At 33.6% G+C, this 43,683-nt stretch carries 42 protein-coding genes and 1 other RNA gene; 11 read left to right on the top strand and 32 right to left on the bottom strand.

Translation table 11 applies throughout. The features are described 5' to 3' along the window. Window positions 1–419 precede the first annotated feature (419 nt). The 3 genes from AABM59_RS04345 to AABM59_RS04335 form a co-directional block, all read right to left on the bottom strand. Complete coding sequence (locus tag AABM59_RS04345) at window positions 420–1,760, bottom strand: DEAD/DEAH box helicase (RefSeq protein WP_338407753.1); 1,341 nt, start codon at window positions 1,758–1,760, stop codon at window positions 420–422. Between the two features lie 54 nt (window positions 1,761–1,814). Then, a complete protein-coding gene (locus AABM59_RS04340; protein WP_338407752.1) occupies window positions 1,815–3,353 on the bottom strand; it encodes a DEAD/DEAH box helicase in 1,539 nt (512 codons plus the stop codon). 108 nt (window positions 3,354–3,461) lie between these two features. Next, on the bottom strand, window positions 3,462–3,989 hold the full coding sequence (locus AABM59_RS04335) for a DUF6155 family protein (protein ID WP_338407751.1): 528 nt from the start codon (window positions 3,987–3,989) through the stop codon (window positions 3,462–3,464). Between the two features lie 104 nt (window positions 3,990–4,093). Between AABM59_RS04335 and AABM59_RS04330 the strand changes: the two genes are divergently transcribed. After that, window positions 4,094–4,378, top strand: coding sequence for a DUF3817 domain-containing protein (locus tag AABM59_RS04330; RefSeq protein WP_338407750.1), 285 nt, complete (start codon window positions 4,094–4,096; stop codon window positions 4,376–4,378). Next, window positions 4,371–5,636, top strand: a complete 1,266-nt coding sequence (locus AABM59_RS04325) for a mechanosensitive ion channel domain-containing protein (RefSeq protein ID WP_338407749.1) — start codon at window positions 4,371–4,373, stop codon at window positions 5,634–5,636. The genes AABM59_RS04330 and AABM59_RS04325 overlap by 8 nt, the downstream gene beginning before the upstream one ends. Here the strand turns inward: AABM59_RS04325 and AABM59_RS04320 are convergent. After that, window positions 5,633–6,025, bottom strand: coding sequence for a hotdog domain-containing protein (locus tag AABM59_RS04320; RefSeq protein ID WP_338407748.1), 393 nt, complete (start codon window positions 6,023–6,025; stop codon window positions 5,633–5,635). The genes AABM59_RS04325 and AABM59_RS04320 overlap by 4 nt on opposite strands. A 66-nt stretch (window positions 6,026–6,091) precedes the next feature. Here AABM59_RS04320 and AABM59_RS04315 point away from each other — a divergent pair, with 66 nt between their 5' ends. Continuing rightward, window positions 6,092–6,478 carry a glyoxalase gene (locus tag AABM59_RS04315; RefSeq protein ID WP_338407747.1) on the top strand — a complete coding sequence of 129 codons (387 nt, stop codon included), beginning with the start codon at window positions 6,092–6,094 and terminating at the stop codon, window positions 6,476–6,478. A gap of 131 nt (window positions 6,479–6,609) precedes the next feature. Here the strand turns inward: AABM59_RS04315 and AABM59_RS04310 are convergent, their stop codons facing one another. The 11 genes from AABM59_RS04310 to hisG all read right to left on the bottom strand — a co-directional run bounded on the left by AABM59_RS04310 (window position 6,610) and on the right by hisG (window position 17,519). Continuing rightward, window positions 6,610–8,238 (bottom strand): M1 family metallopeptidase, encoded by a 1,629-nt coding sequence (locus AABM59_RS04310; protein ID WP_338407746.1) that lies wholly within the window; start codon window positions 8,236–8,238, stop codon window positions 6,610–6,612. 50 nt (window positions 8,239–8,288) lie between these two features. Beyond that, window positions 8,289–9,722 carry a leucyl aminopeptidase family protein gene (locus AABM59_RS04305; protein WP_338407745.1) on the bottom strand — a complete coding sequence of 478 codons (1,434 nt, stop codon included), beginning with the start codon at window positions 9,720–9,722 and terminating at the stop codon, window positions 8,289–8,291. 174 nt (window positions 9,723–9,896) lie between these two features. Beyond that, window positions 9,897–10,496 carry a bifunctional phosphoribosyl-AMP cyclohydrolase/phosphoribosyl-ATP diphosphatase HisIE gene (hisIE, locus tag AABM59_RS04300; RefSeq protein ID WP_338407744.1) on the bottom strand — a complete coding sequence of 200 codons (600 nt, stop codon included), beginning with the start codon at window positions 10,494–10,496 and terminating at the stop codon, window positions 9,897–9,899. A gap of 75 nt (window positions 10,497–10,571) precedes the next feature. Further along, a complete protein-coding gene (hisF, locus tag AABM59_RS04295) occupies window positions 10,572–11,327 on the bottom strand; it encodes an imidazole glycerol phosphate synthase subunit HisF (RefSeq protein WP_338407743.1) in 756 nt (251 codons plus the stop codon). 23 nt (window positions 11,328–11,350) lie between these two features. Further along, entirely contained in the window at window positions 11,351–11,656 is a 306-nt protein-coding gene (locus AABM59_RS04290; RefSeq protein WP_338407742.1) for an NIPSNAP family protein, read from the bottom strand. 20 nt (window positions 11,657–11,676) lie between these two features. Beyond that, the gene (gene hisA, locus AABM59_RS04285; RefSeq protein WP_338407741.1) at window positions 11,677–12,402 is read right to left on the bottom strand and encodes a 1-(5-phosphoribosyl)-5-[(5-phosphoribosylamino)methylideneamino]imidazole-4-carboxamide isomerase; all 726 of its coding nucleotides are present in this window, start codon (window positions 12,400–12,402) and stop codon (window positions 11,677–11,679) included. 7 nt (window positions 12,403–12,409) lie between these two features. Continuing rightward, window positions 12,410–12,991, bottom strand: a complete 582-nt coding sequence (gene hisH / locus AABM59_RS04280) for an imidazole glycerol phosphate synthase subunit HisH (protein ID WP_338407740.1) — start codon at window positions 12,989–12,991, stop codon at window positions 12,410–12,412. Window positions 12,992–13,083: 92 nt separating this feature from the next. Next, entirely contained in the window at window positions 13,084–14,220 is a 1,137-nt protein-coding gene (hisB, locus tag AABM59_RS04275; RefSeq protein ID WP_338407739.1) for a bifunctional histidinol-phosphatase/imidazoleglycerol-phosphate dehydratase HisB, read from the bottom strand. A gap of 23 nt (window positions 14,221–14,243) precedes the next feature. After that, window positions 14,244–15,293 (bottom strand): histidinol-phosphate transaminase, encoded by a 1,050-nt coding sequence (gene hisC / locus AABM59_RS04270; protein ID WP_338407738.1) that lies wholly within the window; start codon window positions 15,291–15,293, stop codon window positions 14,244–14,246. Further along, window positions 15,283–16,575, bottom strand: coding sequence for a histidinol dehydrogenase (gene hisD / locus AABM59_RS04265; protein ID WP_338407737.1), 1,293 nt, complete (start codon window positions 16,573–16,575; stop codon window positions 15,283–15,285). The genes hisC and hisD overlap by 11 nt, the downstream gene beginning before the upstream one ends. 86 nt (window positions 16,576–16,661) lie before the next feature. After that, on the bottom strand, window positions 16,662–17,519 hold the full coding sequence (gene hisG, locus AABM59_RS04260) for an ATP phosphoribosyltransferase (RefSeq protein WP_338407736.1): 858 nt from the start codon (window positions 17,517–17,519) through the stop codon (window positions 16,662–16,664). Window positions 17,520–18,109: 590 nt separating this feature from the next. On the opposite strand from hisG, the gene AABM59_RS04255 reads away from it, so the two are divergent. Beyond that, a complete protein-coding gene (locus tag AABM59_RS04255) occupies window positions 18,110–19,852 on the top strand; it encodes an APC family permease (protein WP_338407735.1) in 1,743 nt (580 codons plus the stop codon). A 45-nt stretch (window positions 19,853–19,897) separates the two neighbouring features. Then, entirely contained in the window at window positions 19,898–20,707 is an 810-nt protein-coding gene (locus tag AABM59_RS04250) for a mechanosensitive ion channel domain-containing protein (protein WP_338407734.1), read from the top strand. An 81-nt stretch (window positions 20,708–20,788) separates the two neighbouring features. On the opposite strand, the gene AABM59_RS04245 is transcribed toward AABM59_RS04250, so the two are convergent. The 8 genes from AABM59_RS04245 to AABM59_RS04210 all read right to left on the bottom strand — a co-directional run bounded on the left by AABM59_RS04245 (window position 20,789) and on the right by AABM59_RS04210 (window position 28,155). Further along, a complete protein-coding gene (locus AABM59_RS04245) occupies window positions 20,789–21,283 on the bottom strand; it encodes a hypothetical protein (RefSeq protein WP_338407733.1) in 495 nt (164 codons plus the stop codon). 58 nt (window positions 21,284–21,341) lie between these two features. Beyond that, entirely contained in the window at window positions 21,342–22,460 is a 1,119-nt protein-coding gene (locus tag AABM59_RS04240) for a VIT1/CCC1 transporter family protein (RefSeq protein ID WP_338407732.1), read from the bottom strand. Between the two features lie 388 nt (window positions 22,461–22,848). Beyond that, on the bottom strand, window positions 22,849–23,493 hold the full coding sequence (gene pdxH, locus AABM59_RS04235; RefSeq protein ID WP_338407731.1) for a pyridoxamine 5'-phosphate oxidase: 645 nt from the start codon (window positions 23,491–23,493) through the stop codon (window positions 22,849–22,851). 75 nt (window positions 23,494–23,568) lie between these two features. Beyond that, on the bottom strand, window positions 23,569–24,474 hold the full coding sequence (locus AABM59_RS04230; protein WP_338407730.1) for a ribonuclease Z: 906 nt from the start codon (window positions 24,472–24,474) through the stop codon (window positions 23,569–23,571). 82 nt (window positions 24,475–24,556) lie between these two features. Next, window positions 24,557–24,889 (bottom strand): ribonuclease Z, encoded by a 333-nt coding sequence (locus AABM59_RS04225; protein WP_338407729.1) that lies wholly within the window; start codon window positions 24,887–24,889, stop codon window positions 24,557–24,559. Between the two features lie 72 nt (window positions 24,890–24,961). Continuing rightward, window positions 24,962–25,888 carry an aspartate carbamoyltransferase catalytic subunit gene (locus tag AABM59_RS04220; RefSeq protein WP_338407728.1) on the bottom strand — a complete coding sequence of 309 codons (927 nt, stop codon included), beginning with the start codon at window positions 25,886–25,888 and terminating at the stop codon, window positions 24,962–24,964. A gap of 7 nt (window positions 25,889–25,895) precedes the next feature. Continuing rightward, window positions 25,896–26,435, bottom strand: a complete 540-nt coding sequence (pyrR, locus tag AABM59_RS04215) for a bifunctional pyr operon transcriptional regulator/uracil phosphoribosyltransferase PyrR (protein ID WP_338407727.1) — start codon at window positions 26,433–26,435, stop codon at window positions 25,896–25,898. Between the two features lie 103 nt (window positions 26,436–26,538). Further along, window positions 26,539–28,155: an ATP-binding cassette domain-containing protein gene (locus tag AABM59_RS04210; protein WP_338407726.1), complete on the bottom strand. Its 1,617-nt coding sequence runs from the start codon at window positions 28,153–28,155 to the stop codon at window positions 26,539–26,541. Window positions 28,156–28,436: 281 nt separating this feature from the next. Between AABM59_RS04210 and AABM59_RS04205 the strand changes: the two genes are divergently transcribed. Continuing rightward, entirely contained in the window at window positions 28,437–29,876 is a 1,440-nt protein-coding gene (locus AABM59_RS04205) for an MFS transporter (RefSeq protein ID WP_338407725.1), read from the top strand. Between the two features lie 116 nt (window positions 29,877–29,992). Here AABM59_RS04205 and fsa read toward each other — a convergent pair whose 3' ends face one another. The 3 genes from fsa to ffs all read right to left on the bottom strand — a co-directional run bounded on the left by fsa (window position 29,993) and on the right by ffs (window position 31,671). Next, the gene (gene fsa, locus AABM59_RS04200) at window positions 29,993–30,649 is read right to left on the bottom strand and encodes a fructose-6-phosphate aldolase (RefSeq protein ID WP_338407724.1); all 657 of its coding nucleotides are present in this window, start codon (window positions 30,647–30,649) and stop codon (window positions 29,993–29,995) included. 42 nt (window positions 30,650–30,691) lie between these two features. Further along, window positions 30,692–31,495, bottom strand: coding sequence for an SDR family oxidoreductase (locus AABM59_RS04195; protein ID WP_338407723.1), 804 nt, complete (start codon window positions 31,493–31,495; stop codon window positions 30,692–30,694). Between the two features lie 78 nt (window positions 31,496–31,573). Beyond that, window positions 31,574–31,671, bottom strand: an RNA gene (ffs, locus tag AABM59_RS04190) — signal recognition particle sRNA small type. Window positions 31,672–31,759: 88 nt separating this feature from the next. On the opposite strand from ffs, the gene AABM59_RS04185 reads away from it, so the two are divergent. Continuing rightward, window positions 31,760–32,809 (top strand): glutaminyl-peptide cyclotransferase, encoded by a 1,050-nt coding sequence (locus AABM59_RS04185; protein ID WP_338407722.1) that lies wholly within the window; start codon window positions 31,760–31,762, stop codon window positions 32,807–32,809. Window positions 32,810–32,820: 11 nt separating this feature from the next. Continuing rightward, window positions 32,821–34,062, top strand: a complete 1,242-nt coding sequence (hutI, locus tag AABM59_RS04180; RefSeq protein ID WP_338407721.1) for an imidazolonepropionase — start codon at window positions 32,821–32,823, stop codon at window positions 34,060–34,062. 48 nt (window positions 34,063–34,110) lie between these two features. On the opposite strand, the gene AABM59_RS04175 is transcribed toward hutI, so the two are convergent. Beyond that, window positions 34,111–35,001, bottom strand: coding sequence for a hypothetical protein (locus AABM59_RS04175; RefSeq protein ID WP_338407720.1), 891 nt, complete (start codon window positions 34,999–35,001; stop codon window positions 34,111–34,113). Window positions 35,002–35,091: 90 nt separating this feature from the next. Here AABM59_RS04175 and AABM59_RS04170 point away from each other — a divergent pair, with 90 nt between their 5' ends. Next, window positions 35,092–36,141 carry a formimidoylglutamase gene (locus AABM59_RS04170; protein ID WP_338407719.1) on the top strand — a complete coding sequence of 350 codons (1,050 nt, stop codon included), beginning with the start codon at window positions 35,092–35,094 and terminating at the stop codon, window positions 36,139–36,141. An 88-nt stretch (window positions 36,142–36,229) separates the two neighbouring features. Next, on the top strand, window positions 36,230–37,483 hold the full coding sequence (locus AABM59_RS04165) for a DEAD/DEAH box helicase (RefSeq protein ID WP_338407718.1): 1,254 nt from the start codon (window positions 36,230–36,232) through the stop codon (window positions 37,481–37,483). Between the two features lie 195 nt (window positions 37,484–37,678). Here the strand turns inward: AABM59_RS04165 and AABM59_RS04160 are convergent, their stop codons facing one another. From AABM59_RS04160 to aroC, 3 genes are all read right to left on the bottom strand, one after another. Beyond that, window positions 37,679–38,950, bottom strand: a complete 1,272-nt coding sequence (locus AABM59_RS04160; RefSeq protein ID WP_338407717.1) for a cation:dicarboxylase symporter family transporter — start codon at window positions 38,948–38,950, stop codon at window positions 37,679–37,681. A gap of 297 nt (window positions 38,951–39,247) precedes the next feature. Next, window positions 39,248–40,525 (bottom strand): dicarboxylate/amino acid:cation symporter, encoded by a 1,278-nt coding sequence (locus tag AABM59_RS04155; protein ID WP_338407716.1) that lies wholly within the window; start codon window positions 40,523–40,525, stop codon window positions 39,248–39,250. Window positions 40,526–40,528: 3 nt separating this feature from the next. Beyond that, a complete protein-coding gene (aroC, locus tag AABM59_RS04150) occupies window positions 40,529–41,590 on the bottom strand; it encodes a chorismate synthase (protein ID WP_338407754.1) in 1,062 nt (353 codons plus the stop codon). Window positions 41,591–41,864: 274 nt separating this feature from the next. On the opposite strand from aroC, the gene AABM59_RS04145 reads away from it, so the two are divergent. Further along, the gene (locus AABM59_RS04145; protein ID WP_338407715.1) at window positions 41,865–42,368 is read left to right on the top strand and encodes a hypothetical protein; all 504 of its coding nucleotides are present in this window, start codon (window positions 41,865–41,867) and stop codon (window positions 42,366–42,368) included. Window positions 42,369–42,415: 47 nt separating this feature from the next. On the opposite strand, the gene AABM59_RS04140 is transcribed toward AABM59_RS04145, so the two are convergent. Both AABM59_RS04140 and bshA read right to left on the bottom strand, forming a co-directional pair. Then, a complete protein-coding gene (locus AABM59_RS04140; protein WP_338407714.1) occupies window positions 42,416–42,844 on the bottom strand; it encodes a protease complex subunit PrcB family protein in 429 nt (142 codons plus the stop codon). Further along, the coding region (gene bshA / locus AABM59_RS04135) for an N-acetyl-alpha-D-glucosaminyl L-malate synthase BshA (RefSeq protein WP_338407713.1) at window positions 42,841–43,683 on the bottom strand (843 nt) is incomplete at its 5' end. The genes bshA and AABM59_RS04140, both read right to left, overlap by 4 nt.

The following is a 43,683-nucleotide window of genomic DNA, read 5'->3' as shown; positions in this document are numbered from 1 at the left end:
GGGAAAGTGGTGGAGTGCGCTGGAACGTAAAGGCCGAGCCCGACGAGGAAGCCCAGCGCGGCGGTGACGCAAAACGCCCACTGCACGTGCATCCGTGGGAACGCGGCCAATCCAGAAAGCGAGGACAGAGCACGAAGGACTACGGCGGCGCGTGGCCTACTGTTCCGCCTCGTTCTCGGCTGTCTCGACTCCGCTGGTCGGGCCGATTGCACAACGTCTATTCGAGTGTTTTTTGTGCAGTAAAACGGAACAAAAAATGTATCGAGAATCGTTTTTAACGAAATTTTTCTTGTTCTCGATACGATTTTCTTACAAAAACTAATCACACCGACGAAAAATTCCCATTAAAAACTAATTACACCCAACGGGTTAAACTAACTAAATAGTTGATTTATTGAGCAATATGTTGGTCTATTATGCTACTTAGATTTTTTCTTCTGGTTCTCTGATTTTGAAAAATTATCTGTTTTTGAATGAATCAAATAATTAGCTAATAGTTTATCTATCAATTCATCCTTGGTTAAATGATGAAATATAGTTTTAATTTTTTCTTTTAAATTGACTGCAACTTCGTGATTAGGTTTCGTTTTGAAGATTTGCTTTGCCCACAATATGGTGTTATTCCCTTCTATATTTTCTAAAGTTGGTTTTTGAAATTTGGAAAATTTAATTCCCAATTCCTTTTCGAAATTAGCAATTTCTGTAACCTCTTCGGCTTGTAAAACGGTCAAAGAAAGTCCTTTGTCTCCGGTCCTTGAAGTTCTCCCGCTGCGGTGAACATAGTTTTCATAGGTATCTGGCAAATGATAATTTACCACATAGGAGATTTCCTTTACGTCAATTCCTCTTGCCGCTAAATCAGTTGCTACCAAAATATTGATGTGTCCTTCTCGAAATTGTTCCATAATTCGGTCCCGGATTCCTTGTGACAAACTGCCGTGCAAGGCTCCAGATGAAAATCGGTTTATGGCTAAATTCTTCGCGAGTTTATTGACTGCCGCTTTGGTTTTACAAAAAATAATGCCCCGTTCTCCTTCTTTAGACGTTAGAAAATGCATTAAAACATCCAGTTTTTCAATTGGACTTACAACAATATATTGGTGGTCTATTCCTTGATTTCCATCCGTTTCCATATTGGCGCTCACTTGTACCACATTTTTATTCAAGTAATTCTGAATTAGTTGTTTGATGGTTCCTGGAAAAGTCGCCGAAAATAAAAATGTTTTACGATTTTTTGGCAATTCAGCTATGATTTCATCCAAACTATCTTTTAAAATGGTAATCATTTCATCCGCTTCATCAAGAACGAGAAATTGGGTGTCTTTTAAATTTATTGCTTTGCGTTGGATCAGATCAATCAATCTTCCTGGCGTTGCAACAACAATATGTGTTGGCGCAGTTAATCGTTCTATTTGTGGTTTTATGGGAATTCCTCCGCAAGTTGCTGCAATAGAGATTTCTGGAAGGTGTTTTGCGAAAGCTTTTAAATTACTGAATATTTGATGTCCTAATTCCCGTGTTGGTACCAGAATTACTCCTTGAATTGCAGTATTTTTTGTATCGATTAATTGTAATAATGGCAATCCAAAAGCAGCTGTTTTTCCAGTTCCTGTTTTAGCAAGACCCACAAAATCAGTAGTATTTGATAAAAGTAACGGAATTGTTTTTTGCTGAATTTCTGTTGGAACAACAAATTTTAATTCAGTTATAGCTTTTAACAAAGCTGCTGAAACTCCTAATTCGGCGAATTGTTTTGACATTTTTAAGATTTATTTTTATTGCAAAAACTAAATAACGGATAATTGCGACTATTTTTAATCCGCTTCGTTCATAATTCTTTCCCGATACTTCTTCCCTATCAACAAAGTCAACTTTAGTTTATAGTCCTCAACAAGCCATTCACGGTAGTTTTTGCTGCATTGGCTCAAACATTTCGCATAGCGTTTTAATCGACATTCAATATCTGGTTCTAATTCTCTAGATAGTGATTTGGCTTCTTGTAATTCCTCGCAATTGTCTACACACATTGAAGCATGCTGTTCTAAGGATTTTTCCAAGACTACTTTTGACCGCAAATTTTGAGCTATGACTAGTTTGTGTTCTTCATCAACATCAAAAGTCACGATTTCAGTTTTGGCAAATTTAGTGCGCAATTCTGGCGGCATCTTGTATTTAAAATAAAGCTCTATTTCAGTGTCATCACGCAAATTTTCTAAATAAAACTCGGGTGATTTAAAGATGTGTTGCCAATTTACGGGTTCGTCCCAAAGTCCAAAACGCGCCGCATTATTTCCTAAATCGATAACATTAAACGTGTTTTTATTGGGTAATTTTCTAGAACCACGACCTATCATTTGAAAGTATAAAGTCAAAGATTTTGTAGCTCTGTTTAAAATAATTGTCTGTACTGTAGGTTCATCAAAACCTGTGGTAAGAATTCCAACCGAAGTTAAAATGGCATCCGGAGTTTTCTTGAACCATTGTAAAATAGCTTTACGTTCCTCGGGACTGCTCGTATTGTCAAGGTGACGAATCACAAATCCGGCTTCCCTAAAAGTTTCATAAACGTACAACGAAGTGTTGATTCCGTTATTGAAAATTAAGGTTTTTTTACCCAATGATTTCTCTGTGTAAGCATGCAATAATTTTTCCTGCATAGCCATATTCGTATACAAATCATCGGATGATTTTACGGTATAATCGCCATTAATTCCGACTTTCAGTGATGTTAAACCAACATCATAACTATACGTAGTTGCTTTTGCCAAAAAACCTTTTTCTATCAAGGAATTTATGGTATCACCAACAATCAATTCGTCGTAGTTTTCATGCATGGGTAGCTTCACGTTTGAACTCAAAGGTGTTGCGGTAACTCCCAGAATAAAAGCGTTTTTGAATGAACTTAATAATTTTCGAAAAGAATTATAATGAGCTTCATCAATAATTACTAAACCAACATTATCAAGATGTAATTTTTCGTCATTGATACGGTTTTTCAAAGTTTCGACCATTGCCACAAAACAAGAATAATCATTTTGATCTGGAAGTTCTTTTACTTTACTGTTGATGATTTTATTTTTTACATCGAAGCCTTTTAGCATTTTTGAAGTTTGCTTACAAAGCTCGATTCGATGGGTCAAAACAACCACTTTTTTGTCGTGTTTTTTTAAATATTGCCTTACTATTTCCGAAAAAACCACAGTTTTACCACCGCCAGTAGGCAATTGATATAACAAATGATGATTTTTTGGAGCATTATCCAATCTTTCAAAAATGGTTTCGATATCACCTTTTTGATAGGAATAGAGTTCTTTCTTATCTTCTACTTCTGTTTCTGAAATGTTTTGAGGCATTATTTTGGGATCGGTTTTTGCAAAAATACGCCTAAAAAACAGTTATTACATCAAAATTTACTTTAAATAAATGGGAATGTTTAAATAAATTGAATTAGCTGGGGGTTTTTAATATTCGAATCGTTCGATTATGGACGAAAATTCTTCTTTGTTAAACCAGTTTTGCCGAATACTTTCCTCATTTATCGCGATTATCCTAGTTTTGAATTCTTCTAAAATGCCATTAGCTATCATATAAATAACCGCTTGTTCGAATGAATTGAACATGCTTTTAAAAAACAATTCAGGTTTTACCACTCGTTCGGACGAAAAAGTTTGCGCAATTTCTATTGAATAAAGCATTACATCGCCAATGATATAAGGATCAACACCTAAAATTTTAAAATGTTTAATGTACTTTTGGGCAACGGAACGTCGCATTTTTGGCCTTTTTGACTTTCCTGAAGTTCTTTGCGGAAAGTATTCAGTCGCTATTTTAAGTTTACTTTCTTGTAAAAGTGATTCTTCTTTTGGATTAAAAACAAAATCATAATAGGTTTTTACAGCGCTGAATTTCTCGTACAATTCAATAAATTGCTCTTCGAGTTGCGTTTTGTTGAGTTCGTTTAGGTATTTTTTTAAATCGCGTTTGCTCATTATCAAAGTTTAGTATTGCAAAAGTAAATTAGTTTGGTGATGAATACTTCAAAAATCAATGATAATCCTTAATTTTGCAATAATAATTTTTAACACTATTTTTAATGAACAAAATTTTTAAGAACACTGCAATACTAGAAGGGATATCTTATTTGGTTTTATTTTCGAATATGCTTCTCATTAAACCTACGAATCCAGTACTTTACAAGACTATTTTATATCCAATTGGAATGACTCACGGAATATTATTTATTTGTTATGTTATTTTAGCTTTTCTACTAAAAAAATCTCAAGGCTGGGATTTAAAATCGTTTCTCATTATTTTAATTGCCTCACTCCTGCCTTTTGCAACTTTTTTTATCGAAAAAAAATATTTAAAAAATGTATAGTTTCCTTGAAAAATTATTCAATTGGCCATACCATTTATTGCGAAAATTGGGGTTTGAAGATACCATTGCGGCCTATTCAAGCCTAATAGCAAATATTTTTGTTTTAAGTATTTCATCGTATGTCATTTTTCGTTTTTTTAGATTTGCATTGGCTACAATTATGGCAATTGTTGCTCGAAAAACCAAAACTAAATTTGATGATTTATTGATATCTAATAAAACCGTAATGTATATTTCGCATTTAATTCCCCTTTTATTTATATACAAATCAGTTCCAATTATTTTAAAACATTACAATTATTGGGAAGATGTATTCGGAAAATTAGTTGGAATTTACATCATTTTACTCATACTTTGGATAATTAGAACCGTCTTCAATGCACTAAAAGAACACCTTAAAGGTATTTCTAAATTCAGTGACAAACCTATCGACAGCTACATTCAGGTTTTTATGATAATCCTTTGGATTATGGGAGTTGCAGCAATTTTTTCTGAAGTTTTTGAAATTAGAATCGAGAAATTACTGACTACTTTAGGGGCTATTTCTGCTATTATTTTATTAATTTTTAGGGACACTATATTAGGCTTTGTTGCTAGTATTCAGGTTTCGGTAAATGATATGCTACGAATTGGCGACTGGATCACTATGGATAAATTTGGTGCCGATGGTGATGTAATAGAAATTAATCTTGCAACAGTAAAGGTTCGGAATTTTGACAACACTACAACCACAATTCCTACCTATAGCTTGATTTCTGATTCTTTCAAAAACTGGCGCGGAATGCAAAAATCAGATGGAAGAAGAATAAAACGCCATATATTGATAAAGTCTAATAGTGTTCAGTTTATAAAAAATGGAGAACTTGACCATTTTATGAAAATCCAAATAATTAAAGAGTATATAGAAAAAAAGAAAATTGAAATCGAAAAATACAATTCTCAAAATAACATCGATACCGATTTATCTCTAAATGGACGAAATTTGACAAATTTGGGGTTGTTTCGAAAATATATTACAAAATATCTTGAAAATCATACAGGTTTAAATAAAGATATGATTTTACTTTGCCGACAATTACAACCCACTTCACAAGGGATTCCATTAGAAATTTATGTTTTTTCCAAAGATAAAAAATGGGAAAATTACGAATACATCATGTCCGATATTTTTGATCACGTCATTGCATCAGTTTCCTTTTTTAATTTAGAACTTTTCGAATTACCTTCTGAAGGAAAAGATGTTTTTCTGGAAGATTAAATAGAATCTAAACGATTTTTCACATATTCAATTTTGGTTTTTCCGTGTGCTTTTGGCTTACCATCAATCCCGAGGCTAACCATAGTAGTACTATCAATGGTGATAATGGTTTCTCGAGTCATCATATTTCTTGCTTCGCATTTTAGTGTAAGCGAAGTAGTTCCAAACTGTACTACTAAAATTCCTATTTCAATGATGTCGCCTTGTTTTGCGGAACTTCGAAAATTAATTTCCGACATGTGCTTGGTAACAACTCTAGAGTTTTCTAATTGAATAATGGAATACAAAGCTAATTCTTCATCTATCCAAGCTAATAATTTTCCTCCAAACAAGGTTCCGTTTGGATTTAAGTCTTCGGGTTTTACCCATTTTCGAGTATGAAATCGCATATTTATTTTTTATAATTGTAAATTTAGAGTATTCTTCCCGTTTTTTTTTATTTTTAAAGAAAAAATATGGATAAAAGAGATTTGTTTTTAAAAGAATATCGAGGGCAAACTATTGGTGGTATTTCTGACCAATCTTCGTTAGATGAATTATTCCAAAATCAAGTACTTCGTCCAATTTTGAAATTACAAAATGATTTATTTATAGCTTCTTTTATCAATTATTCTACAAAAAACAAAATAGATTTCCCTCTTTTATCTATAGAAAAAAAAATGGTGTTCATAGAAAATTCAATTCAAAAAGACATCAAATTCAGAAACACTTTAAAGGGAATGATTATTGGTTTGTTTACCGCAGAAGAATTTTTATTGTATATAAAAAAACCTTCTAGTCTTAATAAAAGAATGATAAGTATGCTCATTGAAAGATTAAAAAGTCAAGTACAATTATTTTGAAATAAACTCACTTTAATTTATAATGATCAATGATAAATTAAAAAAATCACCTGTTTTATTCTTTAAAAAAAGCAAGACAATACACCCACCCTATTATGTATTTCTGTGATTGTAATTTAAAAATATAAAATCTAATTTCCCATCACATTCACATAAAAATCCTTATCTACTTCCAGTTTTAAATCTTTCGCAGTTTGTGGCAAATTAGTCCATTCTGATTGAGGTTTTAGCCATTGTTTTTTTCCGTTCAATGTCACTTTTACTGGTATATTGAAACCGGAAACACAATTTTTCCAGCGATAAGAAAGGTTGTTGTCCTTGAAATTATATTCGAATATTGGTATTCTGATGTCTCTCAAATATTGGTCAAAAAAGGAAGCTAAATCAAGTCCAACAGCTTGACTTAAATAATCCTCGATTTGTTTAGTAGTTACCGTTTGGTGATGAAAATTGCTGTTCAAACCTCTTAATATTGTTCTCCATTTTTCGTCATTATTCACGATTTGACGTAGCGTGTGCAACATATTGCCCCCTTTATAATACATATCGCTGGAGCCTTCATTGTTCACATTATACGTTCCAATTATTGGTTTGTCATTTTGGATTTTTTTTCTAATACCTCTTACATATTCATTTCCAGCCTGCTTTCCATAATAATATTCCACAAAAAGACTTTCGGAATAGTTGGTGAAACTTTCGTGAATCCACATATCAGCGATGTCTTTGTAGGTGATATTATTGGCGAACCATTCGTGTCCCGATTCGTGAACTATAATAAAATCGAATTTCAAACCCCAACCCGTTCCGCTCAAATCGGTTCCTTTATAACCGTTTTTAAAACCGTTTCCATAAGTAATGCAACTTTGATGTTCCATCCCTAAATACGGTGCTTCAACGAGTTTGTAGCTGTCTTCATAAAACGGATATGGTCCAAACCAATGTTCGAAAGCTTTCAACATTCGGGATACTTCCTTGAATTGAACTTTGGCCGCAGCCAAATTATATCTCAAAACATAATAATCACAATTCAAATCACCTTTTTCACCTTGATATACCTCCGAGAAAGTAACATAATCACCTATATTTATATTTACTCCATAATTATTGATGGGATTCGACACATACCAAGTAAAAGTTCTGGTGCCGTCCTTCAAATCTACTACGTTTTGTAAACGACCATTGGAAACATCCGTCAAATTTTTGGGAACATTCACGCTGATCAACATATCATCAACTTCGTCATACATATGATCTTTGTTGGGCCACCAAACGCTTGCGCCTAATCCTTGACAGGACGAAGCGATAAACGGCTTGCCATTATGATTTTTATTCCATGTAATTCCTCCGTCCCAAGGCGGATTCAAAGCAATTTTGGGTTTTCCGCCATAAAACACGATAATTTCTTTTATATCGTTCTTTTGTTGAAGTGCAACCAAATCGATAAAAAAAGCATTTCCGTCTCTTTTAAATTTTAATTCTTTACCGTCTTGAATTACTTTATAAATTTCCATTGGCTTCTGCAAGTCAATTTGCATCCGGTAGCATGCTTCTAATACTTTGTATCGAATGGTATTCGAACCGGAAATTGTACTATCTGCTGGATTTACCTTGATGTCCAAATAATAATATTTCAGGTCCCACCAAGCTCTTTCCTTGGTAATACTTCCCCGCAAAGTGTCCTGATGCGTGAAAATTTCCTGTGCATTTAAACTATTGTAAATAAAAAATGCTAGAAAAAAAATACTTAAATGTTTATTCATAAATATTGTTTTTTAAAAGTTTAAAACACAAATGAAATTTATTGGTTTTTTTATAAATTTTCAATGAATTTAGTCACTAAATGAACGCCATAAGCTGTTGCGTGTTTGCTTTTTGCAAATTCGTCATCGCCAAAAGCAACTCCAGCAATATCAAGATGCGCCCAAGCTTTATGCTCTTCAGTGAAATATTCTAAAAATTTTGCTGCAGAAATGGCTCCAGCAACTGGTTTTCCGCTATAATTTTTCACATCGGCAATGTCACTTTCTATGTCTTGTTTGTAGCAATCCCAAAGCGGCAATTGCCAAAGTCGTTCCCCAATGGCATCGCCAGATTCTTGTAGCTTCTTTGAAATGATCTCATTGTTGGTAAACAATGCACAACATTCGTAACCAAAAGTTCCCACAGCGCTACCTGTTAAAGTTGCTAAATCTAAAATATATTCGGGTTTAAAATTCTTTATTAAATAGGATAGACCGTCCGCCAAAACCAGTCGCCCTTCGGCATCAGTATCTATAATTTCTATCGAATGTCCGCTATAACTCTGGATGACATCACTTGGCAAGAACGATTTAGCATCTACCGCATTTTCTGCGCAAGGCACAATCGCAGTAACTTTTACAGGTAATTTTAAATCCGCAATCAATTGCATGGCTCCAAAAACTGCTGCACCACCCGCCATATCACATTTCATTTGGACCATTGCAGAAGTTTTGATATTCAAGCCGCCTGTATCGAAAGTGATTCCTTTTCCAACTAAGCCAAGGTGTTTTGTTTTGGCATTTGTATTTTCGGGAACATAATTCATAATCACGAATTGCAGTTCGTTTTCGCTTCCTTGTCCAACGGATAAAAAAGCACCCAATCCCTCTTTTTTTGAAGCTTCGAAACCCAGAACCTCTACCTCAAACCCGAATTTTTTTCCGGTTTCCTTGGCCCAATTAGACAAGTATTTTGGTGTAACTTTATTGGGAGGTAAATCTACTAAACGGAGAATTTCGAGTTGGGCGTTGGTAATTTTTACCGCTTTTTCGGCAGTTGCGTCGTAATTATTTTTGGAGACCAATTGCAATAAAAAATTAGAATTAAGAAACGGATGTGCTTCCTTTTCTTTTTTGTAGTGTCCTAAATCGTAGGTTCCCAACAACATTCCAGAAATAGATGATTCCACTAAATCTTCGTTGAATTCTTCTGGTAAAACCAGCGCCACATTGGTGCTAAATGATTCTTTTTGTTTGGATGAAATTCTCCGGAAGGTGGTTTTTAATGATTTATAGTCGATTATTTTTCCGAGTCCAATAAAAACATATGTAGTGTCATTTCTTTCGGCCAAATAATGGGTGTTTTTTTTACCGTAGAAAACTTTGGAGGAAATTTCTAATTCTCCAAAATGTATGGGGAACAAACTTTTTATGTATGTTTCAAAAACTGGAATTAAAATTGTGCCTGTAAACCCATCAAGATTTTGTATTGTATTTGTTTTCATAATATAAATTGTCTTTGTCTATTGAAAAAAAAAATATTTAAGTGTTCTGGGGATTGCTGTATTTTGTAATAAACCGTAAATATAGTGGATTACGGTTTGATTCAAAAGAAAAAAAACCAATAGTAAAGGATCTAACTATTGGTTTTTTTATATGAAATTATTTGGAAAGAATTCTTATTTCTGGCGGCCTTTTAGTATTTCAACTACGTTATTCAATTGAAATCCTTTGGCTTGCAAAAGAATTAAATAGTGAAAAAGCAAATCAGCGCTTTCGTTCAAGAACAAATCATCATTGTCGTCCTTGGCTTCTATGACAACCTCAATGGCTTCCTCTCCCACTTTTTGGGCAATTTTGTTTATTCCTAATTTAAATAAAGAGGCTACATAACTTTTCTCGGAATCAGCATTTTCTTTCCGAAGTGTGATGGTGTTTTCTAATTTAGAAATAAATCCATACTCTTGATTATTAAGATCTTGCCAGCAAGTATCTGAACCTGTATGACAAGTAGGGCCTACTGGTTTTACTTGTATTAAAAATGTATCGTTGTCACAATCGTTTTTGATGTCAACCAAATGTAAAAAGTTACCGCTTTCCTCGCCTTTAGTCCAAAGTCTTTGTTTAGCACGACTGAAGAAAGTGACTTTATTTGTCTCCAAAGTTTTTTGGTAGGATTCCGCATTCATATAACCCAGCATCAAAACGTTTTTGGTTTCGCTGTCTTGAATAATAGCTGGAATTAATCCGTATTCGCTTTTTGAAAAATCTATGTTCATAATATAAAGTTAGAAGTTAGAAGTTGGAAGTTAAAAGTTGCAGAGTTGAAGTTTAAAACTTCGGATCGCGAACCTCTAAATTCGTACCTCAATTTTATTGTTTTTAAGTTCTCTTTTTAATGTTTTTATCTCAATTTCCTTGAAATGAAATACGCTTGCCGCCAATGCTGCATCTGCCTTTCCAGCAACGAAAGTATCCACAAAATGTTGGATATTTCCCGCGCCACCCGAAGCAATTATTGGAATATTTACTAATTCAGATAATTTTGCCAAAGCTTCATTTGCAAAACCATTTTTGGTTCCATCGTGATTCATAGAAGTAAACAAGATTTCTCCCGCACCACGCTGTTCTACTTCTTTTGCCCAATCGAATAATCTGATTTCTGTTGGCACCTTTCCTCCTACTAAATGCACGATCCATTCTTCATCAATTTGTTTGGCATCAATCGCAACCACAACACATTGACTCCCGAATTTCTGTGCCAAATCATTAATCAACTGCGGATTTTTTACAGCCGATGAATTGATAGAAACCTTATCAGCTCCGTTTTGCAATAAAATTTCTACGTCACTTACAGATGAAATTCCTCCACCAACAGTAAACGGAATATTAATTGTTGCCGCTACTTTCCGAACCAAGTCAATTAAAGTACTTCTTCGTTCTTCAGTAGCCGAAATATCCAAGAAAACCAGCTCGTCAGCACCTTGATCAGAATAGATTTTGGCCAGTTCCACCGGATCTCCTGCGTCTCGCAAGTCCACAAAATTAACGCCTTTTACGGTTCTTCCGTTTTTTATATCAAGACAGGGAATAATTCTTTTAGTAAGCATTTTGGTAGTTGTTAAAATCTTTTTTATTCAAATACTGGTCGTAAAAAAGTTCGTTCATAACTCAATATACATTTGCTATCTTCAGCAATTTTGAACGTTTCTGTACATTCTTGATCGACTAGAATTAGTGTTCTGTAATTTTCGTATTCAGATAAACTAGCAAACGAAAACATCGCAAATGCTACGTTATTTGCGCCTTCAGACGGCAAAAAATAACCATGATGTTGTCCGCCAAAACGGTTTACTAATTTAATCCATCTCTTACCATACTCTTCAAAAACATCCAATTGAAAAGGATCAATAATATATTTTACGTAACAAGTTATCATAATTTAAGCTTTAAATTTGATTATTTACTAATTATAAACTGTTCCAATTGTTTCAACGAAATTCGTCCTTCATAAATGGCTTTACCAATTATCGTTCCTTCACAACCCAATTCTGCAAGTTTAGGTAATTCGTCAAAGGTAGAAATTCCTCCGGAAGCAATTAATTTTATGCCACCGGCTTCCGCTAAAATCTTGGCATATAAATCAAAACTAGGACCTTCGAGCATTCCGTCTTTGGCAATATCAGTACAAATTACGTACTCAATTCCTTTCTTTTGATAATCCTGAATAAATGGAACTAAATCTTCATTTGAATCCTCCAACCAACCAGAAACTGCTACTTTTTCGTTATTAGCGTCAGCTCCTAAAATAATTTTATCTGCACCATATTCAGCAATCCATTTTTCGAATATTTCACGGTTTTTTACCGCGATACTTCCTCCCGTGATTTGGTTTGCGCCACTTTCGAAAGCTATTTTTAAATCGGAATCTGACTTTAATCCACCACCAAAATCAATTTTCAATTTGGTTTGTGAGGCTATTTGTTCCAATATTTTATAATTGACAATTTGGCTGGATTTTGCTCCGTCCAAATCTACTAAATGCAAATATTCGATTCCGTGGGCTTCGAATAATTTCGCCACTTCCAGTGGATTTTCGTTGTATATAATTTTGGTATTGTAATCCCCTTTCGACAAGCGAACACATTTACCTTCTATGATGTCTATTGCAGGTATTATTCTCATTTTTAGTTTATAAGTTTATAAAATTAGTTAGAATCTGTTCTCCAATATCGCCACTTTTTTCAGGGTGAAATTGCGTTCCGTAGAAATTGTCATTTTCCAAAGCCGAGGAATATTCCAGTTCATAATTGGTTGTCGCAATAGTTTCGGTGCAAAGAGGAGCATAAAAACTATGTACCAAATACATATATTCATTCTCTGTAATTCCTTTGAACAAATCTGATTTTAGATTGTAAATAGTGTTCCAGCCCATTTGTGGAACTTTTACTTTTGAAGTAAATTTTACTACATCAACATCAAAAATTCCTAATCCTTTTGTATCGCCTTCTTCTGAATAGTTGCACATCAATTGCATTCCTAAACAAATTCCAAAAACGGGTTGTTTCAATGTTGGAATTAATGTATCCAAACCACTTTCCTGGAGCATTTTCATTGCATAACTCGCCTCTCCCACTCCCGGAAAAATCACTTTATCCGCTGCTTTTATTTCGTTAGGATTATTACTCAAAACCGCTTTGAATCCCAATCTTTCGATGGCAAACATAATGCTTTGAATGTTTCCTGCTCCGTAATTTATGATTACTATTTTCATTATTTTAAGTTAGAAGTTACCTGCCTGCCGGCACGCAGGGAAGTTAGAAGTTAGAAGTTCCAAGCTTCCCTCTTTAAACTTCCCGCTTTATTTTACAACATCCCTTTCGTGCTTGGTAAAATCATTTTTTCCGTGTCGCGTTTTACGGCTACTTTTATCGCTTTGGCGAAAGCCTTGAAAATAGCTTCTATTTTGTGATGTTCATTCGTTCCTTCGGCTTTGATGTTGATGTTGGCTTTCGCTCCATCGGAAAAGGATTTGAAGAAATGGTAGAACATTTCTGTTGGCATTTTTCCCACCATTTCGCGTTTGAATTCTGTTTCCCAAACCAACCAATTTCTACCACCAAAATCAATGGCTACTTGTGACAAACAATCATCCATTGGCAAATAAAAACCGTATCTTTCTATGCCTAATTTGTTTCCTAATGCTTTGGCAAAAACCTCTCCCAAAGCAATTGCCGTGTCTTCAATCGTGTGGTGTTCATCGACTTCGAGATCACCTTTTACTATAATTTCCAAGTCCATTTGACCGTGACGCGCAATTTGATCTAACATGTGATCAAAAAAAGCAATTCCAGTATCGATTTTACTTTTTCCAGTCCCATCAAGATTTATATTGATGTAAATATCCGTTTCGTTCGTTTTTCTGGTTATGGATGCAGAACGTTCTTCTAGTTTCAAAAACTCATAAATGGTTTTCCATTCTGTTGTTTGCAGGGCAATAACCGCATCTAATTCGTGTTTTTTTGATGTTATTTCATCACTTCCCAATTCATCCTCCGTACTAATAAAAATGGCTTTTGAACCCAAGTTTTTAGCCAATTCCACATCAGTAATTCTATCTCCAATGACAAAAGAATTTTGTAAATCATATGCTGGATTGTTGATGTATTTTGTTAATAAACCTAATGCTGGTTTGCGAGTTGGTGCGTTTTCGTGCGGAAATGTTTTGTCAATTAGCACTTCGCTGAAAACAACTCCTTCGTTTTTGAAAGCTTTCATAACCAAATTATGAACCGGCAAAAAGTTAGCTTCCGGATGCGAATCGGTTCCTAAGCCATCTTGATTGGTCACCATAACCAATTCGAAATCTAATTCAACAGCAATTTTTCCTAGATATTGAAAAACTTTTGGATAGAATTCCAATTTTTCAAAACTGTCCAATTGATAATCATTTGGTTCTAAAACCATAGTTCCGTCTCGGTCTATAAAAAGTATTTTTTTCATTAAAAAAGTTTAAAGTTTAAGGTTTAAAGTTGATTTAATACCTCAATTAATTTTATATTTTCTATTTCAGTTCCTATTGTCAAACGCAAAGTATTTTCACATAAAGGTTGGGTCGTTCTGTTTCGAATAACGATCCCTTTGGCTATTAATTCGTTGTATCTTTTATTGGCATCATCCACTTTTATCAGAATAAAATTAGCTTCTGTTGGGTAGATTTTTTCGACAAATTTAATAGTAACTAAAACTTTAAGTAATTCGGTTCTTTGGTCAATAATTGAAGTAATTTCCATTTTAATTTTTTTTGGATCACTTAATCTTTCCAAGGCTCTTAATTGCGTCAATTTATTGACGTTGTAAGGCGGTTTTATCTTGTTTAAAATCGAAATAATTTCAGCCGAAGCATAACAAATTCCCAGTCGAATTCCTGCCAAACCATACGCTTTTGAAAGGGTTTGCGTAATAACCAAATTAGAATATTCATCCAATTCATTCATCCAGCTTTGTTTTTTCGAAAAGTCGATATAGGCTTCATCGATAACGACTAATCCTTTGAAATTTTTCAATAAACATGCCACACTATCATCAGAAAATGAATTGGCAGTTGGATTATTTGGTGAACATAAAAAGATGATTTTCGTATTTTTATCAACGGTATTTAAAATCTTTTCGACTTGTGGTTGAAAGTCAATTGAAAGCAAGACTTCCCTATTTTCAACGGCATTGATATTTGCCAAAACGCTATACATTCCGTAGGTTGGTGGCAAAGTAATTACATTGTCGACTTTTGGTTCGCAAAAAGCGCGGAACAATAAGTCCAACACTTCATCGCTTCCGTTTCCGAGTAAAATTTGGTTGTGTTTTACGTTTCTTTGCTTCGCCAAAACCAATTTTACATTACTTTGTTGCGGATCGGGATACCGATTCACGCCATTATTAAATGGATTTTCATTGGCATCCAAGAAAATCATATCGGCTGTGTTGAAATCCTCAAATTCATCGCGAGCTGATGAATAAGGCTTCATTTGCTTTACGTTTTCTCGAACTAAATTATTTATATTGAAACTATTTTCCATTTTTAATCGCTTTTAATCGTAATAAAACTGCGTTTTTATGTGCTTGCAACCCTTCGGCTTCCGCCATGATTTCGATGGCTTTGCCTATATTTTGAATTCCTTTTTCAGAAATTTTCTGGAAAGTCATCGCTTTGGTAAAACTATCTAGATTCACACCGCTATAATTCTTGGCATAACCATTGGTTGGCAGCGTATGATTCGTTCCCGAAGCATAATCTCCTGCACTCTCCGGCGTGTAATTTCCAATGAAAACTGAACCTGCATTTCCAATGTTATTTACATAAAAATCTTCGTCTTTTGTACAAATAATAAGGTGCTCCGGGCCGTATTCGTTAATTAATTCTAAAGCGATAGCGTCATTTTCGACATAAATCAGTTTCGAATTGGCAATGGCTTTTTCGGCAATGGCTTTTCTTGGTAACACTTCTATTTGGGAATGAATTTCACTTTCAACAGCATCAATCAATATTTTCGAAGTGGAAACTAAAATTACCTGACTGTCGGTTCCGTGTTCGGCTTGTGACAATAAATCGGAAGCAATAAAAGCAGGAACGGCAGCATCATCGCCCACAATTAATAATTCTGAAGGTCCGGCTGGCATATCGATTGCCACGCCAAATTGGGTTGCCAATTGTTTTGCCACGGTCACAAACTGATTTCCTGGACCAAAAATTTTATACACCTTTGGAATTGATTCCGTTCCAAAAGTCATAGCGGCAATGGCTTGGATTCCTCCTACTTTCAAGATTTTGGTTACACCGCATGAATGAGCAGTATATAAAATTGCTGGATTGATATTTCCATTTTTATCAGGTGGTGAACACAATACAATTTCATTGCAACCGGCAATATTTGCAGGAACGGCGAGCATCAAAACTGTAGAAAACAAAGGTGCCGTTCCTCCAGGAATGTATAAACCAATCTTTTGAATAGGTCTTTTTTCTTGCCAACAATTTACTCCTTCCATAGTTTCTACAACAACTTTGGCTGTTTTCTGGGCGGTATGAAATTTTTCTATATTTGATTTTGCCAGTTGAATTGCATCCTTTAGTTCGGAAGAAACAGATTCAATTGCTTGATCTATTTCTGTTTTTGAAACTTCAATGTTTTCAAATTTAACACCGTCAAACAGAGAAGTGTATTTTGCAACCGCAACATCACCTTTCTTTTGAACTTCCTTGAAAATTTCTTTTACTGTAAATTCAATATCGCCAATAGTTTTAGTTGGTCTTTTTAAAATTTCGGACCAAGTTTCCGGTTTTGGATTGAATATTTTGTTCATTATTTTTTATTATTTAAAGCCCCTCGTCCCTTGACTGCGCTCGGTATGACATTTTAAATCGTGTTTCTAACTTCTAATATCGTAAATTAAAGTACCATTTTTTCGATTGAGCAAACCAATATTCCTTCGGCTCCAGCTTCTTTTAATTGGTCGATAACATCCCAAAAAGTGTCTTTGTCGATTACCGAGTGAACACTGCTCCAACCTTCTTGTGCTAATGGCAAAACGGTAAGACTTCGCAAAACCGGTAATATTTTTCCAATAGCATCAATTTTATCATTGGGAACGTTCATCAAAATATATTTTGATTTTCTAGCTCTTAAAACGGCTTGAATTCTAAATTGAAGTGTGTCTATAAGTGTTTGAACTTCTGGAGTTACTTTTGGAGAAACCGCTAAAACAGCTTCACTCTTGAATATAACTTCCACTTCTTTCAAATTATTTTTGAATAATGTACTTCCGCTGGAAACAATATCCACAATACCATCGGCAAGGCCAATATTTGGTGCGATTTCGACTGAGCCCGATATTTGGTGAATATCTACTTTCAAGCCAAATGATCCAAAATAATCATTTACCGTATTCGGATACGAAGTAGCAATACGCATTCCATCAAGATCTTTTAATGATTTATAATTGAATGTTTTTGGCACAGCCACTGAAACTTTACATTTAGAAAACCCCAGCTTCTGGACAATTTTTATATCTTTTCCTTTTTCGACCAAAAGGTTATCTCCAACGATGGCGATATCTACGACCCCGTCAATTAAATATTGGGGAATATCCGAGTTGCGCAAGAACAAAACTTCCAATGGGAAATTTGTAGCTTCGGCTTTGAGTTGATCGTTTCCATTATCGATAGAAATTCCACAATCTTTTAGAATTTGAATGCTTTCTTCGTTTAAACGTCCTGATTTTTGAATTGCAATTTTTAAAGTACTCATTTGAAATTTTTTGAAATTTATTGTTGTTTACAATTTAGTTTGAATACAACATAATAGGCAATAAAAAACCCGTTTGATGTACTCAAACGGGTTTTAAAATATGATGATTTACACACATATCATTAACACATCGCTTGAGAGCAATAATGAAAATGATGATGTAATTGAATTAATAGCATAATAATTTATTTGTAATCCTTTATTTGATTGCAAATATAATTAAAAATAGATGTACTAAGCAATCTTTAATTTAACTTAATGAAGTCAAATTGTTAAAAATATTTACAGATGCATTTTTTTTTAAACCATTATCATTATATCTATAACAATGAAAATCACAGTATTATAGATTTGTCTTGCATGTATTCTCTTGGGTTAATGATTAGGTTGTTTAAATTTGTAGAATTATTATGATTTTTTTGATATTATTTCTTCAGAACTTCTCTTATTTCAATGAAAAATATCAAAATTATTTTGTATTATTGATTCCTGTTTACGAATCTATTTTATTTCGTTACTTGGTCATTTTTGGAAAAATAATTTTCCTTAAAATAATTACAATTTAATAATCAAAGCGTTAGAATTAAACAATGGAAAAAAAAGTCCACAAAAAACTAAACCAGCTACAAGCCACTGCAATTTGCGGAAATGATATCAGCTCTTCGTGTCTTTATGTATCAGCATTAACTATTATGTATGCAGGACAATTTGCATGGATATCATTATTAATTGTCGCATTAGTGTTGTTTTTATTTAGGAAAATTTATGGCGAGGTTGTTGGAGCAATTCCATTAAATGGTGGGGCTTACAATGTTTTATTGAACACTTCTACCAAAAGATTAGCATCATTGGCTGCCACACTAACAGTACTTTCGTATATGGCAACAGCTGTGATTTCGTCAATAGAAGGGATGCATTATTTACACAGTATTTTTAGTTCAGTCGATGTTACAATTGCCACAATTATTGTTTTGATTGCTTTTACAGGATTGGCAATTTTAGGTATTGGCGAATCTGCATTTGTGGCCGTAATTATTTTTATTATTCATTTATTTACGTTGAGCGTCTTAGTTTTTGCTTCCATATGGTTTTTGGCATTTAATGGACTCGACACTTTTCATATAAATTGGGAAATGCCTGTTAAATCTGGAAGTATTGTAACCGCTTTATTCTTAGGGTTTTCGGCAGCGATGCTTGGGATTTCAGGTTTCGAAAGTTCGGCAAACTTTGTTGAAGAACAAGAACAAGGTGTTTTTAGAAAAACATTGCGTAATATGTGGGCTATTGTTAGTTTTTTTAATCCAGTTCTAGCGTTATTATTAGTTTGTATCATTCCTTTGGCAGAAGTTGGCGAACATAAAGAATCTCTTTTGGCTTATTTAGGACAAACAACCGGAGGAACTTGGCTTGGAATTATGATTTCAGTTGATGCTGTATTAGTATTATGTGGAGCTGTTTTAACATCTTTTGTTGGAGTTTCAGGGTTATTAAACCGCATGACATTGGATAGAATTCTGCCCAATTATTTTTTAAAACAAAACAAAAATGGTTCTAATTATCGAATAATAGTAAGCTTCCTAATTTTATGCATTTCGGTTTTATTTGTTACTAAAGGAAATATCGAAGCATTAGCAGGAGTTTATACTTTTTCGTTTTTGACGGTAATGGGTTTATTTGGAATTGGAAATCTACTATTAAAATTTAAAAGAAAAAAATTACCTCGTCCTGAAAAAGCAAGAGGAATATCGGTTGTTGTGGCTGTAATTTTTATAATCGCTGCGTTTATAGGTAATGTTAAACTCAACACAGACTCCTTTTATACCTTTATAGATTATCTAATTCCTTCTTTTGTATTTATAGCCATTATGCTCAATCGAACAATGCTCATACAATTGCTAATTGATGCTTTAGAATATTTCTATAAACCAATGCGTAAAATGGTAATATTTAGTAATCGTTACCTAATAAAATTAAACTTGAAAATTAATTCACAAGAATTTGTATTTTTTACCAAGGGTGATGATGTTGCAATTTTGAATAAAGTTATGCAATATGTTCAAGGGAATGAAACTACTAAAAAATTAAAAATTGTGAACATCAAAAAAAATGGGGAATCTAATAAAGCTCTTATTAAAGATTTGAAAGTTCTTGACAGAGCTTATCCTGATATTAATATTGAATTCATTGAAATTGAGGGTGTTTTTGGACCAGAAATCATAGACAAATTATCTAATAAATGGAATATTCCCAAAAACTTTATGTTTATTAGTTCCCCTGGAGATCGTTTTTCCTACAGAGTGTCGGAATTAGGTGGTGTGAGATTAATTATGTAAATTCATATAAAAAATTAATTTATCGAATTTTTTTACTAAAAAAATATGAAAAAAATATTAAATAATACACTTTCTGAAATAGGCTATTTTGACGTAAAAATAGAAATAGTGCTTACGTTTTTAGTGTTTTTAATTGCCGTTTTTCTTGTACTTTACCTCATTAGAAAAGCCATTTACAAGACTACAAAAATTGATCTTGCTAAAAAATATTCTATTTATAGTTTAATAAAATACTTCATATTAGTATTTTCGTTTGTTATAGGACTCCAAATACTTGGCTTCAATTTATCGGTTTTAATGGCTGGTTCTGCAGCTTTACTTGTTGGTATTGGATTAGGGCTTCAGAATTTATTTAGTGATTTTGTGTCTGGAATCATAATTTTAATAGATTCAACTGTTAAAGTTGATGACATAATTGAAATAAACGGAATGGTCTGCAAAGTCCAGGAAATAAATATTAGAACCACAACCGTTTTAACTAGAGAAGACAAATATATTATTCTCCCCAATACTGACTTGACAAGAAATCAGTTGATAAACTGGACTCACAGTGCCATTTCATCAAGATTTGAAGTGAATGTAGGAGTAGATTATTCTTCTGATGTAACACTTGTGATGAAAATTTTGAAAGCAGCTGTTGACAAACAAAAAGGAATCCTAAAAAAACCGGAACCTTTTGTACGTTTTACTGATTTTGGAGAATCTTCTTTAGATTTTTCAATAATTTTTTGGTCTGAAGAAGTTTTTAGGGTAGAAAATATCAAAAGTGAAATGAGAATTAAAATATTTGAATTATTCAATTCGAACAACATTACCATACCATTTCCGCAAAGGGTGGTTCACCATAATAAATAGAAAAATATATTGTATTTTAAATAAATAGCCAATAATTCCAATAAAAATAGTGTAATTATTAGCTAAAAAAATAAATCTGTACTAATCATTATCTTCTTCATCTGTATTTTTTTCAGCACCAACAGTTTGCCCAGCATCGTTCCTGATTTCGGTATGACGTACTTCACCACCTGTAGTTCCCGTTTGTTGTGCTAAAAAAACTCCAATAATAGCAAGAAGAAGAGCTGCGTAAGAAACTAATTTTGCTTTAGCGTGATTTTTAATATTTAAATAAATTCCTCCGATAGAAATTACTGCCAAAACATATAAAAGGATTGCCAGTTTCTCTGCCATTTCTTCATGTTCGTGGATAACTTTTTTTCCAACTGTTGCCATATCTTCTACAGCTTCCTCTGCTCCTTCTCCGGTTCCCATACTAAATGCCGCAAAAATTGCTGACACAATAAATAATGCATAAGCGGTATTTATTACCGAATTGTTTTTTAAAATCATTCCTGAAAACAAAATTCCTAACCCAAGAATTGTTCCGATAATTGGAAAATGGTTTACTGCCAAGTGTAAATGTGCGTCGTTCATAATTATTATGTTTAAAGTTTAATTTGTTAATTCAAATGAAATCAATTAGTTGCGAATGTTATACCACTAATGAAACCCCTATTATAGTTCCTATTCCATATGTAACTGCTGCAGCCGTTAGACCAAAAGCAACTTGTCTGAGCCCTGAAAACACAATTGATTTCCCTGTTAATAATGTAATGGCGGCTCCAATGCCAAAAAGCCCTATGACACTGCTCCCAATGCTTAATAAAATGGCATTCCTACCATCTAAAATCATAAAAGGATATAAAGGAATAATCGCCCCAATGGCAAAAAGGACAAAAGAGGCAATGGCTGCTTCCCAGGCGGAACCTCCTAACTCTTCCTTATCAATTCCCAATTCTTCAGTGATAATGGCGTCAAGAGCTGTTTGAGGATTTTCGAAAGCTTTGTCAGCTAATTTTCGGGCTTCTTCAACATTCATTCCTTTAGCTTGATAAAGCAAAACCAATTCCTTTTTTTCTTCTTCGGGAGAAGCTTCAAGTTCTTCGGTTTCCAAATCTATTTGGCGTTGGTTTAATTCTCTAGAGCTTTGTACTGAAAGCCATTCGCCCAAAGCCATAGATATTGCTCCAGCCATAAGCCCAGCAATTCCCGTTAATAAAATAGTGTTGTTAGAAACTGCCGCACCGGCAACCCCCATTACTAAACTCATATTAGATACTAATCCATCATTTGAGCCTAAAACTGCAGCACGGAGCGCATTTCCCCCCACGGATTTATGCCGACTTTCGAATTTAGATAATAATCCTCCCGAAACATTTAGTGCTTTATTGTTATTTACTGCCTCAATGATATTGAGGTGATTGTGTTCGAAACCACTAGGTTTCTCCCCTATTTCAATCTTATTTTTTATGGCATTTAAAGCAAATTGTTTTTCAATATTAGATAAACTGCTAATGATAGAGCTATAACCAAATAATTTTCCCAATTTTAATTGAAATTTAGCTCTCGAGGAAGCTTTAGGCATTACATAATTAGGTTCAAATTCATGAACTTTATCAAGCATATGCTTGGCGTGACCATTTTCTATTTGGGCTAAACTTTCTAAAACTCGGCTTAAATTTTCGTCTGATTGGATGGCTGCAATGCTATTGTACAAAAAAGCGGTATCCACTTCAGTTTGTAGTTGCCCTTTTAGTTTGTTTAAATCCATAGTTTGCCTTTTTATTTTCTATTGGTAAAGTTTCAGTAAACCGATAGTTTTATTTTAATCTCAAAGATAATAAAAACCTTTAATTTATGGTTAAAATGACTTCACTTAGAATCAAATATTGCGACCTGTTTTTTGTATTAAAAATAACTTTAACTATTTTGATGTTATTTGCTCAATATTTAATATCATCATACCCGCAACGCTTCTCCATTTAATGACGAAACATAAAAATAAGGAGTTATCTCTTTACGAATTATTTACTGGTAAAAAAAATGGCCTTCTAGAAGAAGGCCATTTATAAATTTTTAAACTTCAATGATATTTTAAGAAATGGTAATTATAATTAAGCCAGAACCTGTATGGTTTCTATAAAATGGTAAAAATATTATTAAGGAGCTAATCTATCAATCTTCCAAGAGAAGTCTTCTTGTAAATGATAGCGTATTCTGTCATGTAATCTATTAGGTCTTCCTTGCCAAAATTCAACTTCTACAGGACGAACAAAAAAACCTCCCCAATGTTTTGGTCTAGGAATTGCTGCGCCTTCAAAATCTTTTTCTAACTGGATTAAGTTTTCTTCCAAAATAGTTCTGGAAGGAATAATTTCACTTTGATTTGAAACTATAGCTCCTAACTTACTTCCCGTTGGGCGGGATTCAAAATAACCATCTGAAATATTCTCTGAAGTTTTCTCAGCTATTCCTTTGATAATTACTTGGCGCTCGAGTGAATGCCAAAAAAAGGAAAGACAAATATTGGGATTATTAGCAATGGCTTTGCCTTTTTCAGAGTTGTAATTGGTATAAAAAATAAAACCCTCAAAAGTATATTGTTTCATAAGCAATACACGTGATTTTGGGAAACCGTCTAAGCCAATTGTCGAAACCGTCATTGCATTAACTTCATCTACTCCTCCAAAATCCTCCACTTCGTGAAACCATCTGTTGAATAAATTGATTGGATCTTCTGGAATATTACTTTCCAAAAGTTCGCTTTTTTCATAAGATTTTCTGTAATTTCCTATATCTTTCACTTGGATAAATTTATTTGGATGTAAAATTACTATGTTTTAAAATAAAAACTACTTCTTAAAAACATCTATTTTAGTTTAAAACTCAAAACTTCTTCCATCGTCTGCTAAAAGAATGTTAGAAAAAATAGTTTCTGCTTGCTCTTTAAAAAGTTCAATACTATCGTATCGAGTAGAATAATGTCCTAAAATTAATTGTTTTACATTGGCTTTCAAAGCAATTGTCGCCGCTTCTTTTGCTGTGGAATGCAATGTTTTTTTTGCTAATTCTTCTTCTGAATCCAGAAAAGTGGATTCGTGATACAAAATATCAACCTTGTTTATTATTGGAACAATACTCTCGTCATAAGCCGTATCCGAACAAAATGCATAACTCATTGGAGGAATTGGGTCAAATGTCAATTTATGGTTTTCAATAATCCTACCGTCCTCTAATGTAATGTCTTTTCCATTCTTTATTTTTTGGTAATAACATTTGTCAATTTCGTAGTTTTGAACTGCATTCAAATCTAACTTTCTCACTCCTTTTTTTTCTTGAAATAAAAATCCATTGGTGTAAATTCTATGTTTTAAAGGGATTGTTTTGACAATTACCTTTTCATCTTCAAAAATAATTTCACTTTCTTTAGATTCTAATTCATGAAAAAACAAACCATAATTAGGCCAGGAATTTGATAATCTCAATTGAAGATTAATGATTTCCTTGATTCCTTTTGGACCATAAATATGTAAATCGGTTGCGCGATTCAATAGCATAAATGTAGAAACCAAACCTACCAAACCATATAAATGATCACCGTGTAAATGTGAAATAAAAATATGATTTATTCTCGAAAACCTGATTTTATTTTTGCGTAACTGTACTTGAGTTCCTTCTCCGCAGTCGATTAAAAACAGTTGGTTCTTGATTTCTAAAACCTGTGAAGTTGGATTGGTAAAAGTTCTTGGAGTTGCTGCATAACAGCCTAGGATGGTTAGATTCAAATTTAAAGTATAAGCGGTTTATCGATTGTTTGGTTATTTGTTATGACCTTATGCTTTTCGATTAAACGAATTCAGAAGCTATTTAAAAACCTAAATCTCGTTCTATTTCCTCCATTTCAATTATGTCGTTAGCTTCAATTAATGATCGAACGACGGCTAGTTTGTCAGAAACTGCATTATGATCAAGATCTGAAGTGACCATAACAAATGAATTTTTAGCTTTTTTATGAATTTTCGAAAGTGGCAAAAAACTATTAATATCTTTTACAGAAAGGTTTTTATACATTCTAATATCTATTATAATATTATGTTTTTCGAAAGATTTATACTCATGAGTAACTTTCATCAGAAATGAAACTAAATCACCTTGTGTGTCTTTTATACACGTTGTATGTCCTTTTTGAACTACTTTCATTGTATTGAAAATTAAAGCACTGCTAATTTACAAGAAAATTTTAGTTTTTAGCAAATTCGAGCATTAGAATGCTTACTGAATTTTTGAAGCCAATAAATAAATTACTGCCATTCGAATCGCAACCCCATTTTCTACTTGATTCAAAATCACAGATTGTTTCGAATCTGCAACATCTGATGTGATTTCGACACCACGATTTATTGGTCCCGGGTGCATAATTATTATTTCTTTGCTAAGTGAATCTAGCAATGTTTTGTCTAGTCCATATTGCTGTGAATATTCGCGTGTTGAAGGAAAAAAATTCACGTCCATTCTTTCATTTTGAACGCGTAGCATATTCGCTACATCACACCATTCTAAAGCTTTACGTAGGTTAGATTCAATTTTAACTCCAAGTGATTCAATGTGTCTTGGTATGAGCGTTTTTGGTCCACAAACTTTAACTTCTGCTCCTTGCATTTGCAAAGCATAAATATTAGAAAGAGCTACTCGTGAATGCAGAATATCTCCTACGATTACCACTTTTTTGCCTGCTACATCACCTAGTTTTTCTCGAATAGAATAACTGTCTAATAAAGCTTGTGTTGGGTGTTCGTGCGATCCATCACCTGCATTTATTATGCTTGCTTTAACGTTTTGCGACAAGAAATGAGTTGCGCCTGGATTGGAGTGTCGCATCACCACCATATCTACCTTCATGGAAAGGATATTGTTTACGGTGTCAATCAGTGTTTCTCCTTTTTTAACCGATGATTGTGCAGCCGAAAAGCTAATCACATCAGCCGACAAACGTTTCTGGGCTAATTCAAATGAAAGTTTTGTTCTGGTACTATTTTCGAAAAATATGTTAGCAATTGTAATATCTCTAAGTGAGGGTACTTTTTTAATGGGGCGGTTGATGACTTCTTTAAAATGATCTGCGGTTTCAAAAATAAGGTCAATATCTTTCTTGTTGATATATTTTATTCCTAATAAATGATTTACACTTAACTCGCTCATTTTACTCTTATTTATTTATTAAATAAACGGCATCTTCACCGTCTTGTTCCGTCCAACATACTTTTACTTTCTCATCGCCAATAGCATCGACCTGGCGACCTCGATAATCAGGTTGAATAGGCAAATGACGGCTAAAACGACGGTCAATCAGTACCAATAATTCAATTTCTGATGGTCTTCCAAAGGACTGGATGGCTGTTAATGCGGATCGAATGCTTCTTCCTGTATATAAAACATCGTCTATGAAAACAACTTTTTTGTTTTCAACTATAAAATCTATTTGGGTCTTGTTTGCTTCCAATGGTTTGCTATTTCTACGGAAATCATCTCTAAAGAAAGTGATGTCTAAATATCCCAAGGCAATTTTCGAAATATGATATTCTTTTTCCAACAACTCTTTTAATCGCTCTGCTAAGAAAGTGCCGCGAGGTTGGATTCCAATCAAAATTGTATTCGAAAAATCAAGATGTTTTTCGATTAACTGACAGGCCAAACGGTGCAGAATGATATTGACTTCCTTTGAAGTGAGCAATACTTTTTGACTCATAATGAAGTGTTGTTTGGGGTGTAAAGATACTATTTTTTGTCATTCTATAATTTACTTTTTATAAAAAAAAACCGTCCTGATGAATCGGGACGGTTTAAATTTTTCACGAATACATCTTCGTTCTCAATTCCTGAACTTTTTCATCATCAAGATAATCGTCGAATGTCATATAGCGATCAATAGCTCCATTTGGTGTCAATTCGATAACTCGATTAGCTACAGTTTGCGAAAACTCGTGATCGTGAGTGGTGAAGATTACGGAGCCTTTGAAGTTTTTAAGGGAATTATTAAATGCCGTAATCGACTCTAAATCCAAGTGATTCGTCGGTTCATCAAGCATTAAAACATTGGCACGCTGCATCATCATTCGAGACAACATACATCTTACTTTTTCTCCACCAGACAAAACCCGACAAGTTTTTAAAGCTTCTTCTCCAGAGAAAATCATTTTTCCCAAGAAACTACGAATATTTACTTCGTCACGTTCTTCTTCCGTTTTTACCCATTGACGCAACCAATCTACCAATGAATCATCACTTTCAAAGAAAGAGTGGTTTTCTAAAGGTAAATACGCCTGAATTGTGGTAACTCCCCAATCTAAAGTGCCTGAATCCGATTTTTTATTTCCATTCAGAATTTCATAGAAAGCGGTTGTGGCTCTAGAATCCTTAGAAAATAAAACAATTTTATCGCCTTTGGCCATGTTCAAATCGACTCCTTTAAATAAAATGTCACCTTCAACAGAAGCGCTCAAGTTTTGCACATTTAATATTTGGTCTCCAGCTTCTCGCTCTTGATCAAAAATAATCGCTGGATAACGACGGCTTGATGGTTTTATCTCGGAAATATTTAATTTAGAAATCATCTTTTTACGAGAAGTAGCTTGTTTTGATTTGGCCACATTCGCACTAAATCGACGGATAAATTCTTCTAGTTCTTGTTTCTTTTCTTCGGCTTTCTTGTTTTGTTGAGCCCGTTGTTTGGCAGCTAATTGACTGGATTCATACCAGAAAGTATAGTTTCCTGAATAGTGGTTTATCTTGCTGAAATCAATATCCGAAATATGGGTACAAACTGCATCTAGAAAGTGTCTATCGTGAGAAACCACGATTACGGTATTTTCATAATTGGCCAAGAAATTTTCTAACCAAGCAATGGTTTCAAAATCCAGGTCATTCGTTGGCTCGTCCATAATCAATAAATCTGGATTTCCAAAAAGGGCTTGTGCTAAAAGGACTCTCACTTTTATTTTCCCTTCCAAATCGCCCATTAAAGTATAATGATGTTCTTCGGTTATTCCAAGATTAGATAGCATGGAAGCCGCATCTGACTCTGCATTCCACCCGTTTAATTCTTCAAATTGCACTTGCAATTCTCCTATTCTATCCGCATTTTCATCAGAATAATCCAAATAAAGCGCATCCATTTCGGTTTTAATTTTGTACAATACTTTATTGCCCATCATTACGGTTTCAAGAACAGTATGTTCGTCGAACATATTGTGATTTTGATTCAAAACCGACATCCGTTTTCCAGGTTCCAAGTGAATATGTCCCGAAGTAGGATCCATATCACCGGCAATTATTTTTAAAAAGGTAGATTTTCCAGCGCCATTTGCCCCGATAACTCCGTATATGTTGCCATGCGTAAAGACGGTATTTACTTCGTCGAATAAAATTCGTTTGCCAAACTGAACTGATAAATTATTAATTGATAACATAAATAGTATTATAAAAAATTTTTGCAAAAGTACAAAAAAATAAACGCCATGTCAAGGACATTGGTTCCCTGTTTGAAAATCAAGAATAAATAATGAATGTTTGTTTATAACACAATCCATTTTGCTGAAAAATAATTTATAAAGAAGCACCTTTTTTAATAAATGTTATTGATTAAATATTTAACAATATTTGTTCTAATTTATTTTTTTTTAATTCACTTTAGGAATACATTTACCGCTTTACATTTCTATTTTAATTAACCATTAACCAATTTACAATTATGAATTCAGAAAATTTAAAAACCAAATGGGGACAATTTATCCCCTTAGTAACCGTCTTCTTTTTTTGGGGATTTGTTGCTGCCAGTAACGACATTTTAATTCCCGTATTTAAAAAAGCATTTGATTTAACTCAAGGTCAAAGCCAGTTTGTGTCAATTGCATTCTATATTTCTTATACTGTGGGGTCCTTGATATATATGGGAATCTCAATGTTGATGGGAAAAGATTTAGTTAATAAAATTGGATATAAAAACGGACTTGCATTAGGATTAGTAATTTCTGCTCTTGGAACTTTATTGTTTTACCCAGCTGCAAATACTGGATCTTATCCTTTAATGTTGGCGGGATTATTCATCGTTGGTTTAGGATTTTCATTGCAGCAAACGGTTGCCAATCCATTAGCAATTGCGTTGGGGCCAATTAAAACAGGTTCTCAAAGATTGACATTGGCCGGGGGAATCAATAATCTTGGAACAACTATTGGACCACTAATTGTAAGTTTTGCTATTTTTGGTGCAGCAGCTACTGGAGGAAATACGGAAATGAGCATCGAAAGTGTTAAAATTCCATATTTAATATTGGGATTAGCTTTTTTACTTGTAGCCGTTTTATTGAAATTTTCCTCACTACCAGAACATCCTGAAACGATAGATGAATCAGTAGAAGAAACTAATTCTTTAAAAAGTTCGGCATTACAATATCCTCAATTAGTAATGGGAATGATAGCCATTTTTCTATATGTAGGTGTCGAAGTATCTACTGCAAGTAATTTGCCCGCTTATATGGAAAGTAAATTAGGTTTTGGTATTGGAGATATTGCACCTTACATCTCTTTGTATTGGGCGAGTTTAATGATTGGTCGTTGGACTGGAGCGGTTGAAGCTTTTACAGATAATATGACTACACAGAAAGTGTTGCGTTTCTTAGCTCCATACTTAGCGTTTGGTGTTTTCTTGCTTGTTAATGCTATTGCAAAACACGATTTAACCCCTTTCTACGTATACGGATTAATAATTTTAGTATTAATAGCTGCCGATATGGCAAGTAAAGGAAATCCTGCCAGAATGTTGCTTATATTTTCTGCGTTGGGAATCGTATCACTTTTTACAGGAATGGCAACAACAGGAATGATTAGTGTTTATGCTTTCACAAGCGTTGGTTTGTTTTGTAGTACGCTTTGGCCTTGTATCTTTACTTTGGCTATTAGCGGATTAGGAAAACACACCAGTCAAGGAAGTAGTTTCTTGATTATGATGATTATGGGTGGTGGAATTGTAAGTTGGTTGCAAGGAACTGTTTCCGAAAATATAGGAATACAAAACAGCTATATTGTTGGGGTTTTATGTTTTGCTTATTTGGCATTTTATGCATGGAAAGTAAGTGAAATTTTAAGAAATCAAGGCATCGATTTTGACAAAAAAATTAGTGGAGGTCACTAAAAAATATTCAGACTCTTGATCTGAATTATATTTATTAAAAAAGTCGCATTTCAATTAGAAATCCGACTTTTTTATATTTTACTGCTCACTGATGAAACTGATCATTGAACACTTTTCTATTTATTTCCTTTTTCGAAATCGGCTACAAATTGTGCTAATCCAATATCGGTCAATGGGTGTTTCAATAAACCGTAAATGGCAGAAAGTGGTCCTGTCATCACATCGGCACCAATCTTGGCACAATTTACAATGTGCATGGTGTGTCGAACCGAAGCAGCAAGAATTTGTGTTTCGTAACCGTAGTTATCATAAATCAATCTGATTTCTTCAATCAAAGCCAAACCATCAGTCGAAACATCGTCTAAACGACCAATAAAAGGCGAAACATAAGTGGCACCAGCTTTGGCAGCCAATAAAGCTTGTCCAGCCGAAAAAACTAAAGTAACATTGGTTTTAATTCCTTTATCCGAAAAATATTTAGCAGCCATAACACCTTCTTTTGTCATTGGCAATTTTACCACAATTTGCTCGTGTAAATCTGCTAGTTCTTCCCCTTCTCTGATCATTCCGTCAAAATCAAGTGCATTTACTTCGGCACTCACGTCACCATTCACAAGATTGCAAATATCAACATAATGTTTCAAAATGCTGTTTTTTCCGGTGATTCCTTCTTTAGCCATCAATGATGGATTTGTAGTAACGCCGTCCAAAACTCCAAGAGCTTGTACTTCCTTAATTTGGGCTAAATTAGCTGTGTCAATAAAAAATTTCATATATAGTTTTGTTTAATTGTATGTTTAAAATTCGGTGCAAATTTACAACTTATAATGATTCATTAGCATTTTTTCATATACTTTATCAGGTAGAATTCGTTTAAGAACAATCGAGAATTTCTGCATAAAAGCACCCACTTTATAATGAATTTTAGGGTTTGGATTTTGAATAATTTCATAAACCGCCTCCGCCATTTCATTAGGATTACTGCCGCTATCCACGTGTTCGTCCATCATTTTTAATGTATTTCCATACGGAATTTCGTAAGCCGAATCCTTAATTAAGGGTGCGTGAAAACGTCCTGAAGCAATATTAGTAGCAAAATCTCCCGGAGCAACGTTCGTAATCTGAATCCCAAACGATTTCACTTCCATTCGCAAAGCTTCCGTGATTAATTCCAAGGCTCCTTTTGAAGCCGAGTAAACGCTGCGATACGGCAAACCCATATAACCCGCGATAGAAGTTATGTTGATTATTAAACCTAATTTTTGTGAACGCATTTGTGGCAAAGCTGCTTTTATCACTTCGATTGGTCCAAAGAAATTGGTTTCGAAATTGTTCTTTATTTCATCGGCTGGAATTTCTTCCAAAGGCCCAGTGATTCCAATACCAGCGTTGTTGATGACAATATCCAATCTCCCTGATGTGGCAATTATTTTGGCAACAGCCGCAACAATCGTTTCGGTATTTCGAACATCTAAAGCGACCAATGGAAAAACAGAATTTAAAACTCGCTCTGGATTCCGACTGGTTCCATAAACAATGAACCCTTTGTGATGCAAAAATTCGCCAATAGATTTCCCTATTCCCGAAGAACCGCCTGTGATTAAAACTACTTTGCTCATTTTGATTTAGGATATTTAAATATGGCCAAAAATAAAAAAATCTTCCCAAAGGAAGACTACTTTTTTGTAAAATAAAAAAAATGGCAAGCGACCTACATCGCACCGCTCAACCACGTACCCTTGCTATGTTCCCATCCTGGGGGATTTTGCAGGAGCTGGTCGTGTAGGACTTGCCGGTGCAAATATACAATCTATTTTATATTTTTACAAGAGCTTTGCGCCTATAAAATATCGTTGTATATTGCATCATCAAAATTTTAATTTATGAAAAATTATAACTTCCTATTTATCATTTTATTAGGAATCACTTTGGCTAATTGTGGAGGTGCCAAAAAAGGAGAAAATACTTTATTTACATTCGATAATTCTAATTTCAAGGAACATTATGTGTCTCAAGATACAATAGAATTAGGGGTTTTAAACCCTAATTCGAAAGAGATCGATAGTATCGCTTACTTTGTGAATGATAAAAATATTGGTTTCATAAAAGGTTCTGAAAAACTTTCTTTCCAGCTAAAAGATGAAAAATTAGGCTATCAATATCTAAAAGCACGAGTGTATTTTGATGGCGAAAACTCCGAAGCCACAGCAAGAATTGAGTTGGTTTCGAATGTACAACCTAAGTCACTAAAATATACGATTGTAAATACTTATCCACACGATACGGCATCTTTTACCGAAGGTTTGGAGTTTTACAAGGATACTTTGTATGAAAGTACAGGGCAAAACGGAGCTTCCTATTTGAGAAAATATGATTATAAAACAGGAAGGGTATACAAACAAGTCGATTTAGATTCAAAATATTTTGGTGAAGGAATTACGATTTTGAATGGCAAAATATATCAATTGACCTATCAAGAAAAAACTGGTTTTATCTACAATGCCGATACCTGGAAGTTAGAAAAAACCTTTGCTTACGATAAAGATATTGAAGGATGGGGAATGACCAATGACGGGAAATACATTTATCAAACCGACAAAACCGAGAAAATTTGGAGAATGGATCCTGAAACACAAAAAATGATTGATTACATCAATGTTTATTCTGGGAATTCAAAAATAAAAGCCATCAATGAATTAGAATGGATTAACGGAAAAATCTATACTAATGTTTGGACAAAAGATGCTATAGCCGTTGTAAATCCAGAAAATGGTTCAGTTGAAGGAGTTTTGGATATGTCAGGTTTGCGAAAATTAACAAAAGCCAAACCAGACGATTCTTTAAACGGCATCGCCTACAACCCGAAAACAAAAACTATTTTTGTTACCGGAAAAAATTGGAATAAAATGTTCGAAATCAAGGTTTCGGAATAATTTCATACTAAATGAAAACACTAATCATCAACATCAAGGAACTACTTCAAGTTCGGAAAAGTTCAATTTTGAAAATTTCTGGTGCTGAAATGGCCATTCTCCCCACGATTAAAAATGCCTATTTGGTCATTCAAAATGGTCTTATTGCTGATTATGGTTCAATGGAAAATTTACCAGAGGATTTAAATCCAGAAAAATGTATTGATGTTGATGGAAAAATGGTTTTGCCCGCTTGGTGCGACAGTCATACCCATATTGTTTACGCAGGCAATCGAGAACAAGAATTTGTAGATAGAATCAATGGACTTTCGTATGAAGAAATTGCCAATCGTGGTGGTGGAATTCTAAATTCGGCACAAAAACTCAACGAAACCAACGAAGAAGAACTTTATAACCAATCAAAAGTTCGTCTTGAAGAAATAATGAGGCTGGGAACAGGTGCTGTCGAAATAAAATCGGGTTATGGACTTACCCTTGAGGGTGAACTGAAAATACTTCGAGTAATCAAAAAATTATCAAAGGATTATTCAATAACCATAAAAGCGACTTTTCTTGGTGCTCACGCCATTCCTCAAGAATTTAAGGAAAATAGAAAAGGATATATTGATTTGATTATTGATAAAATGCTACCGGAAATCGCCAAGAATAAACTAGCCCAATTTATAGATGTTTTTTGTGAAACAGGTTATTTCACGGTTTTAGAAACGGAACAAATTATGAAAGCGGGAATTCAATTTGGTTTAAAACCAAAAATCCACGTGAATCAATTTAATTCTATTGGCGGAATTCAAGCTGGGATTAAACACAACGCACTTTCGGTAGATCATCTAGAAGTAATGAAACCTGAAGACATAGAAGCTCTGAAAAACACCGAAACAATGCCGGTTGCTTTACCATCTTGCTCCTATTTTTTAGAAATTCCTTATACTCCAGCAAGAGAAATGATGTCTGCGGGATTACCATTGGCACTAGCAACCGATTTTAATCCCGGTTCAACTCCCTCAGGAAATATGAATTTTGTGATTTCGACGGCTTGTATCAAAATGAAAATGACTCCCGAAGAAGTTATAAACGCCGCTACTATAAATGGAGCTTATGCAATGGGAATTTCAGAAACCCACGGAAGCATAACTATTGGCAAAAAAGCGAATCTTATTATTACGAAACCTATTTCTTCCTATTATCAATTGCCATATGCTTTTGGAAGTAATTTAATTGATACTGTATTTATTGAAGGTGAAGTTATTGCATAAAAAAAGAGGAGCATTATGCCCCTCTTTTTTTTATTAAACTTTACTATTTTATTTCAATGTAAAACTAGTTTTAGAAACCAATTCGTTTTTGTCGAAAACATTCACAAAATACGTTCCTTTTGCAAAATCTTTACCTGGTAAATCTTCAGAAACATTTACGGTTTTATTTTCATATTTCACATTGGATATAAAACTGTATGTTAATGTTTTATCATCAAAAGTTTCCGTTTTTTTATCTCCAAGAACATTGTTTTTGCTATCTATTACTTGTACATAATAAGATTTGTCACCCGATTTTGCAATTTGATTTTCGGCAATTGTAAAACTAATTTTTAGAACATCTGCTCTACCCGCTTTTTCAGTTTCTACCTGTTTTCCTGAGTTTCTCACTTTATAAGCTGAAGTTTTCATATTCAAAACAGATAATTTAGAACCTTTTTCGACTGTTTTAGATAGTTCTTCATTTTGACCTAATAATACTTCGTTGTATTTTTTTGATTTACCCAATACAACCACAGTGCTATCACGTTGTGTTGTTAAAACTGTATTTTGTTTTTTTAACCCTTCATTTTCAGCTAATAAACCCTTCATATCGTTTTCTAATTTAAGATATTGAGTTTTGTATTTTGCTAATGAAGCTACATCGCCTTTAGACTTTCTTAAGTTTTCCATTAAAGTAACGACTTTGTCTCTTTCTGTAATTAGTTCTTCAGACATTGAAGTGTTTTCTGCAATTGCGGCATCGTAAGTAGTTTTTAAATCTTGTAAGTCTTTCATTACCAAGTCTTTTTCACTAACAGTTTTTGTTAATTCTGTTTGTACAGCTTTTGCATCCGAGGTCATCTTAAAAATGCAAATTAAACTTCCTACTAATAGAATTGCTAATACTATAATAATTACCTTTAATCTTGAGCTTGAATTGTTTTGTTGATCTTCCATTTTTGTTTTAAATTTTAACAAATCTAATAAAATAATATGACCTAATAAAGAATTATCAACAATTATATTATATTTGAGCATTATATTTTTATGGAAAAACTTATCCCATTTACAAGCAATGATCTAGCAAAGATTACAAACCACAGAAGTGGTGAAATAAAATTTGGAGAAAAAATGCTAACTATACCAAAAGGAACTGATGCTTTATCATTCCTTAAAACTTCTGATGCAAAATATGTATTGTTTGGAATACCAGAAGATATTGGCGTTAGAGCTAACTATGGCAAACCCGGAACTGCATCAGCTTGGGATAGCGCCATACAAAGTATTGCCAACATTCAACACAATAGATTTTGCAAAGGGTACCATATCCTTATTTTGGGAAAACTTGATGTGTGCGAAGATATGAAAGCGGTGAAACATTTAGATTTTCACAATGCTAATGATCGATCTAAATTGAGTAAACTCGTAGAAAAAATTGACAAAGAAGTTTCCCACATTATTTTTAACATTGTTAAATCTGGAAAAATACCAATAATTATTGGTGGTGGTCATAATAATTCTTACGGTAATATTAAAGGAACAGCGCTTGCCAAAGGAAAATCTATAAATGCTATCAATTTTGATGCCCATTCCGATTTTAGAATTCTTGAGGGAAGACACAGCGGAAATGGATTTTCTTATGCTTATGAAGAAGGGTTTTTAAAAAAATACTTCATTTTTGGCTTGCATGAAAATTATACTTCAAAAAGTGTTTTGGACATCATTAAAAAAACGAATGATAGGGTTCGCTTTAATACGTATGATTGCATTAAAATTCGCAAAGAAAAAGATTTTAATCAAGAAATTATCCAAGCAATGGGATTTATTAAAAATGACAGCTACGGGATTGAAATTGATCTTGATGCAATTCCAAATATTGCCAGCAGTGCCATGACATTAAGTGGTTTTTCTATTGAAGAACTTAGACAATTTGTTTCCTATTTTGCTAAAAATAAAAATGCCTCTTATTTGCATATTTGCGAAGGTGCCCCAGATTTATCAGAAGAAAAAAGCAGTCATTTAATTGGAAAACTAATTGGTTATTTAGTTACAGATTTCGTTAAATCGAACAACAGCATTCCTTTAGTAGAATTCTAAAATTCTTTTTTTTGATTCATCAAATATAATAAAGCTATCTTTGCCTAACTATCTATGTACTTATTACAAGATATTTAATACAAAAAAAATGTTATTCGAAGATTTATCACTTTCAAAAAGTATACAAAGAGCTGTATTTGAAGAAGGCTATACAAACCCCACTCCTATTCAAGAACAATCTATTCCGTTAGTATTATCAGGAAAAGACATGATAGGTTGTGCACAAACAGGAACAGGAAAAACAGCAGCTTTTGCCATTCCAATCATTCATCAATTACACCGAATCGTAGGTTCATCAAAAAAATCCAAAGAAATTCGCGCCTTAATTGTAACACCCACTAGAGAATTAGCAGTTCAAATTGGACAAAGTTTTGACACTTATGGAAAATATACCAACTTAACACAACTTACCATTTTCGGAGGTGTTTCTCAAGTTCCACAGGTAGATGCACTTCGAAAAGGAGTAGATGTTCTTGTAGCAACTCCGGGAAGATTACTCGATTTGCACAAACAAGGGTTTATTGATTTAGATCATTTGCACTCATTGGTACTCGATGAAGCTGATCAAATGCTCGATATGGGATTTATAAATGACGTGAAAAAAATTGTAAAGCTTACGCCAAAAAACAGACAAACTTTATTGTTTTCAGCAACAATGCCTATTGCTATTCGGGAATTAGCCGAAATGTTCTTAAAAGATCCAGCAAAAGTTGAAGTTTCGCCCGTTTCATCTACTGCCGAAAATGTAGAACAACATGTTTATTTTGTCGAAAAAACCGAGAAAAGAAACTTGTTGTATCATTTGATAAAAAATCAAAATTTATCCGATGTATTGGTTTTTTCCAGAACCAAGCACGGTGCCGATAATGTTGTAAAAGCTTTGCGAAAAAACGACATTGCCGCAGAAGCAATCCACGGAGACAAGTCACAAAATGCAAGACAACGCGTTTTAGATGCTTTTAAAATGAAGGAAGTTGGTGTTTTAGTAGCTACAGATATTGCAGCTCGTGGTATTGACATTGATCAATTACCATTTGTAATCAATTTTGATTTACCTAATATTCCAGAAACATATGTTCATCGAATTGGGAGAACTGGTCGTGCCGGAAATGAAGGCATTGCTATTTCTTTTTGTAGCAAAGACGAACATCAATATTGGAAAGACATTCAGAAATTGATAAAAGTAGATGTAAAAATAGTAAGTGATCATCCTTATCCTTGGCATTCTGGAAGTCCTCAAACAGCTCCCGCTGGAGCACAAAAAAATTCAAACCGAAGTGGCGGTGCTCATAAATCAAGAAAATCTGAGGTTTCCAAACAAAACAAAAAACGCTGGTATTAATTTTTTTAATTATTCGCAGTATTTTATAAAAAAAAAACACACTTTTAACTAAAACTTAAAAGTGTGTTTTTTTTTATTAGTAACTTTCTTTTCATCAAATATTTAGCTTTTAATTATTTGTTATATTAATTTTTTTTTAGTTTGATTTCAGCTAATTTGATGAGAGTTAGTTACAAACAACTTAAACATTTATAACTATGGATACTGAGTTTCTCCCTCACCTTCCCATTTTCCAACAACCGATGTGGCCAAAGCATTTCCTAATACATTTGTTGCACTGCGAAACATATCACAAAAATGATCAATTGGAAGAATCAAAGCAATTCCTTCAATTGGAATATCAAACATCCCACAAGTTGCCGCCACAACTACTAAACTTGCTCTAGGAACGCCAGCAATTCCTTTACTGGTAAGCATTAATACTAAAAGCATCGTCATTTGCGTTCCAACATCCATATGTATTCCGTAAGCTTGTGCAATAAAAATACTAGCAAAAGTCATATACATCATACTGCCGTCTAAATTGAAAGAATAACCCAACGGCAACATAAATGAAACAATCTTGTCTTTAACCCCAAAACGTTCTAACTCTTCAGTAAGTTTAGGAAAAACAGCTTCACTACTTGTAGTGCCAAAAGCAATTATCAATGGACTCATGATATGATTCAATAAAGTTTTCAATCTTTTTCCAAGAAATAGAAGCCCTACTGCCAAAAGAAAAACCCATAATGATCCAATACCTACTAAAAATGAACTAAAAAATTTCAGATAGGTAATAACCAAATCATTCAAGTCTTTTATGGCAAAAACGCCTGCTATTGCTCCAAAAACACCAAGAGGAGCAAATTTCATAACATAATTCACCATTTTAAGAATAATGTGTGATGTTTTATCCAATGCATTAATTACTGGTTTTACATAACTTCCAATAGAAGCTGCCGCCAATCCAAAAAAGATGGAAAAAATAACAATTTGAAGAATTTCGTTATTAGCCATTGCTTCAAAAATACTTTTTGGAAAAATGTGTTCAATAAAGTTTAGTGCAGAAAAACTTTGGGTATGACCAGTAACTTCGGCCGCTGAAGTTAAATCTACATCAGATAAATTTAAACCTACACCAGGCTGTAAAAGGTTGACCCAAAACATTCCAATTAGTAATGAAATTAAAGAGGCCGAAAAAAACCATCCTAATGCTCTTCCCCCAACCCTTCCTACGGTTTTAACGTCACCTAATTTTGCAATTCCCACTACCAAAGTCGTAAACACTAGCGGTGAAATAATCATTTGAACCAAACGAATGAAAACCGTTGCCAATATTTTTATTTTGTCGCTAAATTGTTTGGCAAAAGTAAAATCATAATTATTATGGATATAAATACCCAAGATTACTCCCAGCAACATGGCGATAAGAATTTGAACAGTAAGATTTCCTAATAAAGATGGTTTTTTGGTTTCGTTGTGTGTCATTTTGGGTGTATTCAGTTTTCAGGTGCAGTTCATAATGCACATTTAAAACTATTAAAGGTAGGTTTTTGTTAATCAAATTAAAATTATCGAGAATTACTGAAGACTTTGCCTCGACAATGAGAACACTACGTAAAAGGAGTAAGGATTATGGCGATCTTTTCCGGTCATTTCCGTATAATTTTCTTTGTTGTCCAAAGATTTTTGTTTTTTCATTATTGTAGCCAAAGCCTTGGAAGGGATACGAAAATAAATATTTATTTTGAAGCCGCAATATAATTACTAAATAAATTTAAAAATTTATTTATTACTATAAAATGGGTTTAATTTACCTATAGATTTTGCAACTAATGTACTTACTGTAGCGTCACTCGTTACATTTACAACAGTCCTACACATATCTAATGGCCTATCAATAGCAAAAATAAGAGCTAATCCAGCTTCAGGAATACCAGCTTGTCCTAAAACAATAACTAGCATTACCATTCCAGCACTTGGAACCGCAGCTGAACCTATAGAGGCTAAAGTAGCGGTAACAACAATCATTAATTGTGTTTGTAAATCTAAAGGGATTCCTAAAGCTTGAGCTATAAAAACGGCTGCTACGGATTGATATAAACTCGTTCCATCCATATTTACAGTTGCCCCTAAAGGCAATACAAAACTAGAAACTTCTTCGTCTACACCAACATGCTCTGTAACACACTCCATTGTTACGGGAAGTGTTGCAGCGCTAGAACTTGTAGAAAAGGCCAATAGTTGTGCTGGCGAAATAGCTTTAAAAAACTTAATAGGAGGATACTTTGCAAAAACCACTAGTAAGGTAGGATAAAACACAAAAACCATTAGCGACAAACCTAATATTACTGTTAAAGCATAAACACCAAGTGCATTAAGAGTTGAAAAATCAGGAATTTCAACCATAAGTGACGCCATCAAAGCAAAAACGCCAATAGGAGCTGCTAACATAATAACATCTATAATTTTTAAAATTACATCATTTAGTCCTTTGAAAAAATCGACTACTGGTTTTGCCTTATTTTCGTCAATTAAAATTAATCCAATGCCAATCAAAATAACAAATAATATAACTTGTAACATCGAAGCATTATCGCTCAACGCTCTAAAAAAGTTATCTGGAACTATGTCAACTAATGGCTGTAAGGGACCTTTGCTTTTAGCAGATGCTGCTAATTCAATTTTTTGGGCTGCATCACCTGCAAAGTTTTCTAATAGACTTTTTCGAGATTGTTCATTAATATAATTACCGGGTTTAATTAAATTAGCTAAAACTAAACCAATAGAAACAGCCGTTATAGTTGTAAATAAATATATAACGATAGTTCTTCCTCCTAATTTTGATAACTTCGAAACGTCTTTTAAATCAGATATTCCCACAATCAATGATACTACAATCAAGGGAACTGCTATCATTTTTAGTAAATTGATAAATATAGTTCCAAAAGGTTTTATCCAATCAATAACAATTCCTTTCAGTTCTAAATTTTTCATAAAAAAACCAAAAGCTAAACCCAAAATCATTCCTATTAGGATTTTCCAATGTATTGCTATTTTCATAGATTAAATATAAGTTTTGTTAATCAAATAAAAATCAGCTAGAACTATAGCAGCCATTGCCTCGACTATGGGAACGGCACGAGGAACAACGCAAGGATCATGGCGCCCTTTTCCTGTCATTTCAGTTATATTTCCTTTATTGTCTAATGATTCTTGTTTTTGCATTATAGTGGCTACTGGCTTAAAAGCTACACGGAAATAAATATCCATTCCGTTGCTAATTCCGCCTTGAATTCCACCGGAAAGATTCGATTTTGTAGTTCCATCAGGGTTGTATAAATCATTGTGTTCGCTTCCTTTCATTTGTGAACCACAAAAGCCACTTCCAAATTCGAAACCTTTTACGGCATTTATCGAAAGCATTGCTTTGCCTAATTCAGCGTGTAATTTATCGAAAACTGGCTCTCCCAATCCTATTGTAACATTTTGAATCACACATGTTATGGTTCCTCCTACCGTGTCACCTTGTTTTTTTATAACTCGAATATATTCTTCCATTTTGATGGCAGATTCTTCATCTGGACAGCGAACGGGATTATTTTCTGTTTTCGAAAAGTCTAAATCTTGATATGGTTTTTCCAAAAATATTGGCCCTACAGAGGAAACATAGGCATTTATTTTGATCTCTGGTAAGATTTGTTTTGCTATAGCTCCGGCCACTACTCTACTAGCAGTTTCACGAGCTGAACTACGACCACCACCGCGATAATCACGAACACCATATTTTTTTTCGTAGACATAATCGGCATGACTTGGTCTGTAATTATCTTTTATATGCGAGTAATCGTCTGATTTTTGATTGGTATTTGGTATAATGAAACCAATGGGAGTTCCCGTTGTTTTTCCTTCAAAAAGTCCAGAAAGAAATTGTACATCATCTGGTTCTTTTCGTTGGGTGACTATTGCGGATTGTCCTGGTTTTCTCCGAGACATTTCAACTTGAATAGCATTTAAATCTAATGTTATTCCTGATGGACAACCGTCAATTATTCCGCCTAAAGCTTCCCCATGTGATTCTCCAAAAGTCGTGATTCTAAATAGTGTTCCGTAGCTATTTCCTGCCATTATTGTAATTAATTTTAACAAAAGTACTATTTTAGTTCTAAGATTAAAAGTTTAAAGTACGAAGTTTTAAAAAGCCATATAAATTTTGTAGCTGTTTTTAAAATATTACACTAGATTTCATATTTAAGCTTATTACAAACTAATGTGTAAAATTAAAAAAAATGATCTTCGAGTATAATGATAAATATGTCTATTATAAAATGTTTAAATTAATTTTTGCATAATTTTTTTATCTGTTTGAAGTTATATCTTTGTATAAACAAACACTTAAACTATGAAAAAAATAATTTTATCGGGAGCAATGTTAATTTTAGTAGCATTTACAGCACAAGCTCAGGAAATTTCGGAAAATGCACTAGGCCTGCGCTTAGGAGATAATTCAGGTTTTGGAGGAGAAGTTTCTTATCAAAGAGCTTTATCAAGTAATAATCGTTTGGAACTGGATTTAGGTTGGAGAAACAGAAATGATTATAGTACAAATGCTTATGATGACAATGCTATAAAGTTAACTGGTTTATACCAATGGGTTTGGAATATTGATGGAGGATTCAACTGGTATGCTGGTGTTGGTGGAGGTTTAGGCAGTTGGAGTACAAAAAATAACATTGTAAAAGACAGTGGCACTTTTGTATTTGTAGCTGGAGATGTTGGGATTGAATATAGTTTTGATATTCCATTGCTAATTTCTTTAGATTTTAGACCAGAAATTGGTGGTAGCGGTTATTACTCAAGTAGCTACGGCTCAGATATTGCATTAGGATTGCGATATAAATTCTAAAAAATGATAATTAATACAATCCCGTTTGTCTCTGCAAACGGGATTTTTTATTTAAAAATGATTTCCTTTTTCGAATTTATTTTGACTACACAATAAGGATTACTTATGACTTTGGAAACCATTGCATCTGGTTCTGGCGAAGTTTCTTTTATAGTAACAATTATATTTTTATCTGTTTCTAATGCGCCTTCGACTCCTATTTCAAATCCACCGGTCAATTTCTCTCCCATATTCAAAATGATAAAATTTGAAGTTAGAATATCATTTGTTGTGATTTTATTTTTTAATTTGGCATCATTTTGTAGCATTTTGATTTCATTTGGTTCAGTAAGAATCTCATAAAATTGAATACTTGCTCCACCATAGGATTGTTGTATTAAAACCTCAAACAAAGTTTTATTTACAGTAGTTTTAGTGGATGTAGCCCCGCAAGAAAATAAAAAAAATGGCAACAATAAAAGAATTGTTTTTTTCATCTAAATTTATTTATGGCTTTATGATATAAATCTTCATATTGAGGCAAAATATTTTTGATGTCAAATTGCTCAGCAACGGACAGAGCATTCTTTTTGAATGATGCCAAAACAGCGGCGTCTTTTAGAATTTGCAAGGCGTTTTCGGCCATTTCTTTTATTTTTCCTACATTACTTAAATAACCAGATATTCCATCAAAATTCACTTCGCCCAGACCTCCTGAATTACTCGAAATCACGGGAACTCCCCACGCCATTGCTTCTAGAGCTGCAAGACCAAAACTTTCGGTTTCTGATGGCAATAAAAATAAATCACTAAAACTTAAAATTTTATCAATTTCGTTGCTATTCCCAAAGAAAATTACCTTGTCCTGAATTCCTAATTCTTGGCATAAATATTCGGCTTTTTCTTTTTCAGGTCCGTCTCCCACCATCATTAATTTTGCGGGAATTTCTTTTTGAATTTTATAAAATATTTTAATCACGTCAGGAATTCGTTTCACCTTTCTGAAATTGCTAATGTGTGTAATGATTTTTTCATTTTCATTAGCCATAACTGAACGTCGACAGGAAATACTAGGGTCGATTTTGTTTTTATCCAATTCTATGAAATTAGGAATAACCTGAATTTCATTTTTAATATTGAATAATTTTATAGTATCCTCTTTCAAACTTTGAGAAACCGAAGTTACAAAATCAGATTTGTTGATACTAAAAGTAACTGCCGTTTTATAAAAAGGATGATTCCCTACCAGTGTAATATCTGTTCCGTGAAGCGTGGTGATCATGGGGAGATTTATACCTTCATCCGCTAACATTTGCTTGGCCATATAGCCTGCATA

The sequence above is a fragment of the uncultured Flavobacterium sp. genome (assembly GCF_963925185.1).
Taxonomy (GTDB): domain Bacteria; phylum Bacteroidota; class Bacteroidia; order Flavobacteriales; family Flavobacteriaceae; genus Flavobacterium.
Note: the sequence above shows the minus strand (reverse complement) of the source record. Positions and strands in the feature narration are given on the sequence as shown.

Bases quoted from the DNA above. Each gene is read 5' to 3' on its own strand.
- fsa (WP_338407724.1), bottom strand. From the start codon at position 30,649: ATGAAATTTTTTATTGACACAGCTAATTTAGCCCAAATTAAGGAAGTA.
- AABM59_RS04325 (WP_338407749.1), top strand. From the start codon at position 4,371: ATGTATAGTTTCCTTGAAAAATTATTCAATTGGCCATACCATTTATTG.
- AABM59_RS04240 (WP_338407732.1), bottom strand. From the start codon at position 22,460: ATGGATTTAAACAAACTAAAAGGGCAACTACAAACTGAAGTGGATACC.
- AABM59_RS04160 (WP_338407717.1), bottom strand. From the start codon at position 38,950: ATGACACACAACGAAACCAAAAAACCATCTTTATTAGGAAATCTTACT.
- hisD (WP_338407737.1), bottom strand. From the start codon at position 16,575: ATGAACAAAATATTCAATCCAAAACCGGAAACTTGGTCCGAAATTTTA.
- AABM59_RS04310 (WP_338407746.1), bottom strand. From the start codon at position 8,238: ATGAATAAACATTTAAGTATTTTTTTTCTAGCATTTTTTATTTACAAT.
- AABM59_RS04205 (WP_338407725.1), top strand. From the start codon at position 28,437: ATGAATTCAGAAAATTTAAAAACCAAATGGGGACAATTTATCCCCTTA.
- AABM59_RS04145 (WP_338407715.1), top strand. From the start codon at position 41,865: ATGAAAAAAATAATTTTATCGGGAGCAATGTTAATTTTAGTAGCATTT.
- hisH (WP_338407740.1), bottom strand. From the start codon at position 12,991: ATGAAAATAGTAATCATAAATTACGGAGCAGGAAACATTCAAAGCATT.
- hisA (WP_338407741.1), bottom strand. From the start codon at position 12,402: ATGAGAATAATACCTGCAATAGACATCATAGAAGGTAAATGTGTTCGC.
- AABM59_RS04225 (WP_338407729.1), bottom strand. From the start codon at position 24,889: ATGAAAGTAGTTCAAAAAGGACATACAACGTGTATAAAAGACACACAA.
- AABM59_RS04340 (WP_338407752.1), bottom strand. From the start codon at position 3,353: ATGCCTCAAAACATTTCAGAAACAGAAGTAGAAGATAAGAAAGAACTC.
- AABM59_RS04345 (WP_338407753.1), bottom strand. From the start codon at position 1,760: ATGTCAAAACAATTCGCCGAATTAGGAGTTTCAGCAGCTTTGTTAAAA.
- hisC (WP_338407738.1), bottom strand. From the start codon at position 15,293: ATGGAAAATAGTTTCAATATAAATAATTTAGTTCGAGAAAACGTAAAG.
- AABM59_RS04210 (WP_338407726.1), bottom strand. From the start codon at position 28,155: ATGTTATCAATTAATAATTTATCAGTTCAGTTTGGCAAACGAATTTTA.
- aroC (WP_338407754.1), bottom strand. From the start codon at position 41,590: ATGGCAGGAAATAGCTACGGAACACTATTTAGAATCACGACTTTTGGA.
- AABM59_RS04335 (WP_338407751.1), bottom strand. From the start codon at position 3,989: ATGAGCAAACGCGATTTAAAAAAATACCTAAACGAACTCAACAAAACG.
- AABM59_RS04315 (WP_338407747.1), top strand. From the start codon at position 6,092: ATGGATAAAAGAGATTTGTTTTTAAAAGAATATCGAGGGCAAACTATT.
- AABM59_RS04255 (WP_338407735.1), top strand. From the start codon at position 18,110: ATGGAAAAAAAAGTCCACAAAAAACTAAACCAGCTACAAGCCACTGCA.
- hisG (WP_338407736.1), bottom strand. From the start codon at position 17,519: ATGAGTACTTTAAAAATTGCAATTCAAAAATCAGGACGTTTAAACGAA.
- pyrR (WP_338407727.1), bottom strand. From the start codon at position 26,435: ATGAGTCAAAAAGTATTGCTCACTTCAAAGGAAGTCAATATCATTCTG.
- AABM59_RS04220 (WP_338407728.1), bottom strand. From the start codon at position 25,888: ATGAGCGAGTTAAGTGTAAATCATTTATTAGGAATAAAATATATCAAC.
- AABM59_RS04305 (WP_338407745.1), bottom strand. From the start codon at position 9,722: ATGAAAACAAATACAATACAAAATCTTGATGGGTTTACAGGCACAATT.
- AABM59_RS04155 (WP_338407716.1), bottom strand. From the start codon at position 40,525: ATGAAAATAGCAATACATTGGAAAATCCTAATAGGAATGATTTTGGGT.
- AABM59_RS04185 (WP_338407722.1), top strand. From the start codon at position 31,760: ATGAAAAATTATAACTTCCTATTTATCATTTTATTAGGAATCACTTTG.
- AABM59_RS04330 (WP_338407750.1), top strand. From the start codon at position 4,094: ATGAACAAAATTTTTAAGAACACTGCAATACTAGAAGGGATATCTTAT.
- AABM59_RS04320 (WP_338407748.1), bottom strand. From the start codon at position 6,025: ATGCGATTTCATACTCGAAAATGGGTAAAACCCGAAGACTTAAATCCA.
- hisB (WP_338407739.1), bottom strand. From the start codon at position 14,220: ATGAAAAAAATACTTTTTATAGACCGAGACGGAACTATGGTTTTAGAA.
- AABM59_RS04250 (WP_338407734.1), top strand. From the start codon at position 19,898: ATGAAAAAAATATTAAATAATACACTTTCTGAAATAGGCTATTTTGAC.
- hisF (WP_338407743.1), bottom strand. From the start codon at position 11,327: ATGCTTACTAAAAGAATTATTCCCTGTCTTGATATAAAAAACGGAAGA.
- hutI (WP_338407721.1), top strand. From the start codon at position 32,821: ATGAAAACACTAATCATCAACATCAAGGAACTACTTCAAGTTCGGAAA.
- AABM59_RS04140 (WP_338407714.1), bottom strand. From the start codon at position 42,844: ATGAAAAAAACAATTCTTTTATTGTTGCCATTTTTTTTATTTTCTTGC.
- hisIE (WP_338407744.1), bottom strand. From the start codon at position 10,496: ATGAACATAGATTTTTCAAAAAGCGAATACGGATTAATTCCAGCTATT.
- AABM59_RS04195 (WP_338407723.1), bottom strand. From the start codon at position 31,495: ATGAGCAAAGTAGTTTTAATCACAGGCGGTTCTTCGGGAATAGGGAAA.
- AABM59_RS04165 (WP_338407718.1), top strand. From the start codon at position 36,230: ATGTTATTCGAAGATTTATCACTTTCAAAAAGTATACAAAGAGCTGTA.
- AABM59_RS04175 (WP_338407720.1), bottom strand. From the start codon at position 35,001: ATGGAAGATCAACAAAACAATTCAAGCTCAAGATTAAAGGTAATTATT.
- AABM59_RS04290 (WP_338407742.1), bottom strand. From the start codon at position 11,656: ATGATAACTTGTTACGTAAAATATATTATTGATCCTTTTCAATTGGAT.
- AABM59_RS04170 (WP_338407719.1), top strand. From the start codon at position 35,092: ATGGAAAAACTTATCCCATTTACAAGCAATGATCTAGCAAAGATTACA.
- AABM59_RS04245 (WP_338407733.1), bottom strand. From the start codon at position 21,283: ATGAACGACGCACATTTACACTTGGCAGTAAACCATTTTCCAATTATC.